The sequence below is a fragment of the Candidatus Nitrosopumilus koreensis AR1 genome, assembly GCF_000299365.1.
In the GTDB taxonomy this organism is placed as follows: Archaea; Thermoproteota; Nitrososphaeria; order Nitrososphaerales; family Nitrosopumilaceae; genus Nitrosopumilus; species Nitrosopumilus koreensis.
Window position 1 is genome coordinate 1,188,161 of record NC_018655.1, and the last position, 56,883, is coordinate 1,245,043.

Genomic DNA, 56,883 nt, shown 5'->3' on the forward strand with positions numbered 1-56,883 from the left:
CCTATTGCAAGAGGGGCTAAAATCAGAGCAGATAATGAAACACCAAGCATTAAATTTTTGAGTTGTTGAATTTTTTCAATAAAAAGATCCATAGAACTTAAAATATCGTTTCCAAAATCAGACAAACTTGTATACCTCTAATGAACCAAAATTATTTCTTTTAATATATTTTTGATGAATTTTAATTGAGATATCAAAAATGTTTTGATTTTTCACTGTTTCTGTTGTGTATGTGTAGTATTTAGGAAATACTTAACAATGTTAATTTAATTTTATTAGAAATTCATCATAATTGATTTTATGACTGAGGATAATGATTTAGAGGAAGAAAATCTTGCAACCAAGAAAAATAAAGACTGGTGGAGATTAGAAAAATTTCAGATAGGTAGGAAAAGGTTTTCATAAACATGGCATTTTCATGTAAAGGCATATGCGACTCATTAATGGAAGAACCAGTTCCCAGCGGTTTACGCTACAAACTCGGGCAGAAGAGATGCACATTATGTGGTATTTTTGTTAAAACTACGAATCTAAGATGTCCTTGTTGTAATGCTCGCTTACGAACAAGATCAAGAAACAAAAAACATTCTAGAAAGCGTATCCATTAACATTGTTAAGCATTTCCTAAATATCAAAAAAATGAATCATAATTAATGCAGAGCAAACTACTCCAAAAAGGAAATAATGACAACTGTTGTTCTATCCTAGTTTTCATTTACTGCCATTAGACACGGTAATTTCCTTTTTGCTCCTGCAGTACCATTTATCTAAATTCGGGTTAACAATGTTAACTGAAGTATATTACATACAAATCTGATAAAAATACAAAATGGTAAAACTCAAGTGTGTTGATTATGGATTTGAATGTGATTTTGTAGCAGAGGGAGAGATGCAACAAGTAATTGATGAATTTGGACATCATACTGATGAAGAACACGGAATTGATTATTCCAAAGAAGCTTTGATGCAATTTATCTTGAGAAAAACCACGTAACACAAATCAAGGATGAATTTAATGATTGAATTTTTTGACCATAATCTAGTATTACAGTTCCTAGATTCTGTTTTTCTTCAAGGAGATGGAGGCATATTTGGATTTATGGGTAAAGGTCGAGATGCATTAGGTAGTGATGATCCCATAGTAAAGGGGCTTATTCCAACATTATTTGGAGTGACTTTATTTGGAATTTTATTGAATTTCTTCAATTCTGCAGTTAGAAAGAAGATGGTTGATCAAACAAAACTAAAACGAATAATGAAGGAGACTCGTAGATGGCAAAAAGAAAGAATGGCTGCAATGCGAGCAAAAGATACTGCAAAAACAGCTGAACTAAACAAGAAATCTGCATACATGAACAAGATGTCAATGGAGATGATGCAGATGAATATGAGACCGATGATGATTACGTTCGTTCCTTTGATTTTGATTTTTTATTTGGTTTTGCCTCAATTATTTGCCCACACAGTTGCATTAAGTCCAATACCACTAAATGTGATTCCAGGTGATTTTTTTCACCTAACATGTACTGCTGAACAAGTAGCAGATCCAGACAATGTCTGCACCCAAGAAAATGCGTTATATCTTTGGGCATGGTATTTCCTTTCATCCATTGCATTTAGTGGAATAATTATGAAATTAACCAAAACATCAATGGGGGCAGATTAAAAATCTGAATCAAGTTCATAAACTTAAAAAAGATTAATTATTATTTCTAAATGACCATTTTGTTTCTTCATGAGGCCTTACAAATTTTTCAGGAGAAACTTTACTATGATCACTTTTGATATGAGACATGTAATTTACAAGTGATGAGAAATTCTGATTGCATATTGGGCAGACTTTTGTAAATCCCATAAGCATTATTGGAAAATATTTCTTTTAGAAGTTCCTTAACAATGTTAATTATCACATACATTTAGAAAAATTATTTCAACAGTATACTGCTTATGTTTTTCCAAACTCACTAATTCAACAATTAGCCAGTTAAATGAGCAAAAATGTCTACTTTGTAAACTATAAACCAACCCCAAATACTAAGTTAAAATTCTCTTGAGTGGGGCATCACATTCCACGCACTCGAAGAGGTGCTTCCGCAGAAAACTCGATAATCAAATTACTCCAAAGTTGTTAAAAAGTATTCCTGATAATTGATTTGAGATTTTTATTGAGCAAAAATAGCATGAAAAAATATGAAAACAATTGCTGTAATCATAGCCATAATAATAGCATTCAGTCTGACATTATATCCATCTGCATATGCAGAGCCCTCTGTGGAGATAATTATGGAAAAAACAACTTACAGTTATTGTGAAAAATTATTCTATACAATCAATGTTTCAGAGATCACAGGAAATCCTGCAATTATTCACATCCGAGATGAAACAGGAAAAGGCAGTAGTGCAATACCTATTCCAATAACAGATTTACAAAATCCAGTACCATCACGTGTTGCTTTTGAAAAAGAAATTTTTCCATTAGGAAAATATTTCATTGATGTAGAATATGAAGGAGTTCAAACCACAGCAGAGTTTGAATTAGTTGATTCAAACAAACCATGTATCCCAGAATTGATTAAACCAATAATGGCAAATTGGCTTTCAGGTAATATTTCTGATGGATTTTTAATTGACGCTTTTCAAAAATATGTTGACAGTCAAATAATAGACATACCTTTTGAAATTAACGAAACAAATGTTTATGACATCACTATTCCAGAATGGGTAAAAAATGTAGGATATTGGTGGATTGAAGGGGTGATATCAGATGATGATTTTGGACAAGCGGTAAATTACCTAATTGAGAAAAATATAATCAAAAATACAAGTCAGGCAGAAAACGAATTATGAACAAGTATTCAATCATCACAGTTATTGCAATCATAGTTATTGTTATTCCATTTGCACATTCTGGGTTAAGTATAGCAGGGATGCAGCAACTGGAATACAGATGGAATGGTCCTGGTGAATTTACTTTTTTTGCAATGTCAAATTCAGGAGATGTTGAATTTTGTAATACATTACCAATTTGGATGAGTTTTCAGAAATTTGAAATTGCAACATTTTATGAAAAAAATCATCTAGGATCATTTGTAGTAGGGCCAACCACCATCAACCCATTATCAGCAACAGTCAATGAGGGTGTTTTTACATCAGAAGAAATTACAGCAGCTCAACATAATTTTATGACATTTGATTTTGAATTTGATGGGGGAGATATCAGACTAGATCCTAATCAATTCATAGTTGTGATCAGTTCAGAGACACCAATAATAGGAATAATCCCATATTCATCAACAACTCAGATTACAGGTTATGATTTTGATCAAAAGATGAATGTTAATGATTTGACTTGTAACTAGTCGCTACTTTTACTGGCTTTGGACATTAATGCCAATATTATTGCCACTGCTCCAGTAATGATAAACGCGGCCATAACTCCATATCCTAATTCTTTACCAAGTCCTTTGAAGGAAGTTTCTTTAGGAACAGATGTTTTAGGTTCAACCACACACATTCCATCTTTTAGAACAGTTCCAGAACCGCATCTTTCATCTAAAACACATACACCGTCTTTTAGAATAGTTCCTTCTCCACATTCTGTTGTTTCTTTAGGAGTATCCACAGGTGTTTCTACAGGGGTTTCAACAGTAGATTCAGACTGTTCTTCTTCAATTTCTGCAATTAGTTTATCTAATTCAGATTTTGAAATATCTAGTGCTTCATGAAAAGTATAGTCTGAATAATTATCTTCAAACCATTTTTTGTAAGAGGGTTCAGTGACATATCTTTCAACATAATATTTTGTATCTTTAGAAGAATCTACAAAAGATGCGGGAATTTGTTTTTCAGTTGTTTCATCTACCATAGATTCATCATCAGATGATTCATCCAGAGTTTGGCCAAATACAGTTCCAATTATTTCTAAATCTTCAGAACCAGCAGGTATTTTGATGTTTAAAGTTCTACTTTGAGCAGTGGTGGTTTCTGAAAAATCAGCTTCTAAACCATCAACTATAACGAAAAATGGATCATCTTCACCATCATAAATTGAATCAAAAAATGTACGTTCAAAAATTATATTTAATTCTCCAGAGTCACCAATTACATTAATTCCAAAAAGCAGTTCTGCAGAATCAGATAAAGTTTCGGCAGTAACACTAGTAATTTCAACTTGTTTAGCAGTATATTCAAAATCATAAGGCGTGCCATCAACATCAACTGACATTGTTTCAGCATACACAAATGCTGATGAGATAATTGTAAAGAAGATCAATCCAAGAGATATTTTTAACAAAGAATTTCCATTTGGCAAATGTCTTAGTCGTTCAGATTGAAATTGTCTCATGCTAGTGTTATTCAATACGATTAACGTCCTCCAAATAGATGTTAAAAACAAAGAGACGACAATAAATCACGTAAAAGTCAATTTTTTTGCTTATTTTTAAAGTTCAGGCAGAAATTCTTCTAGATTACGCCTCTCAAAATCTGAACAATCTTCTCAGCAATTACATTTGCAGCCAAAGATTGCGCTTCTTTTGTTTGAGCGCCAATATGAGGAGTTAAGATTACATTGTCAAGTTCTGCTAGCTTTGTTCCAATAGCAGGTTCTTTTTCAAATACATCTAAAGCTGCACCACCCAGAGTACCATTTTTGAGAGCATCATAAAGTGCATCCTCATCAACCACACCACCTCTAGAAGTATTGATAATTTTTGCAGTATTTTTCATAGTAGACATTTTTTGTGCATCCAATAGATGATAAGTTGAATCTAATAATGGAACATGAATAGAGATGTAATCAGAGCTTTGAAGCAATGTATTCAAATCTGCTTTCATCAAACCAACTTCTTTTGAAAATTCTTCATCGATTGGAACCACATCATATCCGATAATGTTCATGTTTAGTGCATGTGCAAGTCTACCTAATCTTTTTCCAATATTTCCTAGTCCAATAATTCCAAGATATTTTCCCCTAAGTTCCGTTCCTTTCAATTCTTTTTTGAGCCATTGTTCATTTCTAATTCCTCTATCACCACGTGTGGTTTGTCTTGCAAGAGATAACATTAAGCCTAAAACTAATTCAGCAACGGCATTCATTGCGCCTTCAACGGCATTAATTACTCGAATATTTTTTGCTTTTGCAGCTTCTTGATCAACATTATCTAGTCCAACACCTACACGAGCAATAATTTTACAATTATCAGCTTTATCGATCATGTCTTTTGTAATTGTAGTTCTACTTCTAACAATTACAATATTGTAGTTAGCAATTTTTTCTAAAATTTGTTCAGGGGTAATTTCTGGTTCATATGATACTTTCAGACCATTATCTTCTAAAATTTTATTTAAAATTGGATCTACTTCATCACAAATTAGTACAGAATCATCAAATCCCATGAAATAAGAAATAGAGCTACGGAATATAATTCATTCAAAATAATAAAAAGAAAAAGATGTTATGTTATCAAGAAGTTAGCATTTCGGCTACTACAGGAATTACTTCCCATAATGCGACATAATCGCCACTTGCTTGCATTTCAGAAGCTACTTCATCAGTGTATAAACCGTGAATGTTTAGTGCAGGATGAGCAATACTGTTTGCTCCCATTGGTGGGACAGCATCACTTGGATTGCCTAAAGCGTATGCATAAGATGCTACTGGTGCTGGAATAACTCCTTTCTCAACGAGAACTGGGTTCAAGCCGAATGGGTCACCTGCTACAAAGACTGTAGCTGCGCCAGTGTAAATTGCTGCATAGTCATGGTTTACTGCTGCATATGCACCTGGTTCATCAAAGACCAAGTCAACAATCATGTTCTGTGAGCCACCGAGTAACCATGTTTCAGTTGCTGCGGATTGGACTCTATTGCCTTGGACAACTCTATCCAAAATTTCTCCAACAATGTGGAAGAATAGTGGTTCGTTACCATGGTTTTCAATAAAGAGTCTCACGTGTTGATCATTTTCAACAAACAAGAGTTGTGATTGGTATTGCTTGTGTTCAAGTCCATTCCATGGTTGTGCAACAAAGATGTTCTTGTTTACATCGCCATTGACGAGTAAGTTATGAGCCATGTTTGGTACATAACCAAATTGCATTCCGTTAACAACTGTTGCAGTGTTATGATGTTGGAACATTGCTCCTGCATCATAGTTGCCTTCAGGTGTAAGGTACAATTGATTGTATTGGAGTTGGAACTCTAATGCATCTGCATCATAGAATTTTCTGTCAATTTCGCCACTTCCACTGGTTTTCTCAACCATTAATTTCTTGTATCCATCAGCTGGATCAACAATTGCAATTCCGTACATGCCGGAAAGTACATGTTGGTCCATACCAATTAGTTTGACACCAGAACAATGGTATTTGAAAACACCAGCAGCTTCAGCGATGTAACAGTACTGACTTGTTTCACCAGGATTAACTGATTCAAAGTTTCCTGCTGACATTTGTGATGCGTGCATGTCGTTACCGTGTCCAGTAACTTCATCATCTGGAATTGTAAGTGTCATTTTTACAACATCGCCTTGTGTGACTCTAAGTGTTGGTCCTGGGACTTGTCCACTAAAGGTCATGGCATTGTAAGTTTTTCCTCCCATAATTGGAAGTTCAACACTTTCACCAGTCAAGTTAAACTCAACTACTGTTCTACCAGAATTTTCTAGAACACCACAATCAGTTTCTGCGAATGCTTGAGGCATTACAAGCTGCAAACCGCCCATTTGATGGATTTTCTCAATTACATCGATATCCATTTTTTCCATATCGAGTGATTGCCCACCAATTTGGGTTTGTGTGTATGTGCTTCCGAATAAGGTTGCGCCCATTACAGCTACTGCTGCAATTGTAAAGAGCATACTAACACGCTTATTCATTATCAGCGTTGGTCTCTGAATCCTATATAATAATTCCCATTATGGATATATGATTTTATGAAAATATCTGAAAAAGAATGAATAGTGGGGCAAAATAATTGGTTTTAGAATGAAATTTCGATTAGATCAAGACTCACTAGGTAAAGTCAAAATCCCATCTGACGCATATTATGGGGCATTTACTGGTAGAGCAATCAAGCAATATCATGTAACAGGAAACAAATCTCACGAGAATTTGATAAAGTCGTTTGTCATGATAAAACGATCAGCTGCTGTGGCAAACATGAAAACAAAGGTTATTGACGCTAGACGTGGAAAAGCAATAGTTTCTGCTTGTGATAAAATTTTGTCAGGAAAACACGTTGATCAGTTTGTTGTAGACATGATAAACTCCGGGGCAGGAACTGCATTTAACATGAATTCAAACGAAGTAATTGCAAATGTAGCATTAGAAATTTTACATAAAAAGAAAGGACAATACGAGTTCTTACATCCAAATGATCACGTAAACATGTCACAATCAAGTAACGATACATATCCAACAGCCATGCATGTTGCAATTTTGATGAATCTCAAAGAAACAATTCTATCTATTGATATTTTGATAAAGTCGTTATCAAAAAAAGCAAAGCAATTTTCGTCATTTAAGAAAATCGGAAGAACACATCTTATGGATGCATTACCAGTTACATTAGGTAGTGAATTTGCAGCTTATGTTACATCAATTACAAAAGCAAGAAATGAAATTGTTGCATCACAAAAAGAATTACAAAATGTTGCATTAGGAGGAACGGCTGTTGGCTCTGGTGCAAATACACCAAAAGGTTACAGGAAGATTGCAATTTCAGAACTTGCAAAAATTTCAAAATTATCATTAAAACCTGAAAAAGACATGCAGCATGGATTGCAAAGCAAGTATGCAGTTGCAAATTGTTCAAGTGCATTACGCAACCTAGCATTAGAAATTGGAAAACTTGCAAATGATATCAGATTAATGGCATCAGGTCCAATTGCAGGGCTAGCAGAGATTGGAATTCCTGCAGTTCATGCAGGTTCCTCAATTATGCCTGGAAAAGTAAACCCATCATTAGCAGAATGCATGAACATGATTTGTTTCAACATTATTGGAAATGATACTGCAGTATCTTATGCAGCACAAAGTGGACAGTTTGAGCTTAATGTAATGCTGCCAGGAATGCTAAAGTGCATGTTAGAGTCAACAGATATGTTAAAGAATTTCTTGCCAATATTTTCTGCAAATCTTATTGATGGTTTAACTGCAAACAAAGATAAATTGCGTGCTGACATTGAAAACAGTCCAGTAATTGTTACGCTGTTAACACCAAAAATCGGATATCTAAAATCTGCAGAACTTTTCAAAGAATCGTTAAAAACAGGAAAAACTATCAGAGAATTAGTTGTTTCAAAGAAATTAATGACTAACAAAGAAATCGACTCTCTGTTTGGATAAAGTATGGCAAAAATTTTTGTAGAATCTTATGGATGTTCTGCAAGTTTTGCAGATTCAGAAATGATTTCAGGATTAATTCTAAATGGAGGTCACACACTAGTAGAAGATTCTGAAGAGTCAGATCTAAACATTGTCGTCACATGTTCTGTGAAAGATGCAACAGCAAACAAGATGATTCACAGAATAAAATCATTGAAAACAAAACCTCTTGTGGTAGCTGGTTGCTTACCAAAAGCTGAAAAAGAAACAGTTGAAAGATTTTCTGAAAATGCTAGTCTTTTAGGTCCAAATTCATTAGGTAAAACTCTTCAAGTGATTGATTCTACACTTCAAGGAAGAAAAGAGATTGCATTAGAAGACTCTGATTTATCAAAAGTAGGACTCCCAAAAGTCAGACTAAATCCAGCAGTAGGAATAGTTGAGATTGCAAGTGGGTGTATGAGCGAATGTACGTTTTGTCAAACTAAAATTTCCAAAGGCGATCTCCAAAGCTACAGACTGGGAGATATTGTTAGACAAGTAAAAACGGAAATTGATGAAGGATGTAAAGAAATTTGGTTAACATCAACTGATAACGGATGTTACGGATTGGACATTGGAACAGATTTACCTGCATTAATTAATGCAGTTTCAGAAATTCCAGAGGACTTTATGGTTAGAGTTGGAATGATGAATCCAATGTACATGCCAAGAATTAAAGAAAAATTAATTGAATCATACGAAAATGACAAAGTCTTCAAATTTCTTCATATTCCAGTACAAAGTGGAAGTGACAAAGTACTACAGGATATGAAAAGAGGTCATACTGCAGGAACATTTAGAGAGATAGTAAAAAAGGCAAAAGAGAGATTTCCAAACTTTACTATTTCAACAGATATCATAGTAGGTTTCCCATCAGAAACAAGAGAAGACTTTGAAAAAACAGTAGAATTACTTGATGAAACAAGACCAGATGTAGTAAATTTATCAAAATATAGCGCCAGACCAGGAACCGAAGCTGCTGAATGGGAACAAATCGATGTTGCAGAAGTAAAGTCAAGAAGCAAGGAGATTTTTGAGCAGATCAACAAAATATCGCTAGATAACAACAAAAAATGGATCGGGTGGAAAGGAAACGTCCTCTTTGATGAAAAGACAGAGGATGGCATCAAAGGTAGAAACTTTGCTTACAAGCCAGTGTTTGTTCCAGAACAAGTAGACATAGGACAATCACATACAGTAGAAATTATCGATGCTACTCAAAACAGCCTGCTTGGAAAGATCGCAAGCTAAATTTTTTAGATCTAAAATTTGATTAAAAAAACGTAAGAAGGTTTTTTATGGAATTCAGTGAATAGGAACTGAAATGAGTTTTCAAGTAAAAGAACCAATTTTAGTAATAGGTCTGGGTGGCGCAGGCTCAAAATTAGCAGTTAAGGCAAAAGATGCACTAAATTCAGATTGTCTTCTAATCAGTAATGATTCAAAGGACTTCATAGAAGAAGTGCCATCTGTTCATGTTTCAACTGATTCTGTGATAAATCCATCTATGCAATTAATCAGAGGCTCAACTTATGATGTTTCAGAAGAGATCAAGTCAAAAATTTCAGGTTATTCTACTGTGGTAATGATGAGTAATTTGGCTGGAAAAGCAGGCTCAGCCATAGCACCAGTTGTTTCAGAAATGTGTAAGGAATCAAACAAAGGACTGATTTCATTTGCAATTATGCCTTTCAAATACGAAAAAGATAGAATTTTCAATTCTGGTGTTGCATTAAAGAGAGTTAGAGAAAACTCTGAATGTACTGTTGTGCTTGATAACGATTCATTACTTGAGAGCAATCCAGATTTGACTCCAAAAGCATGCTATGATATTGCAAACTCTGCAATAATACACGTAGTTGAATCACTTGGAGCCTCAGAGATGGCTTCTGAGACAAATATTCTTACAACAAGCAAAGACGGACAAAATATCGAAGATTCGCTTAGAGATTCACTAAAAATGCTATATGAAAATGCCCCACCAAATACAGTAAAGCGTTCAATGCTATATGTCGTAGGAGGAAGCAATATTCCAGTAGGAGTATTAAATTCAATTACAAATCTTACAAGCGGAATTCTAAATGAGAGTAATTCACAAATTGATATGACTTCAACTACCGAAGAATCTAAAGTAGTGATGTTGTCATCCATTCAAGGAATGACAAAATTTGATAATTATGATCCTCTTGGGATGATTTCACAAGAAAATACACTTGACTGGGTTACACCAGATTGTAGTATTGATTGTAAACTAGATTTACCACAACTAGAATAAAACTTTGTCTTCAACTTTTGGAGTTTCTTTTTCGGTAGTTACTTTAGATTCAATTTCTTCCTCATATGGAGAAACAAGAACATAGCCCTCGTCAGTCTTGCTCATTCGAACTCTAATTTTTCTTGGAGGGCTACGAATTCCTTTTGCCCAAATTTGATGAGCCAAGTCTTCTTCAATTTTAATATCTTCAACTTTCATGTGATGACGAGCAAATTCTTTAATCATGTTAATTGCTCTGACTGCTCTATGTTGTGATTGTGAGAGCAATACTTTGCCGAGATTAATTGTATAAACACGTTCTAATTCTTGAGACATCTATCCTACCTCCACATCAGTTGATCTCCAAGCTCTACGTTTTGGATTTGTTCTAACACTTCTCTTTGTTTTGAGAATAATCCAAGCTGGTACAGGTGATGCCTGTTTTGTTTTTTTCAACAGACGAATTTTCCTTGGAGAGGACTTACGTGCAGCCATAGTTTTTCAGGCACGAAGAGCTCTTTTTAAATGAATCTCAGGATTTTAGGCCACTATGAATTTGTTTTAGTATTCTAGCAGAAGCACCCCATACTATTTTGTTTTGATACTCAAATGTATACATCTCTTGAATGATGTTATGAGTGGGATTAGGGTCTTGTGCCATAGTTTTCAAAAAAGACTCCAAAGGTATATGAAAAATTTTTTCAACTTCACAGTTTGCAGAAAGTTTGGGTATTTCATTAACAACAGAAATGAAGGGCAAGATAAGAAAACCAGAGTTCAATGTAACCACAGGATCTAATTGTCCTACAACCTGATCTCGGGTAATGGTCAACCCAATCTCTTCACTAGTTTCACGAAGTGCAGTATCAAGAAGATCAGAATCACTAGTATCCAGTTTTCCTCCAGGAAAAGATATTTCGCCTGCATGAAATTTCATATTTTTTGGTTTCTCAGTCATCACAACCTTTGGTTCCTGTCCATAAATTACAACAAGGATTGAAGCCAAACGATATTTTTTAGTATTTTCTAAAATAGGATCAATCGGAGTAGAAAATAGGGATTCAATTTTTTCCAGTGTTAACATTACTTTCCCACTTTTCCATATCGGTTTTAGTATTCAAAGGTTTTAACCAAGGATACAAAAAATTACAATATGACAATTAGATATGAAGCTAATCCTCCTAAAATTTTACCTAATGTAGATACAGACGAATCGATAAAGAAATTCATTGAGAAGATAAAAAGTATTTCAAAAAAATGTGACGCAATTCATCTTACAGAAAATGTGTTAGGATATCAAAGAGTATCTCCATTAGACGTAGGAAAAATAATAAGAAAAGAAATTCCAGATTTGCCAATAACAGTCAGTCTTAGAGTTAGAGATAAGACCGAAGAAGAAATTTCACAGTTTGTAGAAAAATGTATTGATATTAGTTTTTCAGGAATTCTGGTTTTGATGGGAGACCCCTCACAAACAGGTAAAACCGATTCAGGTCAAATTCCAAGTTTGACTGTAAAAAAATTAAGAGAAAAGAACATTGATTCAAAAATTGATTTGTACCTTTCAGTATCAAACAAACCAAATTTTTCAAAACTTGAAAAGAAACTTAATGCAAAACCAAAAGGATTCATGACTCAAGTGGTACAAAACATACAGCAAGTACAAGACTTATCAGATAACCTAAAAGAATTTTCAGTTATTCCAATCATATTATTTCCCTCACAAAAAAATGAAAAATCTGCAAAGTTTTTGAATTTGGATTTAGAGTCATATAGTCAAGGATTTGAAGAATTGTTAAAAAAATCACATAAAATTACAGGGGATATTCTAATTACATCTCCAAATGATTTTACAGGATTAAACGAGTTTTTGAGTAAAATAACTTTCTAAAGTACAAAGTATTGTGCTTTAGGATGATGCACCACCATTGCTGCAGTAGATTGTTCAGGAATTATTTGACCTGATTCGGTTAATTCCATTCCAGATTTTTCAGGTTCCAAGAGTTTCCATACCAAATTATGTTGCATTACATCAGGACAACTAGGAAAACCCCAAGAGTATCTCAATCCACCTTTATCTAAATTCAATTCAGATTTTATTTTTCGATTAATCCATTCAGCTAGTGCTTCTGCAACTTCAACTGCCAATCCATGAAGATAGTATGCATCAGTGTATTTGTCTTCTTGATTCCATTGTTCAATAATATCTGCAACTTTGTTTCCAACTGTGACTGCCTGAAATGCAACAACATCATCATCACCAAAATAATCAGTTAAACACAAGTGTTCAGGTTTAGTAGAACGAGGAAAATCAAATTCTACATCATCACCATGAGGATTATCTACAAGTAATTTTCCATCTTTGTTATGGCATTTGAAATATCCATAAACCACTTCAGGTTCAAATAATTTTTCTCGAATAATTCTAATCTTCCATTGGTTAAGCAGTTGTTCATGATCTGCTTCTGATTCAGAACCTGCTTTACCCCTAAGACCCCAAGAAAGTTTGAAGAGTGATTTTTTATCAATTAATTGCCATACTTCGTCCATCTTTATTTGATCTGATTTTAGACGAATTGGTTCACCGATAATTTTTGGAGTAGGGGCAGACACAGGTTTTATTTCACTTTTTGGAAGACTAGCAGGATCAACTTTTGCAGTGGATTTTTCTTTCCAGTTTTCTAATTTCTCCTTCCATTGTGATAAGAGTTTTGGTTTTTCATCAGAAATCAGAGCATCCATTGTTTTTAGTCCTTCAAACATTGTATTACAGTAAAAAACTCCGGACTCGTAGATTCCATCTTCTTTTGCAATTCGATTAATGTAATTGCTGTTAATTGCTGCACCTCCACAAAGAATTGGGATGTTCATTTTGTTTTTTCTGGCATGCTCTACAAAGAATTGCATTTGTTTTGAAGTAGAAACTAACAATGCAGAAAGACCAACAGCATCAGGATTTACTTCGTCGATTTTTTCAATGAATTTTTGTAATGGAACCTGTTTTCCAAGATCATAAACTGTGTAACCATTATTTTGGAAGATAGTTTTTACCAAATTCTTTCCAATGTCATGGACATCACCATATACAGTACCTAAAACAAGCTTGCCTTTGCTTGATCCCTCTTCTTTGACAAGATACTTTTCCAATTCTCCAACCGATGCTTTCATGCATTCGGCAGATTTTAAAACAAATGGAAGAATTAATTCTCCTGCACCAAACTTGTCACCTACCTCTTTCATAGCAGGGAGTAAATCCTCATTAAGAGTTCTAATTGCACCATCATGTGTTACTTCTGGAGGGGCATCAAGTGAAAGTACACCATCAGTATTCTTTAGAATGTCATTTTTTCCAACTTTGTCGGCAATAGCAGAAACAACATCATTTTCAATTCCATCCTTTAGTCTGTTGACGATTCTAAAATGAGCTTTCTTTCCTGCAGGCCATGAAGGATCAACATCTACTTTTTTAGATGCAGTACTGGCTTGTGGACCTACATTTTCAAAATATGTAATTAATTCAGATAATGCATTAGGATGGGTATTGAAAATTAGGTCTTCTGCAAGTTTTTTTTCTTTTTCATCTATTTCCCCATAGGGTATGATTTCTTTTGCATTAACGATTGCAGTATCAAGTCCAGATTTTATTGCATGATGTAAGAATACGGAATTGAGGATTTTTCTAGCATAGGGTACCAGTCCAAAACTAATGTTGCTCAGACCTAATGTAGTAAATGAATTAGGGAATTTTTCTTTTACAAGTCTGATTCCTTCAAGAGTATTTTTTCCTGCATCAAGAAATTCATCTTCACCAGTTGCAAGGGTAAATGTCAGCACATCAAAAATGAACTGTTCAATTTTTAATCCATATTTTTTACCAGTTTCAAAAAGTAATTCTGCAGTTTCTAATTTTTGTTGAGGTGTTTTTGCCATGCCATCAGGTCCAATGCACAATGCAATTGCAGGCAAACCATATTTTGCCATAATTGGCGCAAGTTTTTCAAATCTACTTCCATCACCTTCAAGATTAATAGAATTAATGATGGGTCTTCCGGGAATTTGTTGTACAGATGCTTCAATTACATCAGGATCAGTTGAGTCAATAACAAGAGGAGCATCTACTTCTAAGCTTAATCGCTTTACCAGATTCAACATGAATTCTTTTTCATCAGCACGTTCAGTTGTTGCAACACATACATCAAGACAGTGTGCACCATCTTCTACTTGTGTTCTACCCAAATCAACAAGTCCATCATAATCATCAGCAAGGACCATTTGTTTTGCCTTACGAGAACCTTGGGTGTTTATCCTCTCACCAATAATCAATGGAGGAGGAATTTGTTTTAGGTCAACTGCCTTTAATGCAGAACTTACTCTAGGAATGGTCAATAGTGTAAAATCATCTCGGTTTTTCTAAATACTTAACCCTCTATAGAGTTGGCTTTTTCGTCAATTACTTTTCTTAGAACTTTGATGTGTTCAGGATTTGTCCCACAACAACCTCCGATAATTCGGACTTTTTTGTATTGTTTAAGAAAATCACCTAATGCATCACCCATTTTTTCAGGAGTCATCTTGTAAACTGCTTGTCCACCTTCATTTTCAGGCATGCCAGCATTTGGAACCACCAAAATATTATGTTCATTTTGTTCATCAAGCCATCTGACACTAGGGGTCATCTCAATTGGTCCAGTAGAGCAATTCATTCCAAATATGTCAATTCCCATATCAGAAACCGTTGTGTATGCAGCTTGAATGTTAGTGCCTAACAGCATTTTACCATATTGATCTAACGTAGTGTTTGCAATTATTGGAACTTTCATTCCAATTTTTTTCATCGCATTATGACATGCCTCTATTACTAATTTTACTTCCAAAATATCCTGACTTGTTTCAATAAGTAATGCATCCACACCGCCAAGAATCAACCCTTCTGCTTGTAGTTCAAATGCTTCTCTAATTTCATCAAGAGGTTTCTGTCCTAAATCAGGATCATTTGAACTTGGTAAAAATCCAGAGGGTCCCATCGAACCAATTACATATCGTGGTCTGTCAGAATATTCTTGACAGACTTCAAATGCAAGTTGTGCAATTTTTTTATTAAAATCAACTGTTTGATCACCAAATCCATATTCATCGAGTTTAATTTTATTAGAACCAAAAGAGTTTGTCTCAATGCAATCAGCTCCGGCATCCAAATAACGTTTATGGATTTCTTTTATCCATTCAGGGTGAGTTAGCACTAAACCGTCATTGAATCCATCTTGATTATTTGGAAAGTCTTCAGGTTTTGGATTAAATTTTTGAATTTCAGTTCCCATCGCACCATCAAAAAGTAAAACTCTGTTTTGTAGTGCATCCAAAAATGATTCTTTTTGAGTCAATTTAATTCCAAAAAGATTTGGCACAGTTTAACTCTTTTCAGAAAAATCCACAAACAAGAGCAATAATGACATGTATGTTGAAATTAGGCCACATGTGATTTTTTTGTACATTTATGCAAAAACTCCAAATAAACAATCTAGTACGTAGTGCAACCTTTTTTCAACATGCAGGAATCTCAATTATCTTTGTATTCATGCCTATCATTGCAAAAGGCGTCACAGATTCTATTTTTGAGATAGGGCTTTTGGTAGCTTCATTTAGTTTTGCTCAAATTTTATCTGAAATCTATTTTGGAAGACATTCAGACAAGAAGGGAACTAGGCTCAAATTCATCAGAATTGGATTTATTGGATGTGCAGTAGCATTTGGATTACACTACTTTGCAGATGACCTTTCCATGTTTTTTCTAGTCAGAATAGCTGCAGGAATTACAAGTGGAATAATGATTCCAGCAATGATTGCATATACCTATGAAGCAAACCTGGATAAAAATAGAGCAGCTACTGTAATCTCATTTCATGCATTAGGATGGCTTGCAGGAATTGCAGCAGCAGGATTCGCAAATGATCTAAAATTAATTTTCTTGATCAGTGCCGCATCATTTGTGATAGGATTATTGTTTACAATTAAACTTCCAAATCCGGAACAAGAAAAAGAACTAAAACCTGGCACTACAAAAAGAGTCATTTCAAAAAACAAATTTCTTTTCTTATCATTATTACTAAGACACATTGGCGCAGCGGCAGTTTGGACAATTCTTCCAATAATGATTGTAGAAAGATTAGGTGGAGAACTTTACCATATATCAATTGTATATGTAGCAAATACATTGACAGCTTTTATCTTGATGAATGTAATGGCAAGCAAAATTCATCTCTCAAATGTTACTAAATTCAAAATAGGAATAGGATGTACAACATTTGTATTTGTGGGATTGTCAGTTGTTACTGAATGGTGGATGGCAATGCCATTTATGTCACTAGTGGGTGCAACATGGGCGTTTTTGTTTATTGGCGGAAATTTTCATCTAATGGAGAATAACCCACGTTCAACATCTACAGGGATTTTCAGTTCCACGTTGTCAATTGCAACTGTAGTTGGTCCAGTAATTGCAGGAAGTATTGCATTTGTATTTGACTATGTTGCAGTAATGTATTTTGCAGTTGCAATTATTGTATGTGCTTTTGCAGTGTCACTAAAAATTAAAAAATAGATTATCGCAATCCCCATCTAGACATTACTTTGTCTTCAAGTTTTTTAAAGATAATACCATCTACTGCAAGACCTATTCCCATAATTACAAGCATGATTGCTATGACTTGGGAGACATCATTTAGTGAACGTCCTGCATTAAGCAAAAATCCCAATCCTAGGAACGAAAACAGGATTTCTGCACCAATTACACCCCTCCATGCAAATGCCCATCCCTGTTTAAATCCAGAAATCATGTAAGGAAATGCCGCAGGGATTAATACTGCAGTAATAAGTTGACTTCCTTTTGCACCCATATTTCTTGCGGCTTCTATAAAGTGAGGGTTGATGTTTTTGACGCCAGTGTAGGTGTTTATGGTCACAGCAAAAATAGCGCCAATTGCAGTAACAAAGATGATTCCACCATCAGTCAAACCAAACCAAAGAATTGCAAGAGGCACCCATGCAATAGATGGGATTGATTGTAAACCTAAAACCAAAGATCCAACAGTTTGATTGATTACCTCAACTCTTGCCATAAAAATTCCTAAAACAATACCACCGCCAATCGCAATTGCCAATCCAATTGCCAATCGCCACATACTTGTCGCAATTCCATAAAACAAGCTTCCATCAACAGCACCAAAAGCCAAGTCTTCTGCCACCTCATAAGGGGATGGAAAAACATTATCTGGCCAAATTCCTGTCATTGCAGTTATTTGCCAAACAACTATGATGGCAATGTAAAAAGCAATTCTGTGAGGAGTGAAATTTTTTGCCATAATAATCACTATTTACTTTTCTTTACCTCAGGTCTTAGTTCAGACAGTAGATCTTGTTGGAATTTCAATAATGACTCATCTTCAGTTACCCTAGGTCTTGGAAAATCATTTTCAACTTCTTTTTTGATTATAGATGGGCGATTACTGAAAACTGCAACTTTTGTTCCAAGAACTGCAGCTTCAGCAACGCTATGAGTTACAAACAAGATGGTCTTCTTTGTTTTTTCCCAGATCAATTGCATTTCAACTAACAATAAATCACGGGTTTGTGCATCAAGTGCTGCAAATGGTTCATCCATAAGCAATACATCAGGATCCATTACAAGTGCTCTAGCAATAGCTACACGTTGCTTCATACCTGTTGAAAGTTGATATGTATACGAATCAGTGAATTTGGTTAATTGCATCATGTCAAGATACCTATGAGATATTTTGGCACGTTCTTCTTTTGGTATTCCTGCCATCTTTAATCCAAACTCCACATTATCTTGGACTTTGAGCCATGGAAATAGAGCACCTTCTTGAAAGACCATGATTCTTTCAGGCCCAGTTTCATTTACAGGACGGCCATCAAAGAGGATTTGGCCATCATCAGGTTTCTCCAAGCCTGCAACTATACGTAAAAATGTAGATTTACCACATCCTGAGGGTCCTATCAAACATACAAAATCACCAGATTCAACTTTGAGGTCAATACCACCTAAAGCCTTAAGCTTGTGAGAATCATGACTAAAGTACTTGACAATATTTTTTGCTTCTAATTTAGTCATCTAAGTATTGTCCTCCTCCAGAGAATTTGTATCAAAATAGTAAAAAATTCCAGACAAATCATATCCATTTCTTCCAAGATACCCTAGAGCATCTGCCTTTTCAGCAAACGAAAGAACAGAATCAGATTTAGGATCATCAGTAATTTGAATATTAGACAAAGCAACATCTACAATATTATTAGAAAGTGATTGTCCCAAGTGTGAATTAAGAAAGTTATTAAAAACAGTTCTAGTTTCCTCAGGATTATCATTAATCCAAATCATTGTTTGATGATGAGCTTTGAGAAAATTGTTTATTATGGATTTATTTTTTTCAACATAATCAGTATTTGCAATCAATAGAACAGATGCAAATTCTTTATTGGGCCAAAGTTCTTCTTCTTGGAATAAACGCTTTCCATTTAATTCAGTTTCCAAAATTGTAGCCCATGGTTCGGCAACCCACGCACCATCAATATCCCCCTTTACAAATAAAGTATAGATGTCAGGATTTGAAATATTATAAACAACAACATTTCCACCTTTCTCAGCAGGTTTTAGTTGATTTTCAGATAGATAATGACGTAATGAAACATCTTGAGTATTTCCAATTTGAGGAGCGGCAATTTTTTTTCCTGCAAAATCAGAGGCATTGTTTATTTCAGAATTAGGATGTACAATAAAACTAGCACCTCCACTTGCAGCACCTGCAAGAATCTTGACGTTGTGATTCTCAGAATTTAAAAATCCATTAATTGCAGGGCCTGGACCAACATAAGCAATATCAATAGAATTTGCAAAAATAGATTCTATCGCTTGAGGTCCACTGTCAAATACTTTGGTTTCAATTTTAGTTTCATCATCCATATTTTCTTCAAAGAACCCTTTCTCCATTCCCACAATAGGAATTGCATGACCAATGTTTGGAAAGTATGCTATGCGAAGTTTTTTTTCATGTGTAGTATCACTAGAGTTAAGAGCAATTCCCAATATAGAAAACACCACAATTACCACAATTCCTGCAGAAATTGCCGAACGAATTTTCATAAAACAGCGTTATATTTGGCGGTTAAATAATCATCGAATTTTAGCTCAAGCTAGCCAGAAATTTTTTTCTAAAAAATTTGTTCACAAGCCTATCACAAAAGATAAATTCCAAAATACGACGGAAAAGATGTTTTATGACTCAAAAAGGAATTCTTGCATTTTCTGGAGGGCTAGACACTTCAGTTGTTGTAAAATATCTACAAGACGAACATGACATGGATGTAGTTACAGTTACAGTAGATGTTGGACAAGGTGAAGATAATAAAAAAATTGCAGCAAAGGCAAAAAAATTAGGAGTAAAAAAACACTACAACATTGATGCAAGAAAAGAATTTGTCAAAGATTACATTTTCCCATCAATTAAAGCAAATGCGCTTTATCAAAAAAAGTATTGTTTAGCAACAGCTCTTGCCAGACCATTAATTGCTGAAAAAGTTTTAGAAATTGCAAAAAAAGAGAAAGTAACATCATTAGCACATGGCTGTTCAGGAAAAGGAAATGATCAAGTACGTTTTGACATCACATTACGTTCAGGTTCTGACCTACCAATCATTGCTCCAATAAGGGATAAAAATTTAGACCGAGTTACAGAATTAAAATTTGCAAAAAAACACGGAATTGAGATAGACACTGTAGCAAAAAAATTCAGCATTGATCAAAACTTGTGGGGCCGTGCAATTGAAGGTGGAGTTTTAGAAGATCCATATAATGAACCACCTGATGATGCATTCATTTGGGTAAAAACAAAAAATTTACCAGATAAACCAACATATCTAGAAATTAAATTTGAGAAAGGAATTCCTGTTGGAGTTGATGGAAAAACAATGGATGGGCAAAAATTAATTGAATACATCAACAAAAAAGCAGGCGATGCAGGAGTTGGCATTGTTGATCACATTGAAGACAGGGTTGTAGGAATAAAGTCTAGAGAAGTATACGAGACGCCAGCTGCAACTTGCTTAATTGAGGCACATTCAGATTTAGAAAAAATGGTTCACACAAAACATGAAAACAAGTTCAAATCGATAATTGATGATGAGTGGGCATATCTAGCATATTCAGGATTATGGCAAGATCCACTCAAGTCAGATTTAGATGGATTTATCGAAGAATCTCAAAAACCAGTTTCAGGAACGGTCAAGTTGAAATTGTACAAAGGAAGTTTAAGAGTAGTTGGAAGAAAGTCCAAAAACTCACTTTACAGTCATGAAATTGCCACTTATGGAACAGAATCCACATTTGATCAAAAATTAGCCAAAGGATTTGTAGAATTGTGGGGAATGCAATCAACAGAAGCTAATAAATTACAAAAGAAAAGGTCAACAAAAACATGAACTGCCCAGAATGTGACGCAACACTAAACATCCCAGACGATGCCTCAGTAGGAGAAATAGTCTCCTGTCCTGATTGTGGTGCTGACTTTGAAATCGCAAAAAAAGACGGATCAAATGTTGAGCTTAAACAAGCAGAAAGCGTAGGCGAAGACTGGGGAGAGTAATGTCAAAAGTATGTATTGTGTTTGACCGCCTAAGAGCGGAAGAAAAGATGCTGCAAAAAGAAGCAGTTGAACTAGGACACGATACAGTAATGCTAGATGCAAAGATTACTCAAGTCAATACAGATAGTAAAAAAGAAGATTTTGACTTGGGAGATATTGTTCTAGAAAGATGCGTGAGTTATTTTAGAGGATTGCATTTTACTGCTAGTCTAGAATTTATGGACGTTCCTGTTCTAAACAAATTTGATGTTGCAAGTATTTGTGGAAATAAAATGTTCATGACATTACTTTTAAAAAAATATGGAGTGCCAACACCAAAAACATATTTTTCATTTACTAGTGAAAGTGCAGCTGAAAATTTAGAGAAAGTTGGATATCCCCTAGTAATCAAACCAGTTATTGGAAGTTGGGGAAGAGGAGTCATACCAATTAAAGATAAAGATACAATGGATGCAATTTCTGAGATAAGGGATATTACAGACAGTCCACACGACAGAATTTACTATTTACAGGAATTAGTAAAAAGACCACCCAGAGATATCCGAGTAATAACCATAGGAGATGAGCCTGTTGCAGCAATGTACAGAAAATCGTCAGGAGGATTTAAGACAAATATTGCACTTGGGGCCGATCCAGAGCTTTGTGAGATCACAAAAGAGATTGGAGATATGGCAGCAAAAGCATCAAAGGCAATGGGGGGAGGAATCCTAGGAATAGATATGATGGAAGATGAAAAAAATGGCCTAGTTGTTCATGAAGTCAACAACACCGTAGAATTCAAGGGATTAGCAAGAGTTGCACAACGAAACATACCAAAAGAAATGGTAGAATTTGCTCTAAACTACGTTAGGAAATAAATTATACTCCATTACGAGGAGGTTTATCATGAAAGTAGGTGTTGTAGGAGCATCAGGATATGTCGGTGGAGAAACACTACGTCTTTTGGTCAATCACCCAGACGTTGAGATCTCCATGGTCACATCAAGACAGCATGTTGGAGAGTATCTCCATAGAGTTCAACCAAGTTTGAAGGGTTTTACCGATCTAACTTTTTCGGAATTAGATTATGATAAATTAACTGACAAATGTGATTTAGTTTTCACAGCAGTACCACATGGAACTGCTACTGAAATTGTAAAAGCATTGTATGATAGAGGTGTGAAAATTATTGATTTGAGTGCAGATTATAGATTACATGATCAAGAGGCATATGACAAATGGTACGGTTGGGAACATCCACATCCAGACTATTTGTCAAAATCTGTTTTTGGAGTACCTGAATTACACAGAGAAGAAATCAAAAAAGCACAACTTGTTTCATGTCCAGGATGCATGGCAGTAACATCAATGTTAGCGCTTGCTCCATTAATTCGAAATGACATTATCGATACAGAACACATCGTGGTAGATTCAAAAATTGGTTCTTCAGGTGCAGGGTCCGGTTCAGGAACAGCACATGCAATGAGAGCAGGGGTTATCAGACCATACAAGCCTGCAAAACATAGACACACAGGTGAAATTGAACAAGAGTTAAGCGAGATTGCTGGAAAGAAAATTCATGTTTCAATGAGTCCACATGCAGTAGATGTTGTTCGTGGAATTCTTTGTACAAATCACACATTCATGAAAAAAGATGTTGAAGAAAAAGAGTTATGGAAATTATATCGTCAAACTTATGGTGAAGAAAAATTTGTTAGATTAATTCGTGACAAAAAAGGATTATACAAATTCCCAGATCCAAAATTCTTGGTCGGTTCAAACTTTTGTGACATAGGATTTGATTTAGATGAAGATAATCACAGATTAATTGCATTATCTGCATCAGATAACTTGATGAAAGGTGCAGCAGGTTCTGCCATCCAAAACATGAACGTAATGTGTGGTTTTGATGAAATGGATGGACTAAGATATACACCATTAACTCCTGTTTAGAAATGATCACCATCAAAATTGGCGGAAGTGTTGTAGATGATTTGCACCCATCCACGATTGCAGATATAAAAAAGGTTGCAGAGTCTGAAGGAGTGATTTTAGTTCATGGTGGAGGAAAAGAAGTCACCAAGGTTTGCAAACAACTTGGAAAAGAACCAAAGTTTGTAACATCTCCTAGTGGAATTAAAAGCAGATACACAGACAAAGAAACTGCTGAGATTTTTACAATGGTAATGTCAGGTAGAATTAACAAAACAATTGTTCAGATGCTTCAAAAAAACGGTATTAATGCAATTGGACTATCAGGTGTTGATGCCAAAGTTATTGAAGCAGACAGAAAAAAGAAACTTCTCATAGTAAATGAAAAAGGCAGAAAACAGGCAATTGACGGAGGATATACGGGTAAAATTAGAGATGTTAACGCTGTTTTTATCAAATCACTCTTAGAACAAGGCCTTACACCTGTAATTTCACCTATTGCAATTAGTGAAGAATCTGAATTTCTGAATGTAGATGGAGACAGAGCAGCAGCATATGTTGCGGGTAAAGTTGGAAGTGATAAAGTATTATTCATCACAAACGTGGATGGTCTTTTAATAGATGACAAAGTTGTTCCAAAATTGACATTGGCAGAAGCAAAAGAGATCAGACCAAAAATCGGACCAGGTATGGAAAAGAAGATTTTGGCATCAACTGAAGCATTAGATATGGGAGTTAAAACAGCACTAATTGCAAATGGTCAAAAAGAAAATCCAATTTCATCTGCCATTGCTCATGATAATTGTACGGTGATTGAACATGAGTGAAGATCAGTATATGGGCAGTCTCTATCAGAGATTTCCAGTAACAGTTGAAAGAGGCAAAGGAGCCCATGTTTGGGATGTTGACGGTAAAGAATACATTGATTGTATGGGAGGATACGGAGTAGCACTAGTGGGACATCAAAACCAGAGAGTTAATGATGCAATAAAAGAACAAATTGATAAAATAATAACAGTACACAGTTCACTTTACAATAAAACAAGAGAAGAATTTTTGAAAACATTAATCGGGTTAGCTCCCAAAGGATTAACACAAGTTCACCTCAACAACAGCGGTGCAGAAGCAATTGAAGCTGCAATCAAATTTGCAAGAAAATTTACTGGCAAAAAAGGAATGGTTGCAATGAAAGGCTCATACCATGGAAAATCATTTGGCGCATTGTCTTTAACTTTTAATCCAAAATACAAAAAAGCATTTGCCCCACTTGTGGAAAAAGTTTCATTTGCATCATATGGAGATATTGAATCATTACGAGAAACAATAGACGACGACACTGCTTTCGTAATTTTAGAACCAATTCAAGGAGAAAGCGGAATCATTGTTGCGCCAGATGGATTTTTGCAAGATGTAAGAAAGCTTTGTGATGAAAAAGGAATTCTGTTAATCTTTGACGAAATACAAGCAGGTTTAGGAAGAACAGGACGATTATGGGCGTGTGATCATTGGAACACAACACCAGACATTTTGTGTTTGGCAAAAGGAATTGCAGGAGGAGTTCCAATGGGTGCAACTCTTGTAAGACCAGACATCTTAGCTGCTATGAGTAAAGGTGAACACTCATCAACTTTTGGAGGAAATCCAATATCATGTGCAGCAGGTATTGCAGCTCTTAAATCAATTACAGAAGATGGATTAATTGAAAATTCTGAAAAGATGGGGAAAATTTTCAGAGAAGGTTTAGAGAAATTAAAAGAAAAACACACAATGATTAGAGAAATTCGTGGAAAAGGACTCATGATAGGAGTAGAGATGAAGTTTGAAGTCAGAGACATTTTGATGGGATTAATCAGAGAAGGTGTTCTTATGTTATATTCTGGAAGAAATATTCTAAGAATTTTACCTCCATTAGTAATTACTGAAGAAGACATAACAAAAGTTTTACATGCTCTAGATACAATACTTACAGAAGAGGAACAAAAACGAAATGTACAAGGATAACGTAGATGAAAAAATTATCGGATATCTAAAAGAAGATTCAAGAGAATCATTTGTGGACATAGGAAAAAATTAAAACTCTCAGAATCAGCAGTGCGAAGACGTGTAAAAAATCTTATAGGAAATGGAACCATCAAAAAATTCACCCTAGAATTAGGTGAAGAAAATGCCACCAGTGCAATTGTATTAGTTTCAGTAGATTCTGCAACAGACACATCAAAAGTTTCATTAAAACTTGCAAAACTTGATGGTGTGAAAACAGTTTATGAAATTACGGGACAATACGATATTACAACAATTATGAGCGCATCAAGTATTGCAGAAATTAACAACAGTATTGATGCACTAAGAAAGATTCCAGGCGTAGTAGACACTAATACAGTGATTATTTTAAGAAAAGTTATCTAAAACGACTTTCGGTTTAAAATTTTAATTCAAAACTAGATTAGGATCGTTTTTAGTCATTTTCAACGAAACTAGTACGAATATGTTTATATCATCAATTAATGTCAACGGATTCTGTAATGAAAGATCCGAATCACTATGCAAACATGTACAATGCATATGAAAAGAATCCAAAGAAAATCAGAGTCCTAGACAGTACTCTTAGAGAGGGTGAACAACATCCAGGTGTTTCATTTACAAACAAACAAAGAATCCAAATTGCATGGATGTTAGATTATTTTGGAGTAGACCAAATTGAAATTTCACCAGTAGTGTCAAATGATCATAAAGAAGCAACTAAAACAATAATCAAGCAAGGACTAAAAGCAGATATTGTTTCTCATGGACGTGCTCTCAAAGAAGACATTGACGTTTCATTAGACTGTGATGCAAAATGGTGTGCAGCATACTTAGGAATTTCAGATATTCATCTAAAAGACAAGCTTCGTATTTCAAGAGAAGAGGCACTTGAAAGAGCTGTTGAGACAGTAGAGTATGCAAAATCACATGGATTGAAGATTAGATTTACAGTTGAAGATGGAAGTAGGGCAGAGCCAGAGTTTTTGCTCAAAGTTTGCAAAGCAATAGAAGAGGTCGGAGTAGACAGAATTAGCCTACCTGATACTGTTGGAATATTACGTCCAATTGGAATGTATAATTTTGTAAAAAAAGTAAGAGACTCAATAGATGTCCCACTAGATGCACATGTTCACAATGATATTGGGTTTGCAGTAGCTAATGCCTTTTCAGCATGCGATGCAGGAGTTGATCAAATTCATACTACAATTGACGGGATTGGAGAGAGAACAGGAATACCTCCACTTGCAGAAGTTGCAGTTGCTTTAACATATCTGTACAAATCACCAAATGATTTCAGATTAGATATGTTACTAGATTTATCCAGATTAATTGAAGATTATACAACAATCAAGCCTTATGACTCAAAGCCAATAGTTGGATCATCAGCATACAAACACAAAGCAGGAACACATCTTGCAGCCATACTAAGAAACCCAGCAGCATATGAGCCCATACCTCCTAGAGCAGTTGGGAACAGAAGGAGAATTGTATTTGGGGAATTAGCAGGAAAAACAGGGGCTGCATACTTGATGTCATTATTAGGATTAGAGAAAGATGATAAGAGTGCAAAAGCTGTAGCAGCTGGATTAAAGGGTCTCAGAATGGGAGATCTGATTGAAATTCCGCTTGAAGACAGACTTGAAAAGATAATTAACGATAAATAGAGAGGAGGTGGAGAAGAGAATATGTCAAAATGTGAAGAATGTGATGCAGATATTTCCATACCAAGTGACGCACTTGAAGGAGAAATTGTAACGTGTCCGGAATGTGGCGCAAGTTTTGAATTAGTAAAAGGTTCAGATGGTTTCGATCTAAAGCCTGCCCAAACGGTTGGCGAGGATTGGGGGCAGTGAGTCCTGACGTTACGATTCTTTACGATACCATCCGTTGGGAAGAAAAAGGCCTACTAGAAGCAGGCAAGAAAAAAGACATCAACATACAGATGGTAGATTGTAAGAAGTTAGCAGTAGATTTAGAAAAAAAGCCTGAAGATTATGGTGTAGTTATACAAAGATGTGTAAGTTATTACAGGAATTTGCATTCAACTGCAGCACTTGAGGGATTAGGAGTCAAAGTTATCAATTGTCTTAACACAGGAATATTTGCAGGAAACAAGTTATTCACACATATGTTACTAAAGAAAGCTGGAGTACCAACACCAGACGCAACAGTTGCTTTTTCAAAAGATGCAGCTTTGGATGCACTAGACATACAGGGATATCCCAAGGTAATCAAACCAACAGTTGGAAGCTGGGGCAGATTAATTTCAAAATTAAATGACAGAGATTCTGCAGAAGGAATTATTGAAAGTAGAGAAAACATGTACCCAATTTATCAAGTTCATTATCTAGAAGAATTTGTAAAAAGACCGCCCAGAGACATTAGAGCAATTATGGTAGGAGACAAAATTGTCGCAGCGATTTACCGAAACTCTGAACATTGGAAAACAAACATGGCATTAGGCGGAGTAGCAGAGCCATGCGAGGTAACACAAGAGATGGAAGAAATGTGTATTAAGGCAAAAAAAGCAGTTCAAGGAGATATCGTAGGTGTAGATTTGATGGAAAGTGATGAGAAAGGATTGGTTGTTCATGAAGTAAACAATACAACAGAATACAAGAATACTGTAAGAGTGTGCGAAGTTGACATTCCTTCTCTGATGCTAGACTATGCACTGAAGATAGAAAAGTAAGAATTGGACACTCATTTTACAGTCACACCAAGATTCGCAACAAAGATGCTTGAAAAAGCATTGAGGCTTTACACGCCATCTCTTAGTGAAAAACCAATGGCAGAATTTCTTGCAGACAAATGCGATGATTTAGGGTTTGAGGATATTCAAATTGATGAAGTGGGAAATGTAATTGCTCGAAAAGGTTCAGGAGCACCAACGATTATGTTGTGCGGGCACATGGATGTAGTACCAGGTAAAGTCAAAGTAAGAAAAGAAGGGGATTCACTTTATGGCAGAGGAGCATCAGATGCAAAAGCACCATTAATGGCAATGTTATTTGCAGCAGCTGCAATACAAAACAATAATGGAACAATAATTTTTGTTGGTGCAGTTGATGAAGAAGGGAATGCTGCAGGAATTAAAAATTTAGTTAAAAAAGAAATGGGTGTAGATTATGCTGTTTTTGGAGAACCAAGTGGAATAAAACAAGTTACAATTGCATACAAAGGACGATTAGCAATCAATCTCAAGATAAGTGTGGAGGATAGTTCGCATGCAAGTGCTCCATGGCTTTCAAAAAATGCAATTTTAGAGTCAATGATTTTTGCAAGAGAGTTAAAAGAAAAACTAGAAGAAAATCAAGAAAATAAAACAAAAGGGATGTTGTTGACGGCAACCATGACTGAAGTAAAAGGAGGAACAAGTCACAATGTTACACCAAAAGAATGTGAGACTACTTTTGATATTAGAATTCCAGTAGATATGAATTGTAAATCTATTGAACAAAAAATTGCAACATTAGTAAAGGAAATTGCAGAAAAAAGAGAAGTAGAGGCATTTTATTCAATTCTTGATGAAACAGAACCATTTGAAGCAGCACATAACTCTCCACTAGTACGTGCATTTACACTTGGCATCATGGATGTAGAGCATTCTAGACCAACTCTGATTAGAAAAACAGGCACTGGAGACATGAATGTGTTAGGAAACCAATGGAACATTCCAGTTGTAACATATGGTCCCGGTGATCCTCATGAAGCCCATACAATTGATGAAAAGGTTTCAATTGATGAATACCTTAGAGGAATAGAGATTCTCAAAAAGATGCTACAGCATTTAAAAAGACTTCATGATAGAAAGATGCAGTAATGCTGTGGTTTGTAGGTTTAGGAATTTCAGGATTCAAATCAATTCCTCATGAAGCAATAGATGTTTTATCAAAGGCAGATATCGTGTATCTTGAACAATTCACTAGTCCTATTGGAAAATCAGATCTGAGTAAAATAAAAAATTCAATAAAAGGAGAATTTAGGCCAGCAAAAAGATGGTTGGTAGAAGATGGAAATGAAATTTTAGAAAATGCAAAGAAAAAGAAAGTGGTCTTGCTATCATATGGGGATCCATACATTGCTACAACACACATTGAGTTACGAGAAAGGGCAATTAAAGAAAAATAAAAACATATTCCATTCATGCATCTTCGTCATTAACTTCAATGATTGGAGAATGTGGTTTGCATTTTTTACAAAGTTGGAAGAATTGCAACAATAATGAGTGAAATGAAATCACTTACAACACCATATTATGTCATTTACAAAAACGTCATAGAAGGGAATCACACAGTACTTCTCTTAGAATTTAATCAGGACAAAGATTTTTTCTTAGATCCAAAAGATGCATTAAACGGACTACTAGAAACTGAAAAAGGACAACTACGAAAAGTCATTAATACATCAACATTTGCAATAATTGCATCAAGAATAGGATTCAAAGACCAAGAGATAGTTTCAGGTAAGATTTCCAGCCTGAAAAAGAGAGATTTTGGAAAACCACCTCATACAGTTATAATTCCAGGAAGATTGCATTTTACTGAATCAGATGCATTGAAAGTTTTAGGTGAATGTATTGATGAGCCATTTGATAATTCTGAGAAAACACGAAAGATCTCAATTCAAATGATTGAGAAATATGTGCCAATGGTAAGAGAAGCGCTTGAAGAAGTTAAACCACACTATAAGGATCAAAAAGAATTTCAGGTAATTTTAGAAAATGCAGAGTTGTATGTAAAAGACGCCGAGAAATTTTTAGAAGATGGGCAAGACGAAGTATCTATCCTAAGTATCGGTTATGCAGATGGATTAGTTGATGCATTAAGGTTAGCAAAAGGTCTAGATCCAAAAATGTAGTTTTAGCGATGAATTAAAGAGAGGGTGACAAATAGAAAAAATGTTGGAATCAAGCCAAAAAGTAATTCTTTCTACAATGTATGTATGCCAAATTGAAAATACAGAACCATTTGAAAAAATTAAAGAAAAAACCATGTTTTCAGACGAAGAAATAAAATCAAAAATTGATGAATTAATCAAAAATCAACTTGTTAATGAAGATAAAAAATCACTTACAGAGTTAGGACGAAACTCATTACGAGTAGTATTGGCAGGAGGTGTTTTTGATATTATTCATCCAGGACACATTTACACACTAAATGCAGCAAAAGCATTAGGTGATGTTCTTGTTGTAGTTGTGGCTACAGACAACACTGCAATAAAAATGAAAAAAAGACAACCACTACATTCTCAAGAGCAAAGAAAAGAGTTGGTAAATTCATTATCAATGGTAGACCTTTGCCTAATAGGACAAGAAGATGATATTTTCAAGACCGTAAATAACGTAAGGCCACAAATAATCGCACTAGGATACGATCAAGTTCACCAAGAAAAATCCATCATAGACGGTTGTAAAAGAATCAATCTTGATGCAGCAGTTGCAAGGTTACAGTCTCCAATTCCAGACAGCTCTAGCTCAAAAATTCAAAAAGAGTATGGAGAATCAATACATGGAATTTAACCAGTAACAGGAATTTTTACCGATACCTTAGAACCATCTTTTAGTTTTGCAGTTTTCCTCAAACATGTTTTAGAGATCAATTCCACAACAGAATTATCATGATGAGTGCGTTCAAGTAAAATTAAATCGCATTTGATGGAATTATTTAATTTTGCAGGGAAGCATTTTACCCAACCGTAAGTTCTCTTTCCATCTGAAAAGCTCTTAATTTTAATTCCATCCAAAGTTTCAAATTGTTTTATTGCTTCTTGATGAATTTTTTGATCTAGTCTCACATTAAGAGTTCCTGGAAATGGAACATATCCAATTTTAGACTTGAATTGTTTTGTATATCCTTTTAATCCCATGTAATATGCACCCTCACCCATACCAGAAACTAAAGTTCCTTTTAGTTCAACATTTGAAGGAAAAGAGTCTAAACTTTTTTGTAAAATTGCAGATAATTTTACCATTTCAGAAAAGCCTTTGGATGTAATCTTCACAGAGATATTTCTTCCACTAATGATCCTATCAATGAATTGGTTTTGTTCTAATTCAAGTAGATGTTTCGATGCAGCTTGTTGTGATTTTTTAATGCTTTTTCCCAAAGAAGATGTTGTGATTGTGACATAGTTATGTTTTGCACCTTTAGATAAAAGATAAGATAAAGTTAGAATGTGCTGAATTTTTAGTTCAGACATCTAAGTCCCTATGCTACGCCTAAGTCACCGAATGTTTTGAGAGTCATTCCATCAGAGTTTGATAGTTTAGCTACTCTGTGTCCAATGACACATTCAATTCCTGCATTTTTGGCACCCTCTAAAAGTCTCTGAGTTATGATTCCATCTAGTAGAAGGTATTTGATTCCAGATTGAGTTGAAAGTTTACTGACAACTTCACTTATTGGAACTTTGAAAATTTCATTATTGTCAGCATCTAGTGCAATTGCTTCAAGAGTTTCATTTAGGGTTGGGAAAATTTTTGATGCCATTTCTGCAAGTGGTTTATCATTTTCACTTTTTAGTGCGGGTGATGGTTTTCCACCTTTAATCTCTGCTGCAACAGGACTAAGAATTTCATCAATTCTTTGTGGAGTTAATTCTTCAACTTCAACATCATTATCAGCTCTTAATTCATAATCAAGAGGAACAACGGATTTGAGTTCTTTAAGAATAAATCCACCTGCTCTATCACCATCTAAGAATGCTACAACAGTATCTTTAGAATTACATAATTCTTTGATAGATTCATCAATTTTTGCACCTTCAATTGCAAGAGCATTATCATATCCAGCTCTGAGAAGATTAATCACATCTGCTCGTCCTTCAACTAAAATTACCCAGTTAGAGTCAGCTAGACCTGAACTGCAAGTAAGTTTGGATGGCCCGTATGTAGTTAATTTTCCAGTGTCACCCTGATGAACATCATTTAGCATGGTTTCTCCTTCACTGACAGTTTTAGTTGCCCATTTTTGCTTGATCTCTTTTGCACGTCTTACAATATCGTCTTTCTTTGCAGCACGTACATCATCAATTGCTTCTAATGTAAACTTGCAATCAAATGGGCCTACTTTGTCAATGCTTTCAATTCCTGCGGCAATTAATGCACAAGTATCAATATCAGTACTCATAGGAATCAATGCATCTCCAGATGTAGTATTTGCAGTAGTTCTTGCATTTACTTCAATGCGACCTACTTTAGAAACTCGTTGCAGTTCATTCAGATTCATCTCAGGGCCCAACAGTCCTTCTGTTTGACCGAAGATTGCTCCGATTATATCTGCCCTTTCAACGAGCCCATCAACTTCATAGGAAAGTTTAACATGATATTTGACAATTCCTGATTGAGGCATAAATTATTCATCTCCTTAATTATCATATTTTGACTCTCTGTATTCGATATATGAGGGTATCGCAAAATTTTGAACTAAAAAACTAGTATTTTTCAAAAAACCCACATCAGAGTATCTATAGATAAATGTAAAAATGAAAAATGATGGTGTGTTTATTCAGTACTAAATGAATGACCACATGAGCAGGATTTTGTAACATTTGGATTGTTAATCTTAAATCCAGAACCCATCAGGCTTTCAATATAGTCAACGTTTGCACCTTGTAGATGGTCAACGCTGTAACTGTCAACTAGAAGTTTTACACCATTTTCTTCCATGACTAGGTCATCTTCTTCTGGTGCTTTTTCAAAGCCCATTCCGTAAGACAAACCAGAACAGCCTCCACCCTGAACATATACCCTAAGGTATTCAGGAGATTCTGCCTCTTCTTTCATGAATTCTTTGATTTTCTCAGCTGCTTTTGCAGTAACTGTGATCATCTTTTGTGTTTGCTCAGTTGCCATAATGAACAAAAAAGTCGTTTTTAAATATAATAAGCTTTTCCAACCCAACACACTAGTAATCCAAGAGAATTGGGCCTGTTTTTTGTCAAAAATTTAGTGATCAGCAATATGTTTGACAAGATCACTAGAAGTGATTATACCAATAACTTTGTCATCATCAATTACAGGCAGTTTTCGAATATTTCTTGTAGACATTAGATCGGAAGCAGTCCAAAGATCAGAATCAGGTTCAATAGAAATCAAAGGAGAAGACATTATTCGTCTAACAGGGGTGTCAATAGGATATGCATGAGCAGCTATTTTGATTGCAAAATCTCGATCAGTTACAATTCCAACAGGGGTACCTTTTTCTAGAACAGTAATTGAACCAACACCACAATCTTCCATCATTTTTGCAGCATCAGTTGCGGTAACAGACGAATCAACGGATAGAACAGAATTACTCATGATTTCTTTTACAGAAGTTTTTTGTTGAATAGGGTCCGAATTCATGTTTGGTATTATATCAAGTGATATTTCAAAGGATTTACTGGATTTCAAGTATGATAATCATGTTCATTGAAATCAGAACCTAACTGAACAGTTAGAATTACAGTAGAATCAGTTGTTTGGAATTTTAATTCCTTATCAGGCAAGAAACTACGAAATACTTGAGTTAACAATTGTTCTGTAAAAACAGACCATTTCATCCCCAGTTCATGTTGAATCAAAAAGCTATGCATATCACCCTCAATTCTATGATCAGAATTCATTCCTGATGCCCTCATGTAATCTTCTAATGTCTCAATACATCGTTTAAGATCATAACCACCTTTGATAAACAAAACAGTATCTTTAATCATTGGAAAAATCAATGTTATAATTTCATCAATATCTTTTCCATCAAGCTCACTTCCCAAAGATTCCAAGATTCCTTTGGGTACGGGAATCATTCCTATTTTGTTTGAAAATCTATCCCATTGAATGTATTTTTCTAGAATTTGTTTTACAAGTACATTTTGAGAAATGCTTTTCATAGTAGCCTCTGTTTCTAATTCATTGACTAACTTTTCAGGTAGTCTATAGGTAATGCTACGCGTAGACTCTTTTTTTTGATTATGAATCTGTCTGTTTGAAACCAACTTTTCTTTCATCATATTTCAGATCTTCCAGTTATAAAACAATAGTTAACTCGTACTAGACGAGTTAGGAACAATTTCGATGTGGGTTTCTTCCAAATTACACTGAAGGGATATTGATTTTACCTTACTCTTGTAAAGGAAGTATTTTTTCCCATCCTCATTGATTGAACCGGAGATTGCAAGCAATTTTGCATCATATAGTGTCTGTAATCTGCGGTAAACAGTACTAATGGGGATTTTTTTATCACCGGATAACTCCATTGCAGATTTGGGTTTTTCTAGGGTATCATGGAGGATTTGTTTGCAATATTTGTCAGCTAGGACTTCTAAAATTATTTGCTTACGTTCATCATCCATTACTTTTTGGGTTTGGATTAATTCTTGCATGATTTCCACATGTGATAATCAGATATAATCAAAGGGTATACATTGCAAGACACTGCACTCGAATATTATAAATTCCCATAATTCTACAGAAATGTATGGAACGTATGCCAAAAATGATATCTGTTTTGATTTTAGTGTTTTCGATTTCATTAGTTTCTATCACAGTTAATTTTGCTAGTGCACAAGCAGTACCAGAATGGGTAAAAAATACAGCATTGTGGTACGGTGAAGGAACCATCTCTGAAGGAGAGTTTCTCAACATGATAAAATTTCTAATTGAAAATAAAGTAATAGTGCTAGATAGTGTTATGGAACCAGTTCCACAAGCAATTAATGCACAGATTACCATTCCAAATGGAAACTATGATGTCACAGGTGCAGGATTTTATTCGCCATTGAACTTGGAGATTCCAATAGACACCACTGTTACATGGGTAAATGATGATTCAGTACCTCACAATATCCAAAGTACTGACGGAAAGGGACATGTCATACAATTGTTTAACAGTCCACCACTTAACACTGGAGATAAATTTGAGTTTACGTTTGAAGAATCAGGAGTTTACAACTATTACTGCTCATTTCATCCTTGGAGAGTAGGATTAGTTACAGTATCTTAGAGGCAGTAAAACTCTAGTTTTTGTGATTTAATAAAATAAGAGGAAATAGGAAATAGCTATTTCTTTGATTTGTTGACAAATGCAGTCATTCTCTCTTCACGGTCTGGATGTGTAAAGCAGTTTCTCCATGCAAGAATTTCTAGTCCAAGACCAGTATCAAGATCTGCATTTCTTCCCTTGTTGATTGCAACTTTAGACATCTGTACACCCATTGTAGAGTTTCCAGCAATTTGTTGTGCCATTTTCAAAGCTTCTTCTTGTAATGATGCAAGAGGAACCACCTGATTTACAAGACCAATTTCTTTTGCCTCATCTGCTTTGATCATTTTACCGGTGTAAACAAGTTCTTTTGCCTTTGCTATTCCCACTATTCTCATCAATCTTTGAGTTCCACCCCATCCAGGAGGAACTCCAATTGTTACTTCTGGTTGACCTAGTTTAGCAGTATCTGCCGCTATTCTAATGTCACAAGACATTGCAAGTTCACAACCCCCACCTAAAGCAAAACCATTAATGGCTGCAATGGTTGGCTGTTTGACTAATTCAACTGTTGAAGTAACAAGTTGACCAGTTTTTGCATATTCTACTGATTCATCTGCAGAGATTTTGGACATGTATTCAATGTCTGCACCAGCAGAAAATGCCTTTTCGCCTTCACCAGTCAAAATGATGACTTTGACATCATCATTCTGATTTAGTTCTTCAAAGGTTTTGATCAGTTCTTTTGCAACATCAGTGTTCATAGCATTAAGTTTGTCAGGTCTGTTTATCTTGACAGTACAAATGCCATCAGAAGTAGATGTAGTAACTAGTGACATGAAAATTTGTCAAGTCATGCGAGACTTAAATGTTATCTATTTTTTAAGAAATTTGCCCCATTGAGATAATGCTGCTGCAGCTTCTACCCAAGTTCGAAGGTCTTGGTAAACTGGAACATTATGTTTCTCAACTAATTTTGCCATTTTTTCGGTGTATGGACCACCATTACATCCAACTAAAAGGGGTTTCTTTCTTGTCTTTTGGAAATCAGCAAGATGATCAACAATTGTTTCCTCAAGTGGATCATCTTGGAAAACAAACCAAGGCATTGCAATATCAATATTTTTTTCATCCATAAATTGTTGAATGACGAATCTATAATCTTCGGCAGTTGCACCGCCACCTACATCAGCTGGATTACCGTTATGGATAGGAACAGCTGGTGGGAAATGTGCTTTCATTTTTTTGACACGTTCTGGAGATAATTTTCCAATGGTAAGACCAAATCTTTCTAATTGATCCATTCCACCAATCATTGGACCTGCACCATTACTAGTCATTGCAACTTTGTTACCCTTTGCTGGAGGTTGCCATGCAAGTGCCTTTAAGACTCCAGCAAGTTGCTGATAACTGTCAACTGAGATAATTCCTGCTTGTTTGAATGCACCCATAATAATTGCATTAGAACCTCCAAGTGAACCTGTGTGAGAAGCTGCTTGTTTTGCGCCAGCTGCAGTTCTTCCACTCTTCCAAATAACAATTGGTTTCTTCTTTTCTTTCATTACACGTTTTGCAACATTGATGAATTTTCTACCATCACCAAATCCTTCAACGTATAATCCAATTACTTTGGTTTGAGGATCATTTGCAGCATACCATATCATATCTGCTTCATCAACATCAGAACGATTACCAAAGCTAATCATCTTGGATAAACCAAATGTGTCTGCACTCTCCAACATACTAATTCCCATAGTTCCACTTTGTGAGAAAAATGCTACTGGACCTAATTTTGAACGTAACATTCTTTCTTGTCCTTGGAATGCACAGTCAAGACGATTAGCAGCATTGAACATACCAATACAGTTTGGACCAATAATTCTGATTTTGTGTTTTTTAGATAATCTAGCTACTTCAGCTTCATATGCAGCCCTTTCGCCACCAAGTTCTTTTCCACCACCAGATACAATTACTACACTATGTACTCCTTTCTTTGCACAGTCTTCTAAAACAGGAGGAGTCATAGACAAATCAACTGATATTACAACAAGATCAACTTTATCTGGAATTGCTGCAACAGATGGATAGCATTTCTGTCCAAAGATTTTGTCAGCCTTGGGATTAATTGGAATCACCTTTCCTTTGAAATCATAATTTACTAAACTATCTAAAATTGAATTTCCAATCTTTCCAGGTGTTGCTGAGGCACCAACTAGTGCAACAGTTTTTGGAGTAAAGAATGTCTCCATGTGTTCTTTGTTTGGTTTTGCTTTAGAGATAGAGTCCTTCTTTTTCTCTTTATTTAGGATGATTTTTGCATCTACAACAAAGTGGGATTTTGGATATACAATTACAGGGTTAAAGTCAATACTGTTGATATAATCTGCATTTTCTACGCCTAGTTTTCCAATGCTTACCAACATTTTTGCAATCATGTTAAGGTCAATTGGTTCACTTCCTCTGAAACCTTTGAGAAGTTTGGAGCCTTTGAGTTCATTTAACATTGATTTTGCATCAGAAGTTGTAATTGGAAGCATTCTAAATGCAACATCTTTCATTACTTCAGTCATAATACCTCCCATTCCAACCATAATGATTGGACCAAACTGGGAATCGTTTTGAATACCTACAATTAGCTCAACACCTTTTGGAACCATCTTTTCTAAAAGAATTCCTTTAACATCAACTCCTTTCTTTTTTGAAAGTCTACCGTACATGTCTTTGAATGTCTTTTTTACATCATTGACATTGTCTAGTCCAACTTTTACCCCGCCAACATCAGTTTTGTGCAAGATTTGCGGAGATACCACTTTCATAACAAGTGGAAAACCAATTTTCTTTGCTTGTTTTACTGCATCCTCAGCAGAAGTAACTAATGCATAAGGTGGAACTTTAACGCCATAAGTTTTGAGAATAGACTTTGATGATTCTTCAGTGATGACTTTGTGATCAGTTTGGATAATTTCATCAAAAATTTTCTTAACTGCAGCCATCGTTCGATCGATGAAATCAAAACTCAGTATATTAAACTTTGGTCAAAGATGAAATACAGATTTGTAATTGTTGTAAAAATTCTTCATATTTGATTTTACAAGTGAAATATTTTCATTGATGTCTAAACGGATTTTTTCTGGATCGATGTCAGGTATTTGTTTTAGTTTTTCTTCAGTGTTATCAAGCCAAAGATTCACCATTTCTTCATTTACTTCAATATGGAATTGTAGACCAACAGCACTTTTGTATTGAAATGCTTGATTTTGGTAATGCTCAGATGAGGCCAATCTTGTGGCACCATCAGGCAGATCAAAGGTATCACCATGCCAATGAAATACAGTAAAGGGGTTTTTGAATCCTGAAAAGAGAACAGAGTTATTTTTTATTTCCAAGTCATTATAGAAACCAATTTCTTTTTTAGTCCAGAGTATACTTTGCCACCAAATGTTTTTGCAATTAATTGAGATCCTAAACATATTCCTAAAACAGGAATGTTTTTTTCAACAGAATTTTTGATTAATTCTTGTTCTTCTTTAAGATATGGTAAATCATCATTTGCACTTTCAGGAGCTCCTAAAAGTACAACAAGGGAAAAATCTGAGGTTGGAAGTTTTTCATGTTTTGCATTTACTGATGTAATATCAAATCCGTCTGCTTTGAGAAGATCCCCAAGGTAACCAGAACCTTCAATTCGAGTATTTTGAACAAGTAAAACGTTTGACATATTTTCTATATACAAAAGCGCTTAATATGTTGAAATGAATTTAGAAATGTGTTTGTTACCGAACAAGAAATTTCAGAATTACAAAATTTTGTTTTACAATTAAACTCAGTTACAGATGGAATCATAGTGGTTGAAGGAAAAAGAGATTGCAATGCATTAAGAAGATTAGGATACCAGGGAAAAATTTTAGAGTTTCATAAGTTTGGAGGAATGAACAAATTTGCAGACACAGTTGCAAAATATAAAAAAATTATTGTTCTTTTTGACAGAGACAGAAAAGGAAGATACCTTACAGGAAAGACAATTCAGTTGTTACAAAGAAGAACAAAATTAGATTTATCATACAAACGAAAGTTGAGACAGATTACAAAAGGGAAAATTATGTTTATTGAACAACTAGTTTGTTACGAATCTTATTTAGTCTAAGGCCAGATACCTTTTTGGTTAAAAGCCTCAATGACTCTTTCTACGGCTAAAACCATTGTGGCTTTTCTCATATCGATTTTGTGTTTCTTTGATAGTTCGTAAGCATCTTTGAATCCTTGAGTGATATTTTTCTCCATCTTGTTTGCTACTTCATCAAATGTCCAATAGTAACCCATGTTGTTTTGAACCCATTCTAGATATGATATACAAACACCACCAGAATTTGCCAAGATGTCAGGGATTACTAGGATCTTCTTTTGGTAAAGAATTGGATCTGCTTCAGGCAATGTTGGACCATTTGCAGCTTCAGCAATAATTTTACATTGTAATTTTTGTGCAATCTTAGCGGTAATTTGGTTTTCTAAAGCACCTGGAACTAAAACATCACATTTTGTTGTAAGCAGTTCTTCAGTAGAGATTTTTTTGCTTCCAGGAAATCCAACAACACTTCCTTTCTTTTGTTTGTGTTCTAAGATTTTACTAACCTTTGCACCTTTTGGAATTGAAATAGAACCTTTAGAATCACTAACTGCAATAACTTTTGCACCCATCTTTTCAAGATATTCTCCTGCAAATGTAGAGGCATTTCCGAATCCTTGTAAAACAACTTTAGCACCTTTAAGATTTAGTTTAATTGTTTTTGCAGCTTCTCTTACAGTATATGCTGCTCCTAAACCAGTTGCAACATTTCGAGCAAGAGAACCACCCATAGAAATTGGTTTTCCAGTGATTACTCCTGGAGAATATTTGTTACCGTTTAATTTACTAAATGTATCCATGATTTGTGTCATCTCTTTTCCTGTAGTGTAAACATCAGGAGCAGGAATATCTTTTTCAGGACCTATAACTTCTGAAATTTTATATGCAAATCCACGAGTTAGCCTTTCTAATTCATTGTCACTAAGTTTTTCAGTTTTAGGATTAACATAAATTCCACCTTTACCTCCACCTAGAGGAACATCTACAATTGCACATTTCCATGTCATCCATGAAGAAAGGGCCATAACTTCGCGTTCCATATATTCAACTCCACCTTCTGGATCAAAATATCGAATACCTCCTTTGTATGGACCTCTATCGTTATTGTGTTGACTTCTAAAACCTGTGAAAACTCTAATTTTTCCATTATCCATAGTTACTGGAATCTTTACTCTAAGAACCCTATTTGGCATTGCAAGATATTCACGCAAGCCCTTGTCTTTAATTCCTAAAATGTCACATGCATCATTGACTTGTTTTGTTGCATTAACAAACGGATCATTCTTTACCAAGACGATCGTTTTAGAAAGATTCGGATTATATAAGTTTGGTTGAAAATTTCTGATCGCTATTTCACATCATACGAATTAAAGATAGACTTTCTTGTGATTCATGTTTCTATCTAGTTTATCAATTGCTTCATCCAAAGCAGAGATATTCATTTCAAGAAAGTTTGACAAGTGGAAAATTGCACCGTATTTTTCACCAATTTTTGATACCATGTTATTTTTCTCAAGTACTTTCATGTGATGTTGTATGGCTTTGTAATCAAGATCAAGTTCTTGAGATAATTGATGAGTGTTGTATGGCTTGTCAAGCAGACTCATAATAATTCGTAATCGAGTAAATCCACCTCTAGTGCTAGTAAACAAATAAAACAATAATTTTCTAGTTTGTTTATCAGGTTTCCTTTGGTTTGAGACTTGTATAGATCTAAGTATTTCTTTGAATTCTAGTAATTGATTAGCCATTTTCTTAAAGTACGATGATTTTACTTAAAACCCTATTTCCAGATCTTTTCCATATTCAGGCTGCGATAATTACCCTTAAATTGACTGAGAATGAACTCGTCATAACATGATGGCATCACGCGGTTACGATATGACACCTACCATGTATTCTCCAGATGGCAGAATTTACCAAGTAGAATATGCCATAGAGACCGTAAAAAGAGGAACTCTGGCAATTGGGGTAATTAGTAAAGAAGGCGTCATCATGGCAGTTGAAGAGAAACCTCGTACATTACAAAGTACAGATGTTACACAGAAAATTTTCCAAGTAGATTATCATATTGGTGTTGCAGCAGCAGGATACATTCCAGATGCACGAGTTCAAGTTGACAGTGCAAGATTCTTCTCACAAGGGAACAGAATGACTTATGATGAATCAGTAGAAGTTGCTACCGTTGCAAAACATCTAGCAGACCAAGCACATCAATTTACTCAATATGGAGGAGTTCGTCCAAATGGTGTTTCAATGATCATAGCAGGTGTTGACCAAAAAGGAGAGTCAATCTATGTAACTGACCCAAGTGGAACTTATGTTCAATTTGCAGCAATTGCAATTGGTGCAGGTTCTGATGATGTGAATGAATTTTTGGAGAAAAATTACAAAGATGATTTAAGTTTGGAGGATGCAGCAGCATTAGCAATTGCTGCAATCAATCTAAAAGCAGAACAAAAAGAAGGAATCAATGACATCAAAATGGCAAAGATTTCATCCGAGTCTAAAATCTTTGAGAAAGTTTCTGAAGCAGACTTGCAGAAATATTCTCAAAATGCATCAAAGTTTGTTCCATAATAGAATTTTAGATTTGAAAGATATTCATTTCAGTATACAGAGACGATAGATAATGGGTTTAGGAAGTAATTATTGGGGCGAAGTAATAGAGGTACTTCGTGAAATCATTCCAGTTTATGACAAGGTTAATTCAATTATTTCATTAGGAAAAGATGTAGAGCATCGTAATCGTGGAATTTCACAAAGAGTTTTTCCAGGAAATAAAATACTAGACGCAGGTTCAGGCTTTGGCAACATGTCAAAGACAGCATTGAAGCTTACTGATGGTAAAATTTCAGTTACACTTTATGATCCACTAGTTCCGATGTTAAAAAATACAGGTTCCCATTTTGAAAAAACACCTGACATGGCAAATGGTGTTTTTGAACATATTCCATTTAAAGACGAAGAATTTGATGCAGTACTATGCGGTTATTCTTTACGAGACGCAATAAATTTGAGAATTGCAATTTCTGAAATCCACAGGGTCTTGAAAAAAGAAGGACGGTTTGTTATTGTAGATTTGGGAAAGCCCGATAGTGCATTCATCAGAGCAGGAGTTGCATTTTATCTTAGATGTATTTTACCAATCCTTGCATTTACTGCAGGAGGTAAGCTTGGATTAAAATTTGGAACGCTCTATGGAACTTTCAAGAGATGGCCTCAAAATAAAAAGCTGGAAGGCTTGCTGTTAGAGAAATTCTCCAGGGTAGAATTTGAGAAAGACCTTATGGGTGGAGCAATCATGGTTGCAGCATACAAATGAACAAAGTTCTGATTCTAGTAAACATCACTGGACTAATCATTGGGATTTCGTATGGACTACACGGACCAATCCTTCCAGTGTTTGCAAAAAACATCATAGGTGCATCATACTCTGAATTAGGGTTTATCGGATTAGCTAATTTCATCCCCTACATGTTTATTCCATTATTTGTAGGGATTCTTCTTGATAGGTTTAACAACGGATACCTTTTAGCATTAGGTGCTGCGATAAATTCTGCATCAATTTACCTACTATCAATTGCACAATCAGTTCCAGAAATCATGGGATTTAGGATAATGACAGGTGTGGCTCATGCATTTTTTTGGCCTCCATGTGAATCAATCATATCAAATGAGAGTTCTGAGAAAAACAGAGTAAGAAACATTTCATGGTTTACAATGTTTTTTGTCATTGGGTTCATGGTAGGACCACTGCTTGGAACCGTATTTTTAGAGGGACTAGACATAACATACAGAATTCTATTTCAGATTACTGCATTTATTCTGGCTACTGCATTGATTTCTGCAATTCTTGTCTCAAGAAAAAGTGTTAGAAATCATCACGAGCATTTTTCATTTTCATCAATCAAAGAGATGAAGAGGTTTCCAGAAGCCATAGTCTTGTTGCTTTTTTGCACATCATCATTTGGCATAGTTCTGACAATCTATCCAGCATTTCTAAATGATAATGGAATGACAGATACTGACATTTTGTTACTATTTTTTATTTTTGGAATTTCGCGGGTAGTGTCACTAGCATTAGCAGGAAAGCTTGCAAGAAAAACTAGTCATACCTTGATTGCTGCAGTATCTGCAATATCAATAGGACTTGCAATTTCGGCTGTTGCAGATTCCATCGTGGGATTTGCAGTGGCATTAGTACTGATGGGATTCGGGTTTAGTATATTTTTCCCACTTACTTTGGAGATAGTTTTGAGTAGGACCAAAAAAGGAATATCAGGAAAAATTATTGGTGCATATGAAACAGTTTTTGGGATGGGTTGGGTAATAGGACCAACAATCGGAGGTCCAATAACACAATCTCTCGGAGCCAACACACCATACTTGATATTTTGTGTTATAGGGGTTGGAGTAGCACTGCTTGCAACAATATCAAGAAAGAAATTAGAACCTCAAAGGACCGTGTATTAGATATCCATTGTTCCACGTTTCTTAGTACAGATATCTAGTGCATCAACTACTTCTGTAACAAAGACTTTACCGTCACCTTTAGTTCCGGTACATGCTACATTGGCAATTGCATTAATTATTTCATCTACTTTAGGATCATCAACTACACAGATTATCATTTCTCTGCTAAAGAATTCTCCAACTAAAGGAGGATCTTGTGAACCTTGACCCTGAACTTGATGAACAGTTACACCACCAACACCAATTTTTTTGATTGCAGCAATAACTGCATCTTTCTTTCCAGATGGAACTATTGTTTCAATTTTCTTCATAAATGTAAACTGTTTTGAATTTATTTAAATCAATAACTACTTCTCATTCGTGATATTGAGAAAAAATTGAAGATATAGGCATAAACACAGACATTACGTTTAATTTCAAATTAAGGTACACAAGAATATGATAGATCATTTGCTAAACATAGGAGGTAGTGAATGGATAATCATAATTTTTGTTGCGCTAGTTTTGATTTTAGGTACAGGAAAACTTCCAGGTGCAGCAAGAAAACTTGGAAAAGCAGTTAACGAATACAACAAGGCAAAAAACGATATTCAAGAAAGCATGAAAGAAGTTACAGAGGAGACACCAAAGATTTCAGGACCAGTAGAATCAGAGAGACAAAAACTAGAGACAATTGCAAAATCAATAGGAGTCAAAACAGAAGGTAAAACAGATGATGAGTTAAGAAAAATCATTTCAAATAAAATTGGCCAAAAGAAGATAGATGAGCCAGAAAACAACCAATAACTATTTTGATTTTTTAATTCGATACAAATCTTTGTCTAGTCGTTTTTTTGCAAATTTGTAATAATCAGGAACAATTTCAAATCCAAGAAATCTTCTGTTAAGCGATTTACTCACAACAGCAACTTGCCCTGAACCAAGAAAAGGATCTAATACAATGTCTTTTTTTTCACTAGAATATTCCAAGAGTTTTTGTATTAATTCTGAAGGAAGTTTTGTTGGTGTTTTTTCATCACCAGTCCAATATTCTCGTTTGATATCCCATACATCCTCCTTGTCCTTATAATGAAGACTACGCCCATCTTTTGTTTTATCTTCCTTTTTGAACCTAGAAAATGGAAAGAATTTCCGTTTTTTATCATCTTTGCAAACATAGATACAATGATAGTGAGATGTAACAAATTTCCTTTTAGTTACCACGCCAAACTGGTATTTCCAAATGATGTGGTTAATGGTAATAAAACCAACATCATCTAATGCTTGTAAAATATCCTTCAAATTGTTCCATCCTGAGAAAACATACATGCTTCCCGAATCCTTTAGAATTCGAAAAATCTCACTCATCCACATAAATGTAAAATCATAGTAATCTTCAGGTTTGATTTCATTGTATCCAGATATAACACGAGAGGATGTCCTGTTGTAATTTGCTTTTTTTGCCTTGAAATTTATGGCAAAAGGTGGATCAGTAATAACTAGATCAATCTTGTTTTTAGGAATAGATTTCATTCCTTCTATACAGTTTTGATTGTAAATTTTGTTAATCTCAATTTTTTTCAATTTTAAGTTCAAGACCATACTCTAGCATAATAATGTCATGGGTAAATTCTATGAAGTAACAATAAATCACTAATCATTTCTTAGCAAATAGATCTTGAAACTATCATGTCCCAAATGCAAGTCCAAAATAGAGATTCAAAAGACTTTCAATAAAAAAATGCATGTATCTTGTGGAAATTGTGGAATAGAAGACCTGCTAGAATTTTCAAAAAACATAGACGAGGTGTTTTTAGAGTTTCTTTCAAGATACGACAAGGGCTTAGTAGTTGAAAATGGATTGTCTGAAGGTCTCAAAAATGAAGGAATTGTACGTGATGAAAGCGAAATTAGAGATATGATTGGCAAAAACAAACCAGACAAAATAACTGAAGAAATTTTATTTTCAAAAAAAGATTATGTCTCGCAATACAAAGTTTTGAGCAATCCTGAGCCCAAGATGGGCTCTAAAGTAGAAGATTTAGGGTTAGATGAGGCAATTACCAAACACCTCAAGGAATTAGGAATTAATCAATTTTACAAATTTCAAGAAGAGGCAATCATGGAAATTGCATATGGGGAAAATATTGTCATTGAAGCACCTACTGCTTCAGGAAAAACAGAGGCATTTTTAATTCCAGTTATTCAAAAAATTAAAAAAATACAAGTGATGGCAAGGTCTTTGCAATTTTTGTTTATCCAACAAAGGCACTTGCAAGAGATCAGTTTCCAAAGATCAAAAAATTTGCAGAAAAAATTGGAATTAACGTAAAGGTGTTTGACGGAGATACAAAGATTACAGAAAGAAGAGACATCATAGACAATCCTCCACACATTCTTGTAACAAACTTTGATGTTTTACATTATCACATGTGGCATCAAACGAAATTTTCATCAATACTCAGTTCCACAAGAATTTTGGTAACAGATGAAGCACATGTGTATTCAGGTATTTTTGGCTCTAATGTACACTACATCATAAAAAGGCTCAAAAGAATTTGCACAAACAAACTGCAGTTTGTAGCCGCATCAGCCACACTAGATGATGCCAAAGGATTCTGTGAGAAACTGTTTGGAGAAAAAATGCAAAAAATTCAAGGCTCTGGAAAAAAAGGCCAAACAGACTTTGCAATGTTGTTTCCATCACTTCGGACACAAAGATCACTGATGGTTGAATTGACAAAAAAGCTTACTCAAAAAAATCACAAAACTATGGTCTTTAATAACTCACATCTAAATTCTGAATTACTAGCTATTCAAGCCAAAAAACAAAAAGTCAACATCAAGGTTCACAGGGCCGGATTAATGGCAAATTATCGAACATTTGTTGAAAAACAGTTCAAAGAAGACATGCTTGATGCAATTTCATGCACACCTACTCTTGAATTGGGCATAGATGTAGGAAATGTTGATTGTGTGATATCATCAACCATACCAGTAAATCGACTTATTCAGAGAATAGGTAGGGCTGCAAGAAAGGGACAGAAAGGATATGCGTTTTTGACATTAGGAAATGATCCAATTTCACAATACTACAAAAATCACCCTGATGACTATTTTGAGGATGTAGAGAAAACATACATCGATCCCAAAAATCCCTTTGTAGAAGAATTTCAAGTGTTGGCAATGGCTTGTGACAGACCAATATCAAAACATGAGCTCAAAGAACACCAAGAAGTAATAGAGCACCACATCATCAAAGGAACACTAAAAGAATTCAACAATAGAATAATTCCAAATTTTGACAAAATTAATTCTATTCTCAACGAATACAGCATAAGAGGAATAGGAAAATCAGTAGACATTTTCTTAAATAACAAAAAAGTAGGAGATAGAATTCTGCCAATCGCACTAGAAGAACTGCATAAAGATGCAATCTATTTTCTAGCAGGAATTAGATACAAAGTAAAAGAGTTTGACTATCCAGAAAAAAATTATGCAAAGATTGAGAAAATTCCCAGAGATTATCCATACTATACAAAGGCATTAACTGAAGAGTGGCCCACAATTGAAACAGTTTTTGAGAAAAGAGAAGCAGGTGGAGTTGAAGTTGCATTTTGTAAATTACATATTGAGAAAAAAGTATATGGATATGTCAATATCGAACTTGGACAAGAAGTAGCTCAAGGAGAAAAAGTTCTACTAGAAAATCCACTAGAATATAATTTCGTTACAAAGGGAATTGTATTTCATGCACCAAGACCTCTCAAAGTAATAGAAGAGTCTGAAGATGAAGAATACACAGAGGCAAGCGGATATCATGCAACTGAACATGTGGTAATTGAAGGAAGCAATATGATCACAGGAGGGGCATCTCAAGACTTGGGCGGCATATCACTAGGCACATCAGGCTTGATTTTCATTTATGATGGAGCAATTGGCGGAAGTGGTGCAAGCAAAGCACTCTATGACAGATTTGAGAAAGCACTTGAAAGAAGTATGTTTATTGTAAAGGAATGTCCATGCAAAAACGAAGCAGGCTGTCCTCGATGTACGTTCTCATACAGATGTGGAAACAACAATGAGTACTTGCACAAATATTCTTCTTTAGAAATTTTGGAGAGAATTAACAATGGTGAAAAAACACAACTAATTGATCCTACAGAAGGAGACAGGCCTCTTGTTTGAATCAAAATGGGATAAATATAACAGAAAATTATAATCATCATGGAAAAAGTAGCTCTAGTTACCGGGAGTTCTTCTGGAATTGGATTAGAGACGGCATTAGCACTTGCAAAAGATGGATATCATACATTTGCAAGTATGAGGGATGTATCAAAAGCAGGTGAATTAGAAAACGCTGCAAAAAAAGAAAATCTTCCAATTGAAGTGATAGAGCTTGACGTTGATAAAGAAGAATCTATCACATCAGCTGTTAAAAAAGTAATTGAAGATGCTGGAAGATTAGATGTTTTAGTAAATAATGCAGGATATGGACAATTTGGATGTACAGAAGATGTTTCAGTAGATGACTTTAGAAAACAGTTTGAAACTAATTTCTTTAGCGTTGTAAGAATCATTCAAGAGGTTGCACCAATTATGAGAAATCAAAATTCAGGAATTATTGTAAACATTAGTTCAGTAGCTGGAAGAATGGGATTACCAGGATCTCCTGCATATATCAGTTCAAAGTTTGCATTAGAAGGATTAGGCGAATGTTTACGATATGAGCTTGGTCAATTTGGAATCAAGACAACCCTAATTGAGCCAGGTGTAATCAAGACAAACTTTTTTGAATCAATGAGAGTTCCAGATTCAAAATCAGATCCAAAATACAAAGAGTTGACAGACCACATTCTTTCAGGACTAAAAATGATGGTTCAGATGGGAACTGCGCCATCACAGGTAGCAGAAGTGATCATCAAGGCGATTCATGATGATGAGATGCTTCCAAGATATGTTGTTGGGACAGACGCTGCCATGTTTATGGAGGCAAAAAAAATGAAAACAGACTTGGAATTTGAGAAATATATGAGCAAAGAATTATTTCCAAGTTAAAATATTTGAGTCACTGAATTTTACAAAAAACATGTCAACTAAACATTTTTGATTCTAATGGAAAGACAAAACATAGAGTCTAAGAAGACTTTTCAGATTTGACAGATGACTTCACTTGATGTCCCACCATCATAAAGATGAATTATTGCATCAATAGTACAATCAGAGATATAAGGAAAATCAGTTTCAATAGAGGGATACATAAGATCTTCAGGCGCTGTAGAATGCGCAAGACCAAATGCATGTCCAAGTTCATGACGCAATATTGTTTTAAATTGAGAATCAGAAAGATTATCTGTTTCAAAAATTACTATATGTGATTTTAAAATTTGGTTTTGTGTATCATCGGTTATTGATTTGGTCCAACCGGAATACCCATCACCATTTCTGAAATTAGAGAGTTCAATTGTAATATCACCTTCACCATTTTTTGAATTTATCAATTCAATGTTTATAGGAATAAACAATTCAGTATCTTGCTTTTCTGAAGCTGCTTCTAGTGCACCTTTCCATCCAAGATAATACGTAGACATAGTACCCTCAGGTCCTTTATGTAGTAATGAGTTGTCAATTTCAATTGTTTCGCCTGACAAGAGGACGGATTTTATTAATTCAATTTTTTCAGAATGCTTTTCACCATTAAGTATATTGACATATAGCGTATCACCATCTACCAACCTCCAAGAGAGATGAGTGTCAATTGTGTCTCCTTTCAAATTTTGAATGAAATATCCCGTATTTGTCAATGAATTCAATTCAACTTGGTGTTCTTCACCAACCACGGATGTGAAAAATAATGAAGAAAGTATCAGCACTCCAGATAAAATGGATGTAATTAAAACAAGATTCTTTTTAAATACGTTGTTTTTTTTTCCATGATTTGTTTCGTCAAGAAACAGAATTATCTTTGTCAATTCACTCCCTCTCGCACCTTATGAATTACTTATTTAATATAACATATGATCAAGTTATGGAGGGGTAAATTGGAAATAAAATATAATGGAAATTTAACATATTACAAATACACACTAATCAAAAAATGGGACAAAAATTTTAAGAATAACAAAAGAAGAAACTTAAAGTTTGTAAATGAAGTGTTGACATTATTTTGTTTTAATAATGAATTAACATCTTGGGAAGCAGCAAAAAAAATTTCAAAGAAGAATTTTGAATCAATTAATAAAAATGAAAAAAAAATAAAGAGATTATTTGTAGGACGGATGGATAATGGGACAAAATATGAAGGGTTATTACAAAACGAAATTATAATTAACATTAAAAATAAAAAAAATAACAAATATAGAATTTCTTTGTTTGGGTTGTTGTATTGTTTAACATATTTGAAGCTGACCAATAAAGAGATTGATAACATAGCAAAAATGCATCAAAAACTACTCCCAAAAATTTTTAGTCGTTGGGATGAAATGAAAGAAAAGGGAGATGAATGTTACAGATTACGATTGTTATCAAGAGGGCTACTACTAGATCGATTTGACATGATTAATGATAGAAAATTTCCAACGATGGAAATGTTATTTTATTTACATATGAAATTTTTAAAATATTCAGAAATGTGTCATGAAAAGGATTTGGCAGAGGAGATATCATATTGGTTTTATATCACATATTTTTATTCAAAAAGATCATATTCAATTCAAGAAAAAAATAACTTTAAAAAAATTCTTAACAAAAATCCGTCAATAAATACATGGTTCAAAAAATTTTTGTTCGAAACCAAAAAATATTTTAAAAAAAGTAACACAATATTGGTTAAAAATGAATGGGTTTAAGAGCAATAGAGGGTATTGAAAGGTATGAGTTTAAAAAAGAAAGTTTTGGTTATTGACGATGATAAAGAAGTGTTAGAAACCACTTCAGCTATGATAGAAATGTTTGGGTATGATACAATTCAGGCAGAGAATGGATTTGATGGAATTGAGAAATTAATAGAAAAACCAGATCTGGTGTTAATGGATGGAAGAATGCCAGGTATGGATGGATATGAGACATTTAAAAAAATGAGGGAAAACGATGCAAGAATCAACGTTATTTTTATGACTGCGTATAAAGACGACGAAAAGTGGAAAGAAGCAAAAAAAAATTGTGCCATATATAATATTCAGAAGCCTTTTGAGCCAAAATTTTTAGAAGAATTAATCAAAAGACACGTAAATCAAATTACAAATTGTTAGAAAATCAAACAGGCAAAACTATATGAAAAGTTGTAGGGTTTAGAGATACAGAGATAGAACCTCCATGTTGTTCTATAATGTTTTTACAGGTAGTTAATCCCAATCCAGTACCCTGTTGTTTGGTAGTTGTCAAAGGTTCAAAAACAGAATCAACGATATTTTTTGGTATTCCAATACCAGAATCTTGAAAATAAATATGGATTAGATTGTCGGTTTTTTTGTAGAATATTTTGATACTACCATCTTTATCCCCTATTGCATGAATTGAATTATGAATCAGATTAATGAAAACAATTTCAAGTTTATTGAGATCTGCACGAACTTCTAATTTTTCTTTTGGGAGTTCAACAGATATATGTTTTGGAATCATGATTTGAGTCAGCACATCTTGCAAAAATGATTTAAGTTCTAATGAGGAGTAATCAAGTTTGGATGTTTTTACAAAATTTAACACATCATTAATTTGATGATCAATTCTACGTATAGATTTTTCAACAGATTCAAAATATTTTGTTAGTTCTTTTTCTTGTATGGTTTTCATTCTCAACACAATAACAGAATTTTTAATGGCTGTAAGCGGGTTTTTAATATCATGTGCAATACGAGCAGATAATTCACCTATCGTAAGCAATTTTTCAGTTTTTAGATTTTTTTCAACTATCTTTAATTTTTCTTGGAGTTGTTTTAATTCAGAAATATTAACTAAAACAGTATTACTTCCAATCAGAGCATTATTAGCATCATACAGGTTCGATACTGAAATCAAACAAGTCACAATTTTACCGCTCTTTGATTCTAAATCAATCTCTAAACCTTGAACATTACCATGACCCTTCCAAGTCTGAAAAATTTGTTCTAATTTTTTCTTATCATGATCAGCAACGTGATCGAATATGTGTGCTCCTATAACTTCATTTTTAGAATATTCAAGGGTTTCACAATATTTCTTATTACAATTATTGATTTTCCCATCCAATCCAACACTTCTTAACATCTCAGGCATGCCATCATAGAGATTTTGATATCTTTCTGAAAGCGATTTGATGGAGTCAGTGTATGATTTTATTTCATCAACCATTTGTTTGAAACTTCGTGCTAATTTTCCAATTTCATCATTACCAAATTTACTAATATCAATCTGAAATTGCCTTTGAGTAATGTTACTAGTCTGAGATTCCAAAATACGTATAGGTCTTGTAAGAATTCGGGCAAAATATAACGAAGTTGCAATTGCAACAAGAATAGAAAATACGATCAATATTATCAATAGAATAATAGTCTGGTAAAAGGAACCAAATAATTCTGGAGAAGAAAATTCAATTGCATAATAATAATCATCATAATTTGTAGAAATTAGATAGAAAACTGAATCATGATAATGTATAGTTTGTATCAAAGAATTATCTACTAGATTGTTTAACGATGTTTGTAATTGTAGTTTTTTTTCATTTGAGAAATTATTAAAAAAAGATGTTGCAGATTGGATGTCTTTTGAAATAGTATCACCATCAGAATTTATAATGGTACGAGACAAATAAGAATTTGAAGAGAAAGTAGGTGGCAACACAACATCATAAATTAATAACACATATCCAATAGTTTCGACATCATTATTGATGGTACTCAAAAATCCCAGACTATTTCCAAAGCGCATATCAAATTCAGAAATAACATTTAATTTTTTTAAATCATTTTTGTTTTGAATTTTCATTTGAATATATTCTACATATGGCTTGTACGAAGAAAGAACATCTACAGTGTAAACCATATTACTAAATTTATCAAAAATAATAATATTTTGAATATTTTTATTGTTATTTTCAAAGGAAGAGGAAATAGACTCTAGTTGGAAGAGATATGGTAATGATTCAACAGAGGTTGATGTATCCAAAAAAGTCATTGAATGGATAAGTATGTTATTTTTTGAAAAAATATCTAAAGAATTTTCAATATAAGACAGGTTATCATAGATTTGAGTTTGTCCAGAAATTAAATCAGAATTTATTTCAGATTGAACAGTATTTGAAAAATTTTCATATTCATTTATCAACAAAAAAGTACTAAAAAGAGTCAAAGGGATGACGCTAGATAACAAGACAATGAAGAGCAGCCTATGATAGAAACTAGAAAAAAAATTCATGACTGGTTTTCCCAGGAATTTCCCCATTTTGCATAAAGGTAATTTAAGAAATCATTCCATTCACCGACTGTTCTTGTATCAGGGTAAGGATTAGGAGGGATGGGGTTTTGAGAGCTGAAAATAATTTCAACTTGACCATCAGACAAGATTTTACCTATACGCATAGTTTTGTAAACATGATTAGTAGGATCAATACCAGTTATTCCACTAGGGGCAGAAAAGGTAATTTGTTTTAACTTATCAAGCACGTCATCATTTTCAAAAGAATTTGCTTTTTCAACAGCCTTTGCATAAAGGTAAATTCCTACATAAGCTGCCTCCATAGAATCAGAAATGAAATACTTAGACCCAAGTGTTTTTTTAATATTTGACACAAATTGACGGTTCTCATAACTGGGTATATTTTCAAAATAATTCCACACAAGATAATCATCTTCTACAGATACAGCATAATTAGAGATTTGTGATTGACTCAAACTAAAAGACATGGTAGGAATCAGATCAGAAGTTATTCCCTGTTTTCTTAATTCTTTAAAAAAATATTCGTTGCTATCACCGTTAATAGTGTTAATAATTACATCAGGATTTGTTTTCTTTATGTTTGCAACTATATCCACAAAATTTTTTGCTCCAAGTAATGCATATTCTTCTCCAACAATATCAAAACCGTATGTTTTAGAATAGTCTTTGATTATTGTATTTGCACTATATGGAAAAACATAATCAGACCCCACCAAGAAAAATTTTGTTCCAAGATTTTCTTGTGCCCAGATTATTCCAGGTATTACCTGTTGATTCGGGGCAGCCCCCAGATAAAGAATATTCGGACGAGATTCTAATCCTTCGTATTGTACAGGATAAAATAAAACCGCATCATATTCATCTAATACAGGAATCATGCTTTTTCTACTTGCGGAAGTCCATCCACCAAAAATTACAGACACATTATCATCTTTTAGTAAATCGGTTGCTCTAGATGCAAATGTTTGTCCATTTGATTCACCATCATAAATTATTGGAACAATTTTTTTATCTAACAAACCACCTTTGGAATTAATTTCTTCAATCGCAAATAATGTTGCATTAAGCACAGGCAATTCACTTGAGGCCATAGTTCCAGTTAACGAATGTAATATTCCAACTTTAATCACATCGTGTTGTTGAGAAATATTTTGACTTGGAGTTAATACAGATTCAGAATCAAATGAAAAGAAGAAAAAAAGACCTAAAGCAAAAACAAAGAATCCAATTAATGCAAGAATCACAAATTCATTTCTTTGATTCAATTTTTTTCAGTATATTTTGAATTATTTATCTATGTTTATCATAGTTTGAAAAAAGATGTAAAAAAATATCACCTTACATCACGGCAAATAGAAAGGATTATCAATTATCATTAGAAATCATTGTGTGGATGAAGTAAAATTTGAAGAGTTATGCAAACAAATCTTTGCAATAAATGAAAAAATCCGTTTTGTAGGTATTGTAGAAAATAACAAGTTTTTTTATAAAATGAGAGAAGGAATAAACTCATATCTTTCTAAAAAAACAAACAGAAGAATCTCTTCTAGGAGCATTGAAAAGATGGGAAATTAGAGATGAATTTAAAGAAGAGATTGGAGATGCGTTTTACGCAATGGCAATGTATGAACAAACAAAACGATTTACAATGAAGATGGGAAAGGGATTGTTGTGCATCAGTACAGAAATAGATGTTGATAACGATGAGATTGTCATGAAGGTACTAAATGAAACCAGTAAGGTATTATGATATAGACATTAAATATCAGATCCGTGATTAGTAAGAATAGATTGATATACACATAGAGTCCAGTTTTTGTCAAAGTCCACAATTTTAGAGTGAAAAAGAATGAAATGGAAAACACTACAACACAACGGAATCTTATTTCCTCCTGCCTATGAGGCACAGGGTATTAAAATAAAGATCAAAGGAGAAAAAATCAATCTCAGTTTAGAGCAGGAAGAGATGGTATACCAATGGGCAAAAAAGAAAGACACCCCATATGCTCAAGACAAAGTTTTTCAAAAAAATTTTACAGCAGATTTTGCAAAAACACTAGATTCTAAATTTAAAAAAATTTCATATGAAGATATTGATTTTTCTGATGCTTACAAGCTTGTAGACAAAGAAAAAGATCTCAAAGAGATGATGACAAAAGAAGAAAAAAAGGCAATTGCTGCAAAAAGAAAAGAGCTTCGTGAAGAACTCAAAGCAAAATACGGAGTTGCCATCATGGATGGAATAAAAGTCGAAGTTGGAAACTACATGGCAGAACCACCAGGAATTTTTATTGGCAGAGGAGAGCATCCATTACGAGGACGATGGAAACCTCGTGTTACACCAAAAGATGTCACGCTAAACATGGGAAAAGAGGCAAAAATTCCTGAAGGAAAATGGGGTAAAATTATTCATGATAAAGATTCAATGTGGCTTGCAAGTTGGATGGATTTTCTTACACAAAAAAGAAAGTATGTTTGGCTTGCAGACACTGCAGGACTAAAACAAGACAGAGACAAAGAAAAGTATGAAAAAGCAGTAAAGCTTGCAAAAGAAATTGAAAAAATCAAAGATAGAATTGTAAAAGATATGAAGAGTGCGGATCCAAAAATTAGTAGAATTGCTACTGCATGTTATTTGATTTACAGAACTGCTATGAGAGTGGGAGATGAAAAGGATCCAGAAGAAGCAGATACTGTTGGTGCAACTACCCTAAGAAAAGAACATATCAAAATTACTTCAGATGCAATAGAATTTGACTTTTTAGGAAAAGACAGCGTCAGATGGCAAGAGACAGTCAAAGCAGAAGGACAAGACAAACAATTTCAAGAAAACCTCAAGAAATTAGTAGAAAAGAAAAAACCAAAAGATGAGATTTTTCACGATATAACTTCACGACATGTTAATGCATATTATTCTAGTATTGTAAAGGGACTTACTGCAAAAGTATTCAGAACATATCTGGCAACAACCGTGGTCAAAGATTATCTAAAAGAACATGACAACATGAAGGGAAAATCAGACAATGAGAAACTATACCATGCAAAACTAGCAAATCTTGAAGCCGCAATTATGTGTAATCACAAACGAACCATACCAAAAACGTTTGAGCAGTCATTACAAAAAAAGAAAGATACTCTCAAGAACAGGGAAAAAGAAAAAGCATGGGAGAAAACACAGCAGACCCTCAAAAAAGTAGAATCAACTGAGCCAAAGACAGAGACTCAAAAAAAGAACAAGGCAAAAAGAATCAAGACATTAAATGAGCAAATCAAGAAACAAAAACAAAAACACAAAGAACGAATTGAGAAACTAAAGTTACAGGTTGACTTGTCAGAAAGGACTAGGGATTACAATCTTGGAACGTCACTTAGAAATTACATAGATCCACGTGTTTTCAAGGCATGGACTGATGAGGTAGGTGCAGAATGGGAGAAATTGTATACTGCTGCACTTCAAAAGAAGTTCCTCTGGGTCAAAAATGAAAACGTAAAGTGGAAGGAAATTAAATAATTAAAAAAGATTACTTGGGAACATATTCAAAGCCAGGTCCCCATGTAGAGCGCTGTCTCTTTTGATAATCCTTTGAAGACTCTACATCTCCTTTCTTAGGATCATTCATGCCAAGGTGAGGGTCTATCGGAGAATAACCCGAGCATTCAAAATGGAATTCATTTGTTAGTGCAAATCCATTGTAAAAGCTTTCTTCAAGATCATGTTCTGTTTTAA

General features: G+C 34.4%; 66 protein-coding genes and 1 pseudogene (2 of these 67 only partly in view). 36 read left to right on the forward strand and 31 right to left on the reverse strand.

Annotation, left to right across the window (positions count from 1 at the left end):
* Positions 1–92, reverse strand: the 5' end (the start) of a protein-coding gene (locus NKOR_RS07100; RefSeq protein WP_016939309.1) for a hypothetical protein. 244 nt of this gene lie to the left of the window's left edge; only the first 92 of its 336 coding nucleotides appear in the window; the start codon lies at positions 90–92; its stop codon lies off the left edge, out of view.
* A gap of 737 nt (positions 93–829) precedes the next feature.
* On the opposite strand from NKOR_RS07100, the gene NKOR_RS07110 reads away from it, so the two are divergent.
* Positions 830–994, forward strand: coding sequence for a DUF1059 domain-containing protein (locus NKOR_RS07110; protein ID WP_014963680.1), 165 nt, complete (start codon positions 830–832; stop codon positions 992–994).
* 21 nt (positions 995–1,015) lie between these two features.
* Positions 1,016–1,666 carry a DUF106 domain-containing protein gene (locus NKOR_RS07115; protein ID WP_014963681.1) on the forward strand — a complete coding sequence of 217 codons (651 nt, stop codon included), beginning with the start codon at positions 1,016–1,018 and terminating at the stop codon, positions 1,664–1,666.
* 33 nt (positions 1,667–1,699) lie between these two features.
* On the opposite strand, the gene NKOR_RS10070 is transcribed toward NKOR_RS07115, so the two are convergent.
* Positions 1,700–1,855 (reverse strand): hypothetical protein, encoded by a 156-nt coding sequence (locus tag NKOR_RS10070; RefSeq protein WP_016939311.1) that lies wholly within the window; start codon positions 1,853–1,855, stop codon positions 1,700–1,702.
* 335 nt (positions 1,856–2,190) lie between these two features.
* Here NKOR_RS10070 and NKOR_RS07120 point away from each other — a divergent pair, with 335 nt between their 5' ends.
* Positions 2,191–2,847, forward strand: a complete 657-nt coding sequence (locus NKOR_RS07120) for a hypothetical protein (RefSeq protein ID WP_014963682.1) — start codon at positions 2,191–2,193, stop codon at positions 2,845–2,847.
* Positions 2,844–3,359 carry a hypothetical protein gene (locus tag NKOR_RS07125; RefSeq protein WP_014963683.1) on the forward strand — a complete coding sequence of 172 codons (516 nt, stop codon included), beginning with the start codon at positions 2,844–2,846 and terminating at the stop codon, positions 3,357–3,359. Before NKOR_RS07120 ends, NKOR_RS07125 begins: the two co-directional genes overlap by 4 nt.
* Here the strand turns inward: NKOR_RS07125 and NKOR_RS07130 are convergent.
* From NKOR_RS07130 to NKOR_RS07140, 3 genes are all read right to left on the reverse strand, one after another.
* A complete protein-coding gene (locus NKOR_RS07130) occupies positions 3,356–4,345 on the reverse strand; it encodes a hypothetical protein (protein WP_014963684.1) in 990 nt (329 codons plus the stop codon). The two genes, NKOR_RS07125 and NKOR_RS07130, sit on opposite strands and share 4 nt — an antisense overlap.
* Positions 4,346–4,464: 119 nt before the next feature.
* Positions 4,465–5,397, reverse strand: coding sequence for a D-2-hydroxyacid dehydrogenase (locus NKOR_RS07135; protein ID WP_014963685.1), 933 nt, complete (start codon positions 5,395–5,397; stop codon positions 4,465–4,467).
* Between the two features lie 67 nt (positions 5,398–5,464).
* On the reverse strand, positions 5,465–6,859 hold the full coding sequence (locus NKOR_RS07140; RefSeq protein ID WP_014963686.1) for a multicopper oxidase domain-containing protein: 1,395 nt from the start codon (positions 6,857–6,859) through the stop codon (positions 5,465–5,467).
* Positions 6,860–6,986: 127 nt separating this feature from the next.
* Between NKOR_RS07140 and NKOR_RS07145 the strand changes: the two genes are divergently transcribed.
* The 3 genes from NKOR_RS07145 (at position 6,987) to NKOR_RS07155 (ending at position 10,644) form a co-directional block, all read left to right on the forward strand.
* On the forward strand, positions 6,987–8,348 hold the full coding sequence (locus NKOR_RS07145; protein WP_014963687.1) for an aspartate ammonia-lyase: 1,362 nt from the start codon (positions 6,987–6,989) through the stop codon (positions 8,346–8,348).
* A 3-nt stretch (positions 8,349–8,351) separates the two neighbouring features.
* On the forward strand, positions 8,352–9,620 hold the full coding sequence (locus tag NKOR_RS07150; protein WP_014963688.1) for a tRNA (N(6)-L-threonylcarbamoyladenosine(37)-C(2))-methylthiotransferase: 1,269 nt from the start codon (positions 8,352–8,354) through the stop codon (positions 9,618–9,620).
* Between the two features lie 73 nt (positions 9,621–9,693).
* Positions 9,694–10,644: a cell division protein FtsZ gene (locus tag NKOR_RS07155; RefSeq protein ID WP_014963689.1), complete on the forward strand. Its 951-nt coding sequence runs from the start codon at positions 9,694–9,696 to the stop codon at positions 10,642–10,644.
* Here NKOR_RS07155 and NKOR_RS07160 read toward each other — a convergent pair.
* From NKOR_RS07160 to NKOR_RS07170, 3 genes are read right to left on the reverse strand one after another with little or no spacing between them, the layout of a single operon-like run.
* Entirely contained in the window at positions 10,636–10,959 is a 324-nt protein-coding gene (locus tag NKOR_RS07160) for a 50S ribosomal protein L31e (RefSeq protein WP_014963690.1), read from the reverse strand. The genes NKOR_RS07155 and NKOR_RS07160 overlap by 9 nt on opposite strands.
* A complete protein-coding gene (locus NKOR_RS07165) occupies positions 10,960–11,118 on the reverse strand; it encodes a 50S ribosomal protein L39e (RefSeq protein WP_012215647.1) in 159 nt (52 codons plus the stop codon).
* Between the two features lie 37 nt (positions 11,119–11,155).
* Complete coding sequence (locus NKOR_RS07170) at positions 11,156–11,707, reverse strand: NUDIX hydrolase (RefSeq protein WP_014963692.1); 552 nt, start codon at positions 11,705–11,707, stop codon at positions 11,156–11,158.
* A gap of 69 nt (positions 11,708–11,776) precedes the next feature.
* Here NKOR_RS07170 and NKOR_RS07175 point away from each other — a divergent pair, with 69 nt between their 5' ends.
* Positions 11,777–12,514, forward strand: a complete 738-nt coding sequence (locus tag NKOR_RS07175; protein WP_014963693.1) for a 5,10-methenyltetrahydrofolate synthetase — start codon at positions 11,777–11,779, stop codon at positions 12,512–12,514.
* Here NKOR_RS07175 and NKOR_RS07180 read toward each other — a convergent pair.
* Positions 12,511–15,009: a methionine synthase gene (locus NKOR_RS07180; protein ID WP_014963694.1), complete on the reverse strand. Its 2,499-nt coding sequence runs from the start codon at positions 15,007–15,009 to the stop codon at positions 12,511–12,513. The genes NKOR_RS07175 and NKOR_RS07180 overlap by 4 nt on opposite strands.
* A gap of 32 nt (positions 15,010–15,041) precedes the next feature.
* Complete coding sequence (locus NKOR_RS07185) at positions 15,042–16,004, reverse strand: homocysteine S-methyltransferase family protein (RefSeq protein WP_026089980.1); 963 nt, start codon at positions 16,002–16,004, stop codon at positions 15,042–15,044.
* 113 nt (positions 16,005–16,117) lie between these two features.
* Here NKOR_RS07185 and NKOR_RS07190 point away from each other — a divergent pair, with 113 nt between their 5' ends.
* Entirely contained in the window at positions 16,118–17,218 is a 1,101-nt protein-coding gene (locus NKOR_RS07190; RefSeq protein ID WP_014963696.1) for an MFS transporter, read from the forward strand.
* Between the two features lies 1 nt (position 17,219).
* On the opposite strand, the gene NKOR_RS07195 is transcribed toward NKOR_RS07190, so the two are convergent.
* Genes NKOR_RS07195 through NKOR_RS07205 form a run of 3 tightly spaced genes read right to left on the reverse strand, consistent with a single transcriptional unit; the run spans position 17,220 to position 19,774 of the window.
* Positions 17,220–17,978, reverse strand: a complete 759-nt coding sequence (locus NKOR_RS07195) for an ABC transporter permease (RefSeq protein ID WP_014963697.1) — start codon at positions 17,976–17,978, stop codon at positions 17,220–17,222.
* Between the two features lie 8 nt (positions 17,979–17,986).
* Positions 17,987–18,748, reverse strand: coding sequence for an ABC transporter ATP-binding protein (locus NKOR_RS07200; RefSeq protein WP_014963698.1), 762 nt, complete (start codon positions 18,746–18,748; stop codon positions 17,987–17,989).
* Positions 18,749–19,774 (reverse strand): ABC transporter substrate-binding protein, encoded by a 1,026-nt coding sequence (locus NKOR_RS07205; RefSeq protein ID WP_014963699.1) that lies wholly within the window; start codon positions 19,772–19,774, stop codon positions 18,749–18,751. It lies immediately after the preceding gene.
* 134 nt (positions 19,775–19,908) lie between these two features.
* On the opposite strand from NKOR_RS07205, the gene NKOR_RS07210 reads away from it, so the two are divergent.
* The 14 genes from NKOR_RS07210 to NKOR_RS07270 all read left to right on the forward strand — a co-directional run bounded on the left by NKOR_RS07210 (position 19,909) and on the right by NKOR_RS07270 (position 30,726).
* Complete coding sequence (locus NKOR_RS07210; protein ID WP_014963700.1) at positions 19,909–21,108, forward strand: argininosuccinate synthase; 1,200 nt, start codon at positions 19,909–19,911, stop codon at positions 21,106–21,108.
* On the forward strand, positions 21,105–21,272 hold the full coding sequence (gene lysW/argW, locus NKOR_RS07215) for an alpha-aminoadipate/glutamate carrier protein LysW (protein ID WP_014963701.1): 168 nt from the start codon (positions 21,105–21,107) through the stop codon (positions 21,270–21,272). The genes NKOR_RS07210 and lysW/argW (NKOR_RS07215) overlap by 4 nt, the downstream gene beginning before the upstream one ends.
* Positions 21,272–22,129, forward strand: coding sequence for a lysine biosynthesis protein LysX (gene lysX, locus NKOR_RS07220; protein ID WP_014963702.1), 858 nt, complete (start codon positions 21,272–21,274; stop codon positions 22,127–22,129). The genes lysW/argW (NKOR_RS07215) and lysX (NKOR_RS07220) overlap by 1 nt, the downstream gene beginning before the upstream one ends.
* 28 nt (positions 22,130–22,157) lie before the next feature.
* Positions 22,158–23,204: an N-acetyl-gamma-glutamyl-phosphate reductase gene (gene argC, locus NKOR_RS07225; RefSeq protein WP_014963703.1), complete on the forward strand. Its 1,047-nt coding sequence runs from the start codon at positions 22,158–22,160 to the stop codon at positions 23,202–23,204.
* A gap of 2 nt (positions 23,205–23,206) precedes the next feature.
* Positions 23,207–24,010 carry a [LysW]-aminoadipate/[LysW]-glutamate kinase gene (locus tag NKOR_RS07230; protein ID WP_014963704.1) on the forward strand — a complete coding sequence of 268 codons (804 nt, stop codon included), beginning with the start codon at positions 23,207–23,209 and terminating at the stop codon, positions 24,008–24,010.
* Complete coding sequence (locus NKOR_RS07235) at positions 24,003–25,184, forward strand: aspartate aminotransferase family protein (protein WP_014963705.1); 1,182 nt, start codon at positions 24,003–24,005, stop codon at positions 25,182–25,184. Before NKOR_RS07230 ends, NKOR_RS07235 begins: the two co-directional genes overlap by 8 nt.
* 90 nt (positions 25,185–25,274) lie before the next feature.
* The gene (locus NKOR_RS07240) at positions 25,275–25,589 is read left to right on the forward strand and encodes an Lrp/AsnC family transcriptional regulator (RefSeq protein WP_014963707.1); all 315 of its coding nucleotides are present in this window, start codon (positions 25,275–25,277) and stop codon (positions 25,587–25,589) included.
* Between the two features lie 116 nt (positions 25,590–25,705).
* Positions 25,706–26,869, forward strand: a complete 1,164-nt coding sequence (locus NKOR_RS07245; RefSeq protein WP_039773989.1) for a LeuA family protein — start codon at positions 25,706–25,708, stop codon at positions 26,867–26,869.
* Between the two features lie 21 nt (positions 26,870–26,890).
* Positions 26,891–27,058, forward strand: a complete 168-nt coding sequence (gene lysW/argW, locus NKOR_RS07250; RefSeq protein WP_014963709.1) for an alpha-aminoadipate/glutamate carrier protein LysW/ArgW — start codon at positions 26,891–26,893, stop codon at positions 27,056–27,058.
* Complete coding sequence (gene lysX / locus NKOR_RS07255; protein ID WP_014963710.1) at positions 27,055–27,897, forward strand: lysine biosynthesis protein LysX; 843 nt, start codon at positions 27,055–27,057, stop codon at positions 27,895–27,897. The genes lysW/argW (NKOR_RS07250) and lysX (NKOR_RS07255) overlap by 4 nt, the downstream gene beginning before the upstream one ends.
* A gap of 3 nt (positions 27,898–27,900) precedes the next feature.
* Complete coding sequence (locus tag NKOR_RS07260) at positions 27,901–29,028, forward strand: M20/M25/M40 family metallo-hydrolase (RefSeq protein WP_016939315.1); 1,128 nt, start codon at positions 27,901–27,903, stop codon at positions 29,026–29,028.
* Positions 29,028–29,336: an SAM-dependent methyltransferase gene (locus NKOR_RS10415; RefSeq protein ID WP_232202945.1), complete on the forward strand. Its 309-nt coding sequence runs from the start codon at positions 29,028–29,030 to the stop codon at positions 29,334–29,336. The genes NKOR_RS07260 and NKOR_RS10415 overlap by 1 nt, the downstream gene beginning before the upstream one ends.
* A 51-nt stretch (positions 29,337–29,387) precedes the next feature.
* Entirely contained in the window at positions 29,388–30,065 is a 678-nt protein-coding gene (locus NKOR_RS07265; RefSeq protein WP_238535965.1) for a DUF357 domain-containing protein, read from the forward strand.
* Between the two features lie 40 nt (positions 30,066–30,105).
* Positions 30,106–30,726 (forward strand): FAD synthase family protein, encoded by a 621-nt coding sequence (locus NKOR_RS07270; RefSeq protein ID WP_014963712.1) that lies wholly within the window; start codon positions 30,106–30,108, stop codon positions 30,724–30,726.
* On the opposite strand, the gene NKOR_RS07275 is transcribed toward NKOR_RS07270, so the two are convergent.
* The 6 genes from NKOR_RS07275 to NKOR_RS07300 all read right to left on the reverse strand — a co-directional run bounded on the left by NKOR_RS07275 (position 30,723) and on the right by NKOR_RS07300 (position 34,568).
* The gene (locus NKOR_RS07275) at positions 30,723–31,406 is read right to left on the reverse strand and encodes a DUF120 domain-containing protein (RefSeq protein WP_014963713.1); all 684 of its coding nucleotides are present in this window, start codon (positions 31,404–31,406) and stop codon (positions 30,723–30,725) included. The two genes, NKOR_RS07270 and NKOR_RS07275, sit on opposite strands and share 4 nt — an antisense overlap.
* An 8-nt stretch (positions 31,407–31,414) precedes the next feature.
* Positions 31,415–32,557, reverse strand: coding sequence for a DNA primase DnaG (dnaG, locus tag NKOR_RS07280; protein WP_014963714.1), 1,143 nt, complete (start codon positions 32,555–32,557; stop codon positions 31,415–31,417).
* A 152-nt stretch (positions 32,558–32,709) separates the two neighbouring features.
* Positions 32,710–33,060 (reverse strand): iron-sulfur cluster insertion protein ErpA, encoded by a 351-nt coding sequence (gene erpA / locus NKOR_RS07285; RefSeq protein WP_014963715.1) that lies wholly within the window; start codon positions 33,058–33,060, stop codon positions 32,710–32,712.
* Positions 33,061–33,153: 93 nt separating this feature from the next.
* Positions 33,154–33,552, reverse strand: a complete 399-nt coding sequence (locus NKOR_RS07290; RefSeq protein WP_016939317.1) for a CBS domain-containing protein — start codon at positions 33,550–33,552, stop codon at positions 33,154–33,156.
* Positions 33,553–33,596: 44 nt separating this feature from the next.
* A complete protein-coding gene (locus NKOR_RS07295; RefSeq protein WP_014963717.1) occupies positions 33,597–34,193 on the reverse strand; it encodes a hypothetical protein in 597 nt (198 codons plus the stop codon).
* A 33-nt stretch (positions 34,194–34,226) separates the two neighbouring features.
* Positions 34,227–34,568 (reverse strand): helix-turn-helix domain-containing protein, encoded by a 342-nt coding sequence (locus NKOR_RS07300; protein ID WP_014963718.1) that lies wholly within the window; start codon positions 34,566–34,568, stop codon positions 34,227–34,229.
* Between the two features lie 95 nt (positions 34,569–34,663).
* Here NKOR_RS07300 and NKOR_RS07305 point away from each other — a divergent pair, with 95 nt between their 5' ends.
* Positions 34,664–35,188 (forward strand): cupredoxin domain-containing protein, encoded by a 525-nt coding sequence (locus tag NKOR_RS07305; RefSeq protein WP_014963719.1) that lies wholly within the window; start codon positions 34,664–34,666, stop codon positions 35,186–35,188.
* 56 nt (positions 35,189–35,244) lie between these two features.
* On the opposite strand, the gene NKOR_RS07310 is transcribed toward NKOR_RS07305, so the two are convergent.
* Genes NKOR_RS07310 through NKOR_RS10425 form a run of 4 tightly spaced genes read right to left on the reverse strand, consistent with a single transcriptional unit; the run spans position 35,245 to position 38,885 of the window.
* Positions 35,245–36,006, reverse strand: a complete 762-nt coding sequence (locus tag NKOR_RS07310) for an enoyl-CoA hydratase/isomerase family protein (RefSeq protein ID WP_014963720.1) — start codon at positions 36,004–36,006, stop codon at positions 35,245–35,247.
* A 36-nt stretch (positions 36,007–36,042) separates the two neighbouring features.
* Positions 36,043–38,160, reverse strand: coding sequence for a 3-hydroxypropionate--CoA ligase (locus tag NKOR_RS07315; protein ID WP_014963721.1), 2,118 nt, complete (start codon positions 38,158–38,160; stop codon positions 36,043–36,045).
* Positions 38,161–38,202: 42 nt separating this feature from the next.
* Positions 38,203–38,553 carry a type 1 glutamine amidotransferase gene (locus NKOR_RS10420; RefSeq protein WP_232212286.1) on the reverse strand — a complete coding sequence of 117 codons (351 nt, stop codon included), beginning with the start codon at positions 38,551–38,553 and terminating at the stop codon, positions 38,203–38,205.
* Complete coding sequence (locus NKOR_RS10425; protein ID WP_232212287.1) at positions 38,544–38,885, reverse strand: type 1 glutamine amidotransferase; 342 nt, start codon at positions 38,883–38,885, stop codon at positions 38,544–38,546. The genes NKOR_RS10420 and NKOR_RS10425 overlap by 10 nt, the downstream gene beginning before the upstream one ends.
* Positions 38,886–38,933: 48 nt before the next feature.
* Between NKOR_RS10425 and NKOR_RS07325 the strand changes: the two genes are divergently transcribed.
* On the forward strand, positions 38,934–39,311 hold the full coding sequence (locus NKOR_RS07325; RefSeq protein WP_014963722.1) for a toprim domain-containing protein: 378 nt from the start codon (positions 38,934–38,936) through the stop codon (positions 39,309–39,311).
* Here the strand turns inward: NKOR_RS07325 and NKOR_RS07330 are convergent.
* Together NKOR_RS07330 and NKOR_RS07335 are read right to left on the reverse strand one after the other, a co-directional pair.
* A complete protein-coding gene (locus NKOR_RS07330; RefSeq protein WP_014963723.1) occupies positions 39,308–40,582 on the reverse strand; it encodes a Glu/Leu/Phe/Val family dehydrogenase in 1,275 nt (424 codons plus the stop codon). The genes NKOR_RS07325 and NKOR_RS07330 overlap by 4 nt on opposite strands.
* A 75-nt stretch (positions 40,583–40,657) precedes the next feature.
* A complete protein-coding gene (locus NKOR_RS07335) occupies positions 40,658–41,041 on the reverse strand; it encodes an ArsR/SmtB family transcription factor (protein WP_014963724.1) in 384 nt (127 codons plus the stop codon).
* 106 nt (positions 41,042–41,147) lie between these two features.
* Between NKOR_RS07335 and NKOR_RS07340 the strand changes: the two genes are divergently transcribed.
* The 3 genes from NKOR_RS07340 to NKOR_RS07350 are packed head-to-tail and all read left to right on the forward strand — an operon-like array spanning position 41,148 to position 43,766.
* Positions 41,148–41,870: an archaeal proteasome endopeptidase complex subunit alpha gene (locus NKOR_RS07340; protein WP_014963725.1), complete on the forward strand. Its 723-nt coding sequence runs from the start codon at positions 41,148–41,150 to the stop codon at positions 41,868–41,870.
* A gap of 52 nt (positions 41,871–41,922) precedes the next feature.
* The gene (locus NKOR_RS07345; protein ID WP_014963726.1) at positions 41,923–42,615 is read left to right on the forward strand and encodes a class I SAM-dependent methyltransferase; all 693 of its coding nucleotides are present in this window, start codon (positions 41,923–41,925) and stop codon (positions 42,613–42,615) included.
* A complete protein-coding gene (locus tag NKOR_RS07350; protein WP_014963727.1) occupies positions 42,612–43,766 on the forward strand; it encodes an MFS transporter in 1,155 nt (384 codons plus the stop codon). The genes NKOR_RS07345 and NKOR_RS07350 overlap by 4 nt, the downstream gene beginning before the upstream one ends.
* Here the strand turns inward: NKOR_RS07350 and NKOR_RS07355 are convergent.
* A complete protein-coding gene (locus NKOR_RS07355) occupies positions 43,763–44,077 on the reverse strand; it encodes a P-II family nitrogen regulator (RefSeq protein WP_014963728.1) in 315 nt (104 codons plus the stop codon). The two genes, NKOR_RS07350 and NKOR_RS07355, sit on opposite strands and share 4 nt — an antisense overlap.
* 127 nt (positions 44,078–44,204) lie before the next feature.
* Between NKOR_RS07355 and NKOR_RS07360 the strand changes: the two genes are divergently transcribed.
* The gene (locus tag NKOR_RS07360) at positions 44,205–44,552 is read left to right on the forward strand and encodes a Sec-independent protein translocase subunit TatA/TatB (RefSeq protein WP_014963729.1); all 348 of its coding nucleotides are present in this window, start codon (positions 44,205–44,207) and stop codon (positions 44,550–44,552) included.
* Here NKOR_RS07360 and NKOR_RS07365 read toward each other — a convergent pair whose 3' ends face one another.
* Positions 44,553–45,347 (reverse strand): DNA-methyltransferase, encoded by a 795-nt coding sequence (locus tag NKOR_RS07365; RefSeq protein ID WP_014963730.1) that lies wholly within the window; start codon positions 45,345–45,347, stop codon positions 44,553–44,555.
* Positions 45,348–45,867: 520 nt separating this feature from the next.
* Here NKOR_RS07365 and NKOR_RS10665 point away from each other — a divergent pair.
* From NKOR_RS10665 to NKOR_RS07375, 3 genes and pseudogenes are all read left to right on the forward strand, one after another.
* Positions 45,868–46,727 (forward strand): annotated as a pseudogene (locus NKOR_RS10665) (DEAD/DEAH box helicase); the annotation flags it as partial.
* A gap of 873 nt (positions 46,728–47,600) precedes the next feature.
* Positions 47,601–47,933, forward strand: a complete 333-nt coding sequence (locus NKOR_RS10670) for a Zn-binding domain-containing protein (protein ID WP_232202954.1) — start codon at positions 47,601–47,603, stop codon at positions 47,931–47,933.
* A gap of 39 nt (positions 47,934–47,972) precedes the next feature.
* Positions 47,973–48,803 (forward strand): SDR family oxidoreductase, encoded by an 831-nt coding sequence (locus NKOR_RS07375; RefSeq protein ID WP_014963731.1) that lies wholly within the window; start codon positions 47,973–47,975, stop codon positions 48,801–48,803.
* A gap of 92 nt (positions 48,804–48,895) precedes the next feature.
* Here the strand turns inward: NKOR_RS07375 and NKOR_RS07380 are convergent, their stop codons facing one another.
* Entirely contained in the window at positions 48,896–49,717 is an 822-nt protein-coding gene (locus NKOR_RS07380) for a matrixin family metalloprotease (RefSeq protein ID WP_014963732.1), read from the reverse strand.
* A 69-nt stretch (positions 49,718–49,786) separates the two neighbouring features.
* Between NKOR_RS07380 and NKOR_RS07385 the strand changes: the two genes are divergently transcribed.
* Both NKOR_RS07385 and NKOR_RS07390 read left to right on the forward strand, forming a co-directional pair.
* The gene (locus NKOR_RS07385; RefSeq protein ID WP_014963733.1) at positions 49,787–50,593 is read left to right on the forward strand and encodes a hypothetical protein; all 807 of its coding nucleotides are present in this window, start codon (positions 49,787–49,789) and stop codon (positions 50,591–50,593) included.
* Positions 50,594–50,617: 24 nt separating this feature from the next.
* The gene (locus NKOR_RS07390; protein ID WP_014963734.1) at positions 50,618–50,995 is read left to right on the forward strand and encodes a response regulator; all 378 of its coding nucleotides are present in this window, start codon (positions 50,618–50,620) and stop codon (positions 50,993–50,995) included.
* A 4-nt stretch (positions 50,996–50,999) separates the two neighbouring features.
* On the opposite strand, the gene NKOR_RS07395 is transcribed toward NKOR_RS07390, so the two are convergent.
* The gene (locus NKOR_RS07395) at positions 51,000–52,895 is read right to left on the reverse strand and encodes a sensor histidine kinase (RefSeq protein ID WP_232202947.1); all 1,896 of its coding nucleotides are present in this window, start codon (positions 52,893–52,895) and stop codon (positions 51,000–51,002) included.
* Positions 52,896–53,131: 236 nt separating this feature from the next.
* Positions 53,132–54,421 (reverse strand): urea ABC transporter substrate-binding protein, encoded by a 1,290-nt coding sequence (locus NKOR_RS07400; RefSeq protein ID WP_014963736.1) that lies wholly within the window; start codon positions 54,419–54,421, stop codon positions 53,132–53,134.
* Between the two features lie 290 nt (positions 54,422–54,711).
* Here NKOR_RS07400 and NKOR_RS07410 point away from each other — a divergent pair, with 290 nt between their 5' ends.
* Together NKOR_RS07410 and NKOR_RS07415 are read left to right on the forward strand one after the other, a co-directional pair.
* Positions 54,712–54,906, forward strand: a complete 195-nt coding sequence (locus tag NKOR_RS07410; RefSeq protein ID WP_014963738.1) for a hypothetical protein — start codon at positions 54,712–54,714, stop codon at positions 54,904–54,906.
* Between the two features lie 99 nt (positions 54,907–55,005).
* The gene (locus tag NKOR_RS07415) at positions 55,006–56,667 is read left to right on the forward strand and encodes a DNA topoisomerase I (protein WP_014963739.1); all 1,662 of its coding nucleotides are present in this window, start codon (positions 55,006–55,008) and stop codon (positions 56,665–56,667) included.
* Positions 56,668–56,677: 10 nt separating this feature from the next.
* Here NKOR_RS07415 and NKOR_RS07420 read toward each other — a convergent pair whose 3' ends face one another.
* Positions 56,678–56,883, reverse strand: the final stretch of a protein-coding gene (locus NKOR_RS07420; RefSeq protein ID WP_156794367.1) for a hypothetical protein. Its footprint extends 1,312 nt past the window's final position; 206 of the gene's 1,518 nt are visible here — the last part of the coding sequence; its start codon lies off the right edge, out of view; it ends in the stop codon at positions 56,678–56,680.

Excerpts from the sequence above, each read along its gene's own strand:
- NKOR_RS07415 (WP_014963739.1), top strand. The coding sequence starts at position 55,006 with ATGAAATGGAAAACACTACAACACAACGGAATCTTATTTCCTCCTGCC.
- NKOR_RS07210 (WP_014963700.1), top strand. The coding sequence starts at position 19,909 with ATGACTCAAAAAGGAATTCTTGCATTTTCTGGAGGGCTAGACACTTCA.
- NKOR_RS07205 (WP_014963699.1), bottom strand. The coding sequence starts at position 19,774 with ATGAAAATTCGTTCGGCAATTTCTGCAGGAATTGTGGTAATTGTGGTG.
- NKOR_RS07190 (WP_014963696.1), top strand. The coding sequence starts at position 16,118 with ATGCAAAAACTCCAAATAAACAATCTAGTACGTAGTGCAACCTTTTTT.
- argC (WP_014963703.1), top strand. The coding sequence starts at position 22,158 with ATGAAAGTAGGTGTTGTAGGAGCATCAGGATATGTCGGTGGAGAAACA.
- NKOR_RS07130 (WP_014963684.1), bottom strand. The coding sequence starts at position 4,345 with ATGAGACAATTTCAATCTGAACGACTAAGACATTTGCCAAATGGAAAT.
- NKOR_RS07160 (WP_014963690.1), bottom strand. The coding sequence starts at position 10,959 with ATGTCTCAAGAATTAGAACGTGTTTATACAATTAATCTCGGCAAAGTA.
- NKOR_RS07175 (WP_014963693.1), top strand. The coding sequence starts at position 11,777 with ATGACAATTAGATATGAAGCTAATCCTCCTAAAATTTTACCTAATGTA.
- NKOR_RS07230 (WP_014963704.1), top strand. The coding sequence starts at position 23,207 with ATGATCACCATCAAAATTGGCGGAAGTGTTGTAGATGATTTGCACCCA.
- NKOR_RS07315 (WP_014963721.1), bottom strand. The coding sequence starts at position 38,160 with ATGGCTGCAGTTAAGAAAATTTTTGATGAAATTATCCAAACTGATCAC.
- NKOR_RS07235 (WP_014963705.1), top strand. The coding sequence starts at position 24,003 with ATGAGTGAAGATCAGTATATGGGCAGTCTCTATCAGAGATTTCCAGTA.
- NKOR_RS07270 (WP_014963712.1), top strand. The coding sequence starts at position 30,106 with ATGTTGGAATCAAGCCAAAAAGTAATTCTTTCTACAATGTATGTATGC.
- NKOR_RS07300 (WP_014963718.1), bottom strand. The coding sequence starts at position 34,568 with ATGCAAGAATTAATCCAAACCCAAAAAGTAATGGATGATGAACGTAAG.
- NKOR_RS10415 (WP_232202945.1), top strand. The coding sequence starts at position 29,028 with ATGCTGTGGTTTGTAGGTTTAGGAATTTCAGGATTCAAATCAATTCCT.
- NKOR_RS07345 (WP_014963726.1), top strand. The coding sequence starts at position 41,923 with ATGGGTTTAGGAAGTAATTATTGGGGCGAAGTAATAGAGGTACTTCGT.
- NKOR_RS07350 (WP_014963727.1), top strand. The coding sequence starts at position 42,612 with ATGAACAAAGTTCTGATTCTAGTAAACATCACTGGACTAATCATTGGG.
- NKOR_RS07110 (WP_014963680.1), top strand. The coding sequence starts at position 830 with ATGGTAAAACTCAAGTGTGTTGATTATGGATTTGAATGTGATTTTGTA.
- erpA (WP_014963715.1), bottom strand. The coding sequence starts at position 33,060 with ATGGCAACTGAGCAAACACAAAAGATGATCACAGTTACTGCAAAAGCA.
- NKOR_RS07135 (WP_014963685.1), bottom strand. The coding sequence starts at position 5,397 with ATGGGATTTGATGATTCTGTACTAATTTGTGATGAAGTAGATCCAATT.
- NKOR_RS07295 (WP_014963717.1), bottom strand. The coding sequence starts at position 34,193 with ATGAAAGAAAAGTTGGTTTCAAACAGACAGATTCATAATCAAAAAAAA.
- NKOR_RS07125 (WP_014963683.1), top strand. The coding sequence starts at position 2,844 with ATGAACAAGTATTCAATCATCACAGTTATTGCAATCATAGTTATTGTT.
- NKOR_RS07340 (WP_014963725.1), top strand. The coding sequence starts at position 41,148 with ATGATGGCATCACGCGGTTACGATATGACACCTACCATGTATTCTCCA.
- dnaG (WP_014963714.1), bottom strand. The coding sequence starts at position 32,557 with ATGCCTCAATCAGGAATTGTCAAATATCATGTTAAACTTTCCTATGAA.
- NKOR_RS07120 (WP_014963682.1), top strand. The coding sequence starts at position 2,191 with ATGAAAACAATTGCTGTAATCATAGCCATAATAATAGCATTCAGTCTG.
- NKOR_RS10070 (WP_016939311.1), bottom strand. The coding sequence starts at position 1,855 with ATGGGATTTACAAAAGTCTGCCCAATATGCAATCAGAATTTCTCATCA.
- NKOR_RS07310 (WP_014963720.1), bottom strand. The coding sequence starts at position 36,006 with ATGTCACTAGTTACTACATCTACTTCTGATGGCATTTGTACTGTCAAG.
- NKOR_RS07365 (WP_014963730.1), bottom strand. The coding sequence starts at position 45,347 with ATGGTCTTGAACTTAAAATTGAAAAAAATTGAGATTAACAAAATTTAC.
- NKOR_RS07200 (WP_014963698.1), bottom strand. The coding sequence starts at position 18,748 with ATGACTAAATTAGAAGCAAAAAATATTGTCAAGTACTTTAGTCATGAT.
- NKOR_RS07390 (WP_014963734.1), top strand. The coding sequence starts at position 50,618 with ATGAGTTTAAAAAAGAAAGTTTTGGTTATTGACGATGATAAAGAAGTG.
- NKOR_RS07115 (WP_014963681.1), top strand. The coding sequence starts at position 1,016 with ATGATTGAATTTTTTGACCATAATCTAGTATTACAGTTCCTAGATTCT.
- NKOR_RS07360 (WP_014963729.1), top strand. The coding sequence starts at position 44,205 with ATGATAGATCATTTGCTAAACATAGGAGGTAGTGAATGGATAATCATA.
- NKOR_RS07355 (WP_014963728.1), bottom strand. The coding sequence starts at position 44,077 with ATGAAGAAAATTGAAACAATAGTTCCATCTGGAAAGAAAGATGCAGTT.
- NKOR_RS10425 (WP_232212287.1), bottom strand. The coding sequence starts at position 38,885 with ATGTCAAACGTTTTACTTGTTCAAAATACTCGAATTGAAGGTTCTGGT.
- NKOR_RS07155 (WP_014963689.1), top strand. The coding sequence starts at position 9,694 with ATGAGTTTTCAAGTAAAAGAACCAATTTTAGTAATAGGTCTGGGTGGC.
- lysW/argW (WP_014963701.1), top strand. The coding sequence starts at position 21,105 with ATGAACTGCCCAGAATGTGACGCAACACTAAACATCCCAGACGATGCC.
- NKOR_RS07195 (WP_014963697.1), bottom strand. The coding sequence starts at position 17,978 with ATGGCAAAAAATTTCACTCCTCACAGAATTGCTTTTTACATTGCCATC.
- NKOR_RS07145 (WP_014963687.1), top strand. The coding sequence starts at position 6,987 with ATGAAATTTCGATTAGATCAAGACTCACTAGGTAAAGTCAAAATCCCA.
- NKOR_RS07305 (WP_014963719.1), top strand. The coding sequence starts at position 34,664 with ATGGAACGTATGCCAAAAATGATATCTGTTTTGATTTTAGTGTTTTCG.
- lysX (WP_014963702.1), top strand. The coding sequence starts at position 21,272 with ATGTCAAAAGTATGTATTGTGTTTGACCGCCTAAGAGCGGAAGAAAAG.
- lysW/argW (WP_014963709.1), top strand. The coding sequence starts at position 26,891 with ATGTCAAAATGTGAAGAATGTGATGCAGATATTTCCATACCAAGTGAC.
- NKOR_RS07245 (WP_039773989.1), top strand. The coding sequence starts at position 25,706 with ATGAAAGATCCGAATCACTATGCAAACATGTACAATGCATATGAAAAG.
- NKOR_RS07290 (WP_016939317.1), bottom strand. The coding sequence starts at position 33,552 with ATGAATTCGGACCCTATTCAACAAAAAACTTCTGTAAAAGAAATCATG.
- NKOR_RS07170 (WP_014963692.1), bottom strand. The coding sequence starts at position 11,707 with ATGTTAACACTGGAAAAAATTGAATCCCTATTTTCTACTCCGATTGAT.
- NKOR_RS07335 (WP_014963724.1), bottom strand. The coding sequence starts at position 41,041 with ATGGCTAATCAATTACTAGAATTCAAAGAAATACTTAGATCTATACAA.
- NKOR_RS07375 (WP_014963731.1), top strand. The coding sequence starts at position 47,973 with ATGGAAAAAGTAGCTCTAGTTACCGGGAGTTCTTCTGGAATTGGATTA.
- NKOR_RS07165 (WP_012215647.1), bottom strand. The coding sequence starts at position 11,118 with ATGGCTGCACGTAAGTCCTCTCCAAGGAAAATTCGTCTGTTGAAAAAA.
- NKOR_RS07150 (WP_014963688.1), top strand. The coding sequence starts at position 8,352 with ATGGCAAAAATTTTTGTAGAATCTTATGGATGTTCTGCAAGTTTTGCA.
- NKOR_RS07395 (WP_232202947.1), bottom strand. The coding sequence starts at position 52,895 with ATGACTTTTTTGGATACATCAACCTCTGTTGAATCATTACCATATCTC.
- NKOR_RS10670 (WP_232202954.1), top strand. The coding sequence starts at position 47,601 with ATGATCACAGGAGGGGCATCTCAAGACTTGGGCGGCATATCACTAGGC.
- NKOR_RS07140 (WP_014963686.1), bottom strand. The coding sequence starts at position 6,859 with ATGCTCTTTACAATTGCAGCAGTAGCTGTAATGGGCGCAACCTTATTC.
- NKOR_RS07275 (WP_014963713.1), bottom strand. The coding sequence starts at position 31,406 with ATGTCTGAACTAAAAATTCAGCACATTCTAACTTTATCTTATCTTTTA.